This is a genomic window from Pseudomonas sp. JDS28PS106 (assembly GCF_036706555.1).
Taxonomy (GTDB): Bacteria; Pseudomonadota; Gammaproteobacteria; order Pseudomonadales; family Pseudomonadaceae; genus Aquipseudomonas.
Map to the genome: position 1 here is coordinate 57672 of NZ_JBAJGT010000014.1, position 54406 is coordinate 112077.

The window sequence follows — 54406 nt, forward strand, 5'->3', positions numbered from 1 at the left end:
ATCGGCCGAACCGGCCTTGCACAGTTCGTCGATGGCCTGAATGCGGCTCTCGCGATCCAGAATGTTGAGCTTGATCTTGATCAGCTCATGATCGCTCAATGCGCGTTCAAGCTCTGCGAGCACACCTTCAGTCAAACCATTGTCTGCCACGATCAATACCGGTTTCAGGTGGTGGCCAATGGATTTGTATTGTTTCTTCTGCTCTTGAGTGAGCGGCATAATCTGACCCCTGCGTCTGATCTTGTAAAAAAAAGCGGCGGCCAGTTTACCCGAGCGAGTCCGGGACCGCCCAGTTAATCGCGACTCGTTTATTTTGAGGTGCCCCGTGGCCCGTTCCAAATCCAGCCATAACTGGCTCAAAGAACACTTCGACGACAAATACGTCAAAATGGCGCAGAAGGACGGTTACCGTTCTCGCGCCAGCTACAAGCTCCTGGAGATCCAGGACAAGGACAAGATCATTCGTCCCGGCATGACCGTGATCGACCTCGGCGCGGCCCCAGGCGGCTGGTCGCAGGTGACCAGTCGTCTGATCGGTGGTCAAGGAAGGCTGATCGCCTCCGACATCCTTGAAATGGACAGCATCCCTGATGTGACCTTCATTCAGGGGGACTTCACCGAAGACCAGGTGCTGGCCAATATTCTTGAAGCGGTGGGCAATACACAGGTTGACCTTGTGATTTCCGATATGGCCCCCAATATGAGTGGATTGAGCGCTGTGGATATGCCACGGGCTATGTTCCTCTGCGAATTGGCGCTCGATCTGGCAGGGCGTGTGCTCCGTCCGGGTGGCGACTTCCTGATCAAGGTGTTTCAGGGCGAAGGCTTCGACGTGTACCACAAGGAGATTCGCAAGCTGTTCGACAAGGTGCAGATGCGCAAGCCACTGTCGTCCCGCGACCGCTCCCGCGAGCAGTATCTGCTGGCGCGCGGCTTCAAGGGGATCGACGGAGCAGCCAGCGCCGAGCGTCTTTGAGCCTGTCGATAGCTTTAATTAAATGGCTTTGCACATGAAGCGATACGAAGATCATGCAGTCAAAGTTTCACAAAGGGTTACAGACGGCGCATGCCACACCTGTGGGTTCTGTAGTAAGTTAGGCCGGTGATTATCATGCGAGGCACGCTTGCTGCGTGGAGCTTGCTTCAGAGGGTAGCTAATTGAACGATATGGCAAAGAATTTGATCCTGTGGTTGATCATCGCGGCTGTCCTCGTGACGGTGATGAACAACTTCTCCAGCCCGAACGAGCCGCAGACCCTCAACTACTCCGACTTCATCCAGCAGGTGAAGGACGGCAAGGTAGAGAAGGTGTCCGTGGACGGCTACGTCATCACGGGCAAACGCAGCGACGGCGATACGTTCAAGACTATCCGCCCGGCCATCCAGGATAACGGCCTGATCGGCGACCTCGTCGACAACAACGTTATCGTCGAAGGCAAGCAGCCCGAGCAGCAAAGCATCTGGACTCAGTTGCTGGTAGCGAGCTTCCCGATCCTGGTGATCATCGCTGTCTTCATGTTCTTCATGCGCCAGATGCAGGGCGGTGCCGGCGGCAAGGGCGGCCCGATGAGCTTCGGCAAGAGCAAGGCGCGCCTGCTGTCGGAAGATCAGGTCAAGACGACCCTGGCTGACGTGGCAGGTTGTGACGAAGCCAAGGAAGAAGTCGGCGAGCTCGTCGAATTCCTCCGTGATCCGGGCAAGTTCCAGCGTCTGGGCGGTCGCATTCCTCGTGGCGTGCTGATGGTCGGTCCTCCGGGTACCGGTAAGACCCTCATCGCGAAGGCCATCGCCGGCGAAGCCAAGGTGCCGTTCTTCACCATTTCCGGTTCTGACTTCGTGGAAATGTTCGTGGGCGTGGGCGCAAGCCGCGTGCGCGACATGTTCGAACAGGCCAAGAAGCACGCGCCGTGCATCATCTTCATCGACGAAATCGACGCCGTCGGTCGCCATCGTGGCGCCGGCATGGGCGGCGGTCACGACGAGCGCGAGCAGACTCTCAACCAGTTGCTGGTAGAGATGGACGGTTTCGAAATGAATGACGGCATCATCGTGATCGCCGCGACCAACCGTCCTGACGTGCTTGACCCTGCGTTGCTGCGTCCTGGTCGTTTCGACCGTCAGGTGGTCGTGGGTCTGCCAGACATTCGTGGTCGCGAGCAGATTCTCAAGGTGCACATGCGCAAGGTGCCGATGGGCGATGACGTGAACGCCGCGGTCATCGCGCGCGGTACGCCGGGCTTCTCCGGTGCCGATCTCGCCAACCTGGTGAACGAAGCCTCGTTGTTTGCGGCTCGCTCCGGCAAGCGCCTGGTCGAAATGAAAGAGTTCGAACTGGCGAAAGACAAGATCATGATGGGCGCCGAGCGCAAATCCATGGTCATGTCCGAGAAGGAAAAGCAGAACACTGCGTACCACGAGGCGGGTCACGCCATCGTCGGTCGTCTGGTTCCCGAGCATGATCCGGTCTACAAGGTCTCGATCATTCCGCGCGGACGTGCGCTCGGCGTGACCATGTTCCTGCCTGAAGAAGACCGCTACAGCCTGTCCAAGCGTGCGCTGGTCAGCCAGATCTGTTCGTTATACGGCGGCCGGATTGCCGAGGAAATGACCCTTGGTTTCGACGGCGTTACCACGGGTGCGTCGAACGACATCATGCGCGCCAGCCAGATCGCCCGAAACATGGTCACCAAGTGGGGCCTGTCGGAAAAGCTGGGTCCGCTGATGTATTCGGAAGACGAAGATTCCGGCTACCTGGGACGCGGTGGTAGCCAGAACTCCAACGTTTCTGGAGAAACGGCCAAGCTGATCGACTCCGAAGTACGCAGCATCATCGATCACTGCTACGGGACGGCCAAGCAGCTGCTGACCGACAACCGTGACAAGCTTGATGCCATGGCCGAAGCGCTGATGAAGTACGAAACCATCGATGCCGATCAGATCGACGACATCATGGCCGGTCGCACTCCGCGCGAGCCTCGTGACTGGGAAGGCGGTTCGGGCACCAGCAGTGGTACGCCGATTACGCCCAACCCACGTCCGGAAGCTCCTATCGGCGGTCCTGCCGCTGAACACTAAGGTCTGACATGACTTCTGCGCTGTACCCGACCCGGTTGCCTTGCGGCAACCGGGTTCTTGATTTGGCCCGTACGCACGTTATGGGCATCCTTAACGCCACTCCCGACTCCTTCTCCGATGGCGGTCGCTATCGCCAGCTCGATGCCGCCTTGCGTCATGCCGAGGCGATGGTCGAGGCCGGCGCTACGCTGATCGATGTAGGCGGCGAGTCCACTCGTCCAGGCGCGGCTGCCGTGTCGGTGGCGGAAGAACTCGAGCGTGTGGCGCCAGTGGTCGAAATCATCGCCCGCGAGCTGGACGTCATCATTTCGGTAGATACCTCCACTCCGCAGGTCATGCTGGAAACGGCGCGGCTCGGAGCCGGGCTGATCAACGATGTACGATCACTGCGTCGTGAGCGTGCGCTGGAGGCCGCAGCCCAGACCGGACTGCCGGTATGCCTGATGCACATGCTGGGCGAGCCGGGCACGATGCAGAACGATCCGTACTACGATGATCTGGTGGGTGAAGTCAGTACGTTTCTTGCCCAGCAGATGGTGCGATGCGAAGCGGCCGGGATTTCCAATGACCGGATCATTCTCGATCCGGGTTTTGGCTTTGCCAAGACGCTGGCGCATAATCTGAGCCTGTTCAGGCAGATGCCGGCGCTTATGGCGCTCGGGCGGCCCTTGCTGGTCGGAGTGTCGCGCAAGAGCATGATCGGCAATGTCCTGAATCGACCGGTCGGCGAAAGGCTTCATGGCGGGCTGGCGCTGGCGGCCCTGGCAATGACCAAGGGCGCAAGAATTCTACGTGTGCACGATGTCGCCGAAACGGCTGACGTGGTGCGCATGATTGAGGCCGTCGAAACGGCCGAATAACAATAGCGGGGCGTTCATGACTACCAAAAAATATTTCGGAACCGACGGCATTCGTGGCCGCGTGGGTCAGTATCCTATTACCCCTGATTTTATGCTCAAGCTGGGCTGGGCGGCCGGGATGGCCTTCCGCCGACTGGGTGCGTGCCGCATTCTGGTCGGCAAGGACACGCGGATTTCGGGATACATGTTCGAATCCGCGCTCGAAGCGGGGCTGTCCGCCGCGGGCGCCGACGTCATGCTCCTGGGGCCAATGCCGACGCCCGCCATTGCTTACCTCACGCGTACCTTCCACGCCGAGGCAGGTATCGTGATCAGCGCGTCGCACAATCCTCATTACGATAACGGCATCAAATTTTTCTCGGGCCAGGGCACCAAACTGCCGGACGAGATCGAAATGATGATCGAAGAGTTGCTGGACACACCGATGACTGTCGCCGAGTCGGAAAAGCTCGGCAAGGTGTCGCGTATCAACGACGCGGCGGGTCGCTACATCGAGTTCTGCAAGAGCAGCGTGCCCACCAGCACCGATTTCGCCGGCCTCAAGCTGGTGATCGATTGCGCGCACGGCGCCACCTACAAAGTTGCCCCTAATGTCTTCCGTGAGCTGGGCGCGCAGGTCGTCGTCCTGTCCGCGCAGCCGGACGGGCTCAACATCAATGAAAACTGCGGCTCGACCCACATGGAAGCTTTGCAGGCCGCCGTCGTGGCCCACAAGGCCGACATGGGCATCGGTTTCGATGGCGACGGTGACCGGGTGTTGATGGTGGACGGCGACGGCACCATCGTCGATGGCGATGAGCTGCTCTACATCATTGCTCGCGATCTGCATGAGCGCGGACGTCTGCAAGGCGGCGTCGTGGGTACGCTGATGAGCAACCTCGGCCTGGAGCTGGCGCTGGCCGAGCTGAACATTCCGTTCGTGCGCGCCAACGTCGGCGACCGCTACGTGATCGCTGAATTGCTTGAGCGCGGCTGGCAGGTGGGTGGCGAAAACTCCGGACACATCGTCTGCTTCCAGCACACGACCACCGGTGACGCGATCATCGCGGCCTTGCAGGTCCTGCTTGCGTTGCGGCGCGCTGGCATCAGTCTCGCCGAAGCCCGGCAGCAGCTGCGCAAATGTCCTCAAGTACTGGTCAATGTGCGATTCTCCGGCGGTGTCGATCCGGTGAACCACCCGGACGTAAAGGATGCATGCGCGCGCGTGACTGCCGAGATGGCGGGGCGTGGCCGGGTGCTGTTGCGCAAGTCGGGAACCGAGCCGCTGGTGCGCGTCATGGTCGAGGGCGAGGAGGAATCGCAGGTCCGCGCCCATGCCGATGCACTGGCAAAACTGGTAAGTGAAGTTTGCGCCTGATTTCGGCTTGCCAGTAACGAAAGTGTTGGGTAACATCTGCGCCCACTTTGACCTGAGAGGTGCAGCATGCGTCGCCCAATGGTAGCTGGTAACTGGAAAATGCACGGTACCCGCGCCAGTGTCGGCGAGCTGATCGAAGGTCTTGGCAAACAAGCGTTGCCGAGTGAGGTTGATGTTGTAGTCATGCCGCCGAGCCTGTTCATTGCTCAGGTGGTTGACGGGCTGGAAGGCCGGTCAGTCGCTGTAGGTGCTCAGGATGCAGCGTTCCAGGTGGCTCAGGGTGCATTAACCGGTGAGGTCGCGCCGAGTCAGCTGAAGGACGCGGGTTGCAGCTTTGTGTTGGTCGGCCATTCCGAGCGTCGCCAGTTGTTGGGCGAACAGGACGATGTGCTGAACCGCAAGTTCGCAGCCATCCAGCAAGGCGGTCTGACACCTGTGTTGTGCGTAGGGGAGACCCTGGAGCAGCGCGAAGCGGGCCAGACTCTGGAAGTCGTGGGTCGTCAGCTGGACAGCATCATCGGCGAGTTCGGTATTGATGCGTTTGCCAACGCCGTCATTGCCTATGAGCCAGTCTGGGCCATCGGCACCGGGCTGACCGCTTCGCCGCAGCAGGCCCAGGAAGTCCACGCGGCGATCCGGGCACGTTTGGCGGAAAAGAATGCCGAAGTCGCACAGGGTGTGCGGCTTCTATATGGCGGCAGCGTGAAGTCGGCCAATGCGGTCGAACTGTTCAGCATGCCGGATATCGATGGGGGCCTCATTGGAGGCGCTTCCCTGAATGCAGATGAGTTCGGTGCGATCTGTCGCGCCGCGGGAAACTGAGAAAATGCTGGAAACAGTCGTAGTCGTTTTTCATCTGTTGGGCGCGCTGGGCGTAGTTGTCCTGGTATTGCTGCAGCAGGGTAAAGGTGCGGACGCTGGCGCGTCTTTCGGAGCAGGTGCATCAAATACTGTGTTCGGAGGACAAGGAACCTCTACCTTTCTTAGTAAGTTTACTGCTATACTCGCCGCAGCTTTTTTCATAACCAGCTTGGGGTTAGGTTACTTTGCTAAAGAGAAAGCTCACCAGCTGACTCAGGAAGGTTTGCCAGATCCAGCGGTTTTGGAAGTGAAACAAAAACCGGCTACTGATGATGTACCGGTGCTCGAAAGCCAGAAGCCAGCAGTTGTTCCAGCTGACGTTCCTCAGGCTCCAGAGCAGAAGTAAGACAGAATTCGGCGATGTTTCAGAGGTCGCCAAAAAGTTGTAATGCCGAGGTGGTGGAATTGGTAGACACGCAACCTTGAGGTGGTTGTGCCCATAGGGTGTAGGGGTTCGAGTCCCCTTCTCGGTACCAATAAAACAGGACAGCCCGCACTAGCGGGCTTTCTTGTAGGTGGATGTTCGATTGACCCTTAATGGGAACGGTCGTATACTTCCGCCCCAGCTTTGTCGCGGGGTGGAGCAGCTTGGTAGCTCGTCGGGCTCATAACCCGAAGGTCGTTGGTTCAAATCCAGCCCCCGCAACCAGTTTTAGCTGAGCCCCTTTTTAGGGGCTTTTTGTTAGCTGGACAGTACATGACGTCGACGTTCAGCGGCGTTTTCAGGGATGGGCGTTCGCCCATTTTTTTTTTTTCAAAGCATGCACGAGGGGGTTCAGGTGTCGAGCAAGCTAGAACAGTTGCAGGCCTTGTTGGCCCCGGTGGTCGAGGCTCTTGGCTATCAATGCTGGGGAATAGAGTTTCTTTCCCAGGGCCGACATTCATTACTGCGCATTTATATCGACAAAGAGGGCGGCGTCCTGGTGGAAGACTGTGAAATAGTCAGCCGTCAGGTCAGCGGTGTATTGGACGTCGAAGATCCGATCAGCGCCGAATATACGCTCGAAGTGTCCTCTCCTGGCATGGATCGCCCGCTGTTCACCCTTGAACAGTTTGCCTTGCACGCCGGGGAACAAGTGAAGATCAAGCTGCGTTCGCCGTTCGACGGTCGACGCAACTTCCAGGGCCTTCTCCGCGGGGTGGAGGAGCAGGATGTCGTGGTCCATGTGGATGACCACGAGTATCTGCTGCCGATCGACCTGATCGACAAGGCCAACATTATTCCCACGTTTGACTGATACGTGCCAGATACTGCGGATCCCGCGGATCCAATGGCTTGCGAAAGGCGAGGCGTACGATGAGCAAAGAAGTACTGCTGGTTGTTGAGTCGGTGTCCAATGAAAAGGGCGTTCCGGCAGGTGTGATTTTCGAAGCGCTGGAGCTGGCTCTGGCCACTGCTACCAAGAAACGTTTCGAAGATGAAGTAGAGTTGCGTGTGGAGATCAACCGCCAGACGGGCAACTACGAAACGTTCCGTCGCTGGACGGTGGTCGAGGACGAGGATCTGGACGATCCGGCACACCAGTTTGCCGTCGACCAGGCCCAGGCACGAAAGCCGGGCGCCGTGGCCGGTGATGTGATCGAAGAAAAGATCGAGTCCATCGAGTTCGGCCGCATCGCTGCGCAGACCGCCAAGCAAGTCATCGTGCAGAAGGTTCGTGAAGCCGAGCGCGCCCAGGTTGTCGATGCTTATCGCGAGCGTCTGGGCGAAATCATTTCCGGCACCGTCAAGAAGGTTACACGTGACAATGTCATCGTGGACCTGGGCAACAATGCCGAAGCGCTGCTGGCTCGTGAAGACATCATTTCGCGTGAGACTTTCCGGGTGGGCGTCCGTGTACGGGCGTTGCTCAAGGAAATTCGCACTGAAAACCGTGGCCCTCAGCTGATCCTGTCGCGTACCGCGCCAGAGATGCTGATCGAGCTTTTCCGTATCGAAGTGCCGGAAATTGCCGAAGGTCTGATCGAGGTGATGGCTGCCTCTCGTGACCCGGGTTCGCGTGCAAAAATCGCCGTTCGCTCCAAGGACAAACGTATCGACCCGCAAGGTGCCTGCATCGGCATGCGTGGTTCGCGCGTTCAGGCTGTCTCCGGCGAGTTGGGTGGTGAGCGTGTGGATATCGTGCTGTGGGACGATAACCCGGCGCAGTTCGTCATCAACGCAATGTCTCCTGCGGAAGTTGCGGCAATCATCGTCGATGAAGATGCCCATGCAATGGATATCGCGGTAGGTGCGGACAACCTGGCCCAGGCAATCGGTCGTGGTGGTCAGAACGTTCGTCTGGCGAGTCAGCTGACTGGCTGGACCTTGAACGTGATGACCGAATCGGACATCCAGGCCAAGCAACAAGCTGAAACCGGCGACATTCTGCGCAACTTCATCGAAGAGCTCGAAGTCGACGAAGATCTGGCGCAGGTGCTGGTGGACGAAGGCTTCACCAGTCTGGAAGAGATTGCCTACGTGCCGGTGGAGGAAATGCTCAACATCGACGGCTTTGACGAAGATACCGTCAACGAGCTTCGCGCTCGGGCCAAGGATCGCTTGTTGACCAAAGCCATCGCTACAGAAGAAAAGCTGGCAGACGCCCATCCGGCCGACGACCTGCTCTCGCTTGAGGGTATGGACAAGGATCTGGCGATGGAACTGGCGGTGCGCGGCGTTATTACCCGCGAAGACCTGGCCGAGCAGTCGATTGACGACCTGCTCGACATCGACGGCATCGACGATGATCGTGCCGGCAAGTTGATCATGGCCGCCCGAGCCCATTGGTTCGAGTAATTAGGCGCGGCCTGAGGAGAGAAGTGCATGACGCAAGTCACGGTGAAACAACTGGCCGATGAGGTCAAAACACCGGTAGAGCGCCTGTTGCAGCAGATGCGTGAGGCAGGTCTGCCGCACACCGCCGCCGAGGAACATGTGACCGACAGTGAGAAGCAGTCCCTGCTGACTCATCTGAAAAGCAGCCACAAGGCGAAGGTGGAAGAACCGCGCAAGATTACCTTGCAGCGTAAAACCACCAGTACCCTGCGCGTTGCTGGCAGCAAAAGCATCAGCGTAGAAGTACGCAAGAAAAAAGTATTCGTACAGCGCAGCGCGGAAGAAATCGAAGCCGAGCGTCAGCGCGAGCTGGAAGAGCGTCGTGCGGTAGAAAATGCCGCCCGTCAGAAGGCTGAAGAAGAAGCCAAGCGTCGCGCCGAAGAAGAAGCACGTCGCCAGCCTGCCGCTCAACCCGCGCCTGCCGCTGCTGCGCCTGCCGAGCCTGTGGCCGCGGCTGCCCAGCCTGAGCGTGAAGCGCCTGCTGCTCCAGCGTCCGCGCCTGAGCGTCTCAACGCAGCACCAACCGTTGAAGTGCGCAAGCGTGACGACCAGCGTCGTCCGGACAAGCCGCGCGCCGACGACCGCAACTCCCGTGGTGGCGACGGCGAGCGCAAGAACGCTCCGCATCGCGCCACCGTCAAGGAAAAGGCTCCGGCACCACGTGCCGCGCCTCGTACCACCGACGAAGAGAGCGATGGTTTCCGTCGGGGCGGTCGTGGCAAGTCCAAGCTGAAGAAGCGCAACGCTCACGGCTTCCAGAACCCTACAGGTCCTGTCATCCGTGACGTGTCGATCGGTGAGACCATCACCGTGGGCGAACTGGCGGCTCAGATGTCCGTGAAGGCGGCTGAAGTCATCAAGTTCATGTTCAAGCTCGGCACTCCGGTGACCATCAACCAGGTGCTGGATCAGGATACTGCCCAGCTGGTTGCGGAAGAACTGGGCCACAAGGTGACCCTGGTCAGCGACAACGCCCTGGAAGATTCCCTGGCCGAATCGCTGAAGTTCGAAGGCGAGACCTTCGCGCGTGCTCCGGTTGTGACCGTCATGGGTCACGTCGACCACGGCAAGACCTCGTTGCTCGACTACATCCGTCGCGCCAAGGTCGCGGCGGGCGAAGCCGGCGGCATCACCCAGCACATCGGTGCGTACCACGTTGAAACCGAACGTGGCATGGTGACCTTCCTCGACACCCCTGGTCACGCCGCGTTTACCGCAATGCGTGCCCGTGGTGCCAAGGCCACCGACATCGTGATCCTGGTCGTGGCAGCCGACGACGGCGTCATGCCGCAGACCATCGAAGCGGTTCAGCACGCGGTAGCGGCTGGCGTTCCTCTGGTGGTCGCGGTGAACAAGATCGACAAGCCGGGCGCCGATCTCGATCGCATCCGTAGCGAACTGTCGGTTCACGGCGTGACCTCCGAAGAATGGGGCGGCGACACGCCGTTCGTTCCGGTCTCAGCGAAGATGGGTACCGGCGTTGACGAGCTGCTCGAAGCCGTACTGTTGCAGGCCGAAGTCCTGGAACTCAAGGCAACGCCATCGGCCCCAGGTCGTGGTGTGGTCGTCGAGTCCCGTCTGGACAAGGGTCGTGGTCCGGTTGCGACCGTTCTGGTTCAGGACGGCACGCTGCGTCAGGGCGACATGGTGCTGGTCGGTTCGAACTTCGGCCGCATCCGCGCCATGCTCGACGAGAACGGCAAGCCTGTGAAGGAAGCAGGTCCTGCGATCCCGGTCGAAATCCTGGGTCTGGACGGCACGCCTGATGCCGGCGACGAAATGTCGGTTCTGCAGGACGAGAAGAAGGCCCGCGAAGTCGCTCTGTTCCGTCAGGGCAAGTTCCGCGAGGTCAAGCTGGCTCGTGCTCACGCCGGCAAGCTGGAAAACATCTTCGAAAGCATGGGCCAGGAAGAGAAGAAGACGCTCAACATCGTCCTCAAATCCGACGTCCGTGGCTCGCTGGAAGCACTGCAGGGCGCCCTGGGCGGTCTGGGTAACGACGAAGTGCAAGTGCGCGTGGTCGGCGGTGGCGTCGGTGGTATCACCGAAAGCGACGCCAACCTGGCACTGGCCTCCAACGCTGTTCTGTTCGGCTTCAACGTGCGTGCCGATGCCGGTGCGCGCAAGATCGTCGAGCAGGAAGGTCTGGATATGCGTTACTACAACGTGATCTACGACATCATCGAAGACGTGAAGAAGGCACTGACCGGTATGCTGGGCAGCGACGTCCGGGAGAACATCCTGGGTATCGCCGAAGTCCGCGACGTGTTCCGTTCGCCGAAATTCGGTGCGATCGCCGGTTGCATGGTGGTCGAAGGTACCGTTCACCGGAACCGTCCGATCCGTGTACTGCGCGACGATATCGTTATCTTCGAAGGCGAGCTGGAATCCCTGCGCCGCTTCAAGGATGACGCTTCCGAAGTACGTGCCGGCATGGAATGCGGTATCGGCGTCAAGAGCTACAACGACGTCAAGGTCGGTGACAAGATCGAAGTCTTCGAGAAGGTCCAGGTCGCTCGCAGCCTCTAAACCGCGAGCCTCAGGAGCCGTGGTGCACTCGCGTCGCGGCTCTCAACGCAACGCCCGGTCTGACATCTGTCGGGCCGGGCGTTTGCCGCTTTCAGACTGTCAGGGTTTGCTCCCGGATCAGTAACAGGTAACAAACATGGCAAAAGAATACAGCCGCACCCAACGTATCGGCGACCAGATGCAACGCGAACTCGCGCAATTGATCCGCCGTGAAGTCAAGGACCCGCGCGTCGGCCTGGTCACCGTCACCGCCGTGGACGTCAGCCGCGACGTCGGTCACGCCAAGGTGTACATCACCGTGATGGGCCAGGACAACGCGCAGGACATCGCTCAGAGCATCAAGGTGCTCAACTCCGCTGCAGGTTTCCTGCGCATGCAACTGGCTCGCGAAATGAAGCTGCGCAGCGTGCCGCAGTTGCACTTCCACTACGACGAAAGCGTCACCCGCGGCGCCCATTTGTCCGCGCTGATCGAGCGTGCTGTCGCGGAAGACGGCCAGCATCAGGAAGGTTCGGGTTCCTACGAGTCCCGGCCCGACGGTTCCAAGGAGTAAGCGGTGGCTCAGGTCAAGCGTATACGCCGTAACGTCAGCGGGATCATCCTGCTCGACAAGCCATTGGGCTTTACCTCCAATGCCGCGTTGCAAAAGGTCCGCTGGTTGCTCAACGCGGAAAAGGCCGGTCATACCGGCAGCCTCGATCCTCTGGCAACCGGCGTGTTGCCGCTGTGCTTCGGTGAGGCGACCAAGTTCTCCCAGTACCTGCTCGATTCGGACAAGTCCTACGAGACGCTGATGCAACTGGGCAAGACGACGACCACCGCTGACTCCGAGGGTGAGGTTTTGCAGACTCGCCCGGTGACCGTTGGTCGCGACGACATCGAAGCCGTGCTGCCGGCTTTTCGCGGTGAAATCAGTCAGATACCCCCGATGTACTCGGCTCTCAAGCGTGACGGACAGCCCTTGTACAAGCTTGCCCGCGCAGGCGAAGTAGTGGAGCGCGAGCCTCGTTCTGTTACTATTGCGCGCCTGGAATTGCTTGCTTGCGAAGGTGATACGGCACGTCTGTCAGTCGATTGCAGCAAGGGCACCTATATTCGTACGCTGGTCGAGGATATCGGTGAAAAGCTTGGCTGCGGCGCTTACGTCGCCGAGCTGCGCCGGACTCAGGCCGGACCGTTCAGCCTGGCCCAGACGGTCACGCTGGAAGAGCTGGAACAGGTACATGCCGAAGGCGGCAACGAAGCGGTCGACCGTTTCCTCATGCCTTCGGACAGCGGGTTGCAGGACTGGCCGCTGTTGAAGTTTTCGGAACACAGTTCGTTCTACTGGTTGCACGGGCAGCCAGTCAGGGCACCGGACGCGCCGAAGTTCGGCATGGTTCGCGTGCAGGATCACGAAGGTCGCTTCATCGGTATCGGTGAAGTCAGCGAAGACGGGCGGATTGCGCCGCGTCGATTGATTCGGTCGGAATGACCGGAACCAGCCCGGCGGCAGGCTTGCCTGCCAACGGACTGGAACGAGGGTGGCTGTAAACAGGCACGGTCACATCTCATTTTTTAATACGAGGCTCGTCCTCGGCCTGTTGGAGCAGCTCCCCGGAGCGGTTCCCTGATATGAAGGATTGCCCACATGGCACTCAGCGTTGAAGAAAAAGCTCAGATCGTAACCGACTACCAGCAAGCTGTTGGTGATACTGGTTCGCCAGAAGTGCAAGTTGCACTGCTGACCGCCAACATCAACAAGCTGCAAGGCCACTTCAAGGCCAACGGCAAGGACCACCACTCCCGTCGTGGTCTGATCCGTATGGTAAACCAGCGTCGCAAGCTGCTGGATTACCTGAAAGGTAAGGACGTTAGCCGTTACAGCGCCCTGATCGGTCGTCTGGGTCTGCGTCGCTAATAACGACGTTCTGGAGGTTGGCTGTCTGTCGCGATTCATCGGGTTTGCCCGGTGTTCCGGCAGGCATCCAGCCTCAAGTTTTATCTGGACTGCCGAAGGGTCCGATTCCCCTCGCTGCCCAAGAATTCGCAAGAAACCAGTTCCCCCAGAGCCACAAAGAAAGGTAGGAAACCGTGAACCCGGTAATCAAGAAGTTTCAGTTCGGTCAATCGACCGTAACCCTCGAGACAGGCCGCATTGCCCGTCAGGCTTCAGGCGCAGTATTGGTCACCGTTGACGACGACGTCAGCGTACTGGTGACTGTGGTCGGCGCCAAGCAGGCCGACGCCAGCAAGGGCTTCTTCCCTCTGTCTGTGCACTACCAGGAAAAAACCTACGCTGCGGGCAAGATCCCCGGTGGCTTCTTCAAGCGTGAAGGCCGTCCTTCCGAGAAGGAAACCCTTACCTCGCGTCTGATCGACCGTCCGATCCGTCCGCTGTTTCCCGAAGGCTTCATGAACGAAGTGCAGGTTGTCTGCACCGTCGTGTCCACCAGCAAGAAGACCGATCCGGATATCGCTGCGATGATTGGTACTTCGGCTGCGCTGGCTATCTCCGGCATTCCGTTTGATGGCCCGGTCGGCGCCGCGCGCGTTGCTTTCCACGAAAGCACCGGCTACCTGCTGAACCCGACTTACGAGCAACTGCAGGCTTCGAGCCTGGACATGGTCGTAGCCGGTACTTCCGAAGCGGTATTGATGGTTGAATCGGAGGCCAAAGAGCTGACCGAAGACCAGATGCTGGGCGCCGTGCTGTTTGCCCACGACGAGTTCCAGGTCGTGATCAACGCCGTCAAGGAACTGGCCGCTGAAGCCGCCAAGCCGACCTGGGACTGGCAGCCTAAAGCAGAAGCCACCAGCCTGCTCGATGCTATCCGTGCCGAATTCGGCGAAGCGATCTCCCAGGCCTACACCATCACCGTCAAGGCCGACCGCTACGCGCGTCTGGGCGAGCTGCGTGAGCAGATCGTTGCCAAGCTGGCCGTTGAAGAAGGCAGCCCGTCTGCCAGCGAAGTGAAGGCAGCATTCGGCGAAATCGAATACCGCACCGTGCGCGAGAACATCGTCAACGGCAAGCCACGTATCGACGGCCGTGACACCCGCACCGTGCGTCCGCTGAACATCGAAGTCGGCGTTCTGCCAAAGACTCACGGTTCGGCATTGTTCACCCGCGGCGAAACCCAGGCCCTGGTCGTTGCGACCCTGGGTACCGCGCGTGACGCGCAGCTGCTGGACACCCTTGAAGGCGAGAAGAAAGATCCCTTCATGCTGCACTACAACTTCCCTCCGTTCTCGGTGGGCGAGTGTGGTCGCATGGGCGGCGCGGGCCGTCGCGAAATCGGTCACGGTCGTCTGGCCCGTCGCAGCGTACAGGCCATGCTGCCTGATGCCGATGCGTTCCCGTACACCATTCGTGTGGTATCGGAAATCACCGAGTCCAACGGTTCCAGTTCCATGGCTTCGGTCTGCGGCGCTTCCCTGGCCCTGATGGACGCTGGCGTTCCGATGAAGGCTCCGGTTGCCGGTATCGCGATGGGCCTGGTCAAGGAAGGCGAGAAGTTCGCCGTTCTGACCGACATCCTGGGTGACGAAGACCACCTGGGCGACATGGACTTCAAGGTGGCCGGTACCGCCAAAGGTGTCACTGCGCTGCAGATGGACATCAAGATCAAGGGCATCACCGAGGAAATCATGGAAATCGCTCTGGGCCAGGCCCTGGAAGCGCGCCTGAACATCCTGGGCCAGATGAACCAGATCATCGGTCAGTCCCGTACCGAACTGTCGGCCAACGCACCGACCATGATCTCGATGAAGATCGACACCGACAAGATCCGCGACGTGATCGGCAAGGGTGGCGCGACCATCCGTGCGATCTGCGAAGAGACCAAGGCTTCGATCGACATCGAAGACGACGGCTCGATCAAGATCTTTGGCGAAACCAAGGAAGCTGCCGAGGCTGCGCGTCAGCGCGTTCTGGGTATTACCGCGGAAGCCGAGATCGGCAAGATCTACGTCGGCAAGGTCGAGCGCATCGTCGACTTCGGTGCTTTCGTTAACATCCTGCCTGGCAAGGACGGTCTGGTTCACATCTCGATGCTGAGCGACGCTCGCGTAGAGAAGGTGACCGACATCCTCAAGGAAGGTCAGGAAGTCGAAGTCCTGGTTCTGGACGTCGACAACCGCGGTCGTATCAAGCTGTCCATCAAGGACGTTGCTGCGGCCAAGGCGTCGGGCGTCTGATAGCCGGTTAGCCTTGTGTTGAAAAAGGGTCCTTCGGGGCCCTTTTTTTGTATGTAATGAACAGCTTAGGGAAGTTGGCCATAACCTGGGCCGGACATGCATCTTGCAAGCGTATTGCGCGGCAAAACGGGCAATCTGCACGATCCAGTAATTAAGGTAGATACATAAGTGATTGAAAAATAGGGATTATTTTTTCATCCAATCTTGGCACACCGCTTGCGATATACCTGATAACCCTGCGCCACACCGCTGACGCAGATTCTGAGAAAAACAGGAGTTATCGTATGAAGAAGTTTGCAATCGCTGCTGCCGCCGCCACTACCCTGACTCTGACCATGGCTAACGCTGCCTTCGCTCAGACTAACGCTCAGGCTACTCAGGCTCCTCTGATGGTTGCGGCTAACGAGACCGCTCATGCCAAAGAAGAAGTATCCGACACCTGGATCACCACCAAGGTCAAGGCTGACCTGCTGACTGAAAAAGGCATCCCAGGCTCGGATATCAAGGTTGAAACCAACAAAGGCGTGGTTTCCCTGTCTTCCACCGTCGCTGTGACCGAGTCTCAGAAAGACGTGGCTGTTGCCATCACCAAGAAAATCAAAGGCGTTAAAGCTGTATCGGCTGACGGCCTGAAAGCCGAGTAATCACCGACTCGGTTAAGGAATGACATCACTCGCTTGATTGAAAGTTCATGCGAAGAGCTACAGGGACGTAGCGGTTACAGGCCTCGGTCGCACCGAGGCCTGTTTTTTTGCGTGGTGCAAACTAGTTTAATGCCCGCGTTTGCTGCTGATGTCGGTCAAGCGGCCGCCTACAAAGCGCAGATACTGATACATCCCATGAGAGGGGCCGTAGACCCACTCTTCGACCTGTACCTGCTCAGACCTGCGGTAAGTCGCGCTAAAGGTCTCCTGGCTGGCGATCACACTTCGGCTGACAGGTGTTCCGCACTTCTGCTCCACCTCGAAGAGGCTGTCCCCGGAGCTGATCAATTGACTGCCGCAACGCAGCGTAGCGGCATGGGCGCCCAGCGCCAGAACCGCGCCGGTGGCAACTAGTGTTACTTGCAATACGACGCGAAAATTGATCCGTTTCAAAGACTCACTCACTGTCCAGATGCAAGGGGCTGATCACACGGCCATCGGGTTCGGCCTGGCCAAGGCGAGCGTCGACGAAATAGACCCGCTCATCTTCAAGCCGGCCTTTCTCCACCAGATAATCCTTGATGCTGCTGGCCCGTTCCTGGCCTAGCTCCCGCAGCAGAGTCTCGCTGCCGCTCCAGAACTTCAGCACAGCGGCGCGCAACTGGTTGCTGCGTTCTTCCTTGCCTAAGTCCGCCCATTGAGCAGGCGGTTGCTGCTTGAGACGAGCGCGGTAGATACCTTCTAGCATCGGCGCTTTTTCATCTTCGGGCACTTCCAGCAGGCCTGCGCGGGCCGGGACCTTATCGCCCCGTCGTTGCAGGATCTTGTAATAGGTGTACTGGTATTCCCGCTCCAGGCGTTGTTGAGCGATCAACGGGCCGTCGCTTGCGGCCGCGCTGGTGCCTTCGATTTCCAGTCTCAGCGCGGGACGTTCCTTGAGCGCGGCCGAGAGCTTGTCCAGCGCCTGCCGGGTGGCAGGGTCCAGCTCACTGGAACCCGGCGCGAAGCTGACCGTCCCCAAGTCCTGTGAGCTGCCGCCGGCGACCAGACCGCCCAGCATCTTGAACGGCGCAGAGGCTGCCCGGACCACCAGGTTGCGCAAGGTCTGCCAGACGATAGGCATGACGCTGAACTGCGGATTGTTCAGGTCACCCTCCACCGGAAGCTCGATGGAAATGCGTCCCTGAGAATCCTTGAGCAGTGCCACCGCCAGCCGCACCGGCAAATCCACGGCATCCGGGCTGTCCACTTTCTCGCCCAGTTGCAGCTGCTCCACCAGCACCTTGTTCTGTGCCTTGAGCCGGCCTTCGGTAATCAGGTAGTGCAGGTCGAGGTTGAGCCGCCCCTTGCGGATGCGAAAACCGGCGAACTTGCCCGAATAGGGCGTAAGCGTGGTGAGTTCGACACGCTTGAAACTGGTGGCGATATCCAGGCTCGCCATTGGGTCGAAGGGGTTGAGGCTGCCTTTGATCGTCACCGGTGCATAGCGGTCCACCTTGCCTTCGATGTTGACCGGTGCTGGCGTTGGTCGCGAGTTGTCGATGGTGCCGATCCGTCCGTTGAGCTGTTGCACGGCAGTAGCGAAATTCGGAGTCAGGGTGAAATCCGCGAAGTTGGCCGAGCCGTTGCGGATGTTGACTTCGCCCACCCGGATCGCCAGAGGCTTTTCCTGGGTCGCGGGCTTTTCCCTGGCGGGTGTCGCGGACTTTTGGTCTGCCTGCGGAACCATCAGGTCGTCGATGTTCGTGCTTCGGTCATCGTTGATCATGAAGCGCGCGTACGGCTGCTCCAGGTTGACCCTGGCGATTGTCAGGCCTTGACCATGGCGGTAATCGAGATCGCTCAGCTGTAGCTGCTGCCAGCGCAGGAAGTCACGCTGATTGAGTGTATCGAGGGTGTGCAACTGGCTGACCCGCGCTCCGCCGGTAACACTGAACGCAAGCGGGTCGGTGCTCTTGAGGTCGACGGCCAGATCGGTGTCCAGCATCCCGCTGCGTAACTCCAGACGGATGAAGGGGCTGATGTAGGACTGCGCGATACGCAGGTCGATGTCCTTGGTGCCCACGTTCAACCGTGCGCTGACCGGGGACAGGTTCACGTCGCCGGCAGCGGTCAGCCGTCCCTGCTTGCCGATGCCGGTATCGAGCTTGAGCGTGAAAGGGCGGGTATTGAGGCTGTCGAAGTTTTGCAGGTCCACATTCATCGGACCCACGTCCAGATCCACCGGCTCGCCGACCGCGCGGTCGCTCAAGTGAACCTGATAGTCGCGCAATTGCACGTCACGCAACTGCACCTGCCAGGGCTTGCCGGCAGGAGCGCTCTCCGGAGCCGGTTGGTCGGAAGCAGGCGCCTTGGCAGGCTGGCTGGCGAAGAGTTTCTGCCAGTCCAGCTGTCCATCGGCTTCCCGGGCCGCCCAGGTTTCCAGCTGCCGGCTACGGACCTTGCCGACCACCACTTTCTGCTGCGCCACGTCGACACTCGTATCGCTGACTTCCAGACGTTGCAGACGCACGAGCGGTCGGCCATCGGGGGTATCCATGGCGAAAGGTGCGATGCTGGCGGACGCATCGGTGAGCTGCAGCTGTGTTTCCTTCGCCAGGTCGAGCTTGTAGGCAGTGCTGAAATTCAACACGCCGTCCTTCAAGGCAAGCGGCAGTGCGTCCCGCACGTAGGGCCACCACAGCTTCATCTTGCCGTCGGTGATTTTCAGCGTCCCCTCGGAGGTGACCGGAATCAGGCTCAGGCGGCCTGCCCAGTCGATTCGCCCGCCGTCAGGGCCGGCGGCGACGAGGGTCATGTCAGCATTGTCCTGCGGCAGGGTGCTGAGGTTTTTCAATTCGAAGTCGAGCGCGTCGTAGATGAACTCGATGGGCTCGCCGGGACGCTGGTCCTGAAAACGCAGGTAACCGCCGGCCAGACGGATCTGGTCGATGCGCAGCGGGAACGGGTCGCTCGCCGCTTCCTGCTGGTCGGCTTGATCGGGTTCGCCCGGAGGCAGTTTGAAGAGCTGCGCCAGGTTCAGCTTGCCGGCTTTGTCGAACAGGAGCTCGACCAACGGCTTATTCAGTTCGACGGCCTGCAAATGCAGGGCGCGCGTCCAGAGGCTGTCAACCTGCAAGTCGACGTACAGCTTGTCGAACCCGACCTGCTCGCTGCCCGATTCGCCGATTTTCAGGCCCCAGAGCGTCGCTTCCAGCGTGTAGGGGTTGAACTCCAGTCGCTCCAGGCGTGCAGGCGTGGTGGCGTAATTGACCAGTTGTTGATTGGCGATCCGTAGCGCGACGCCCGGCAGGATGAAAAATCCCGCCAGGCTGTACAGCACGAAGGCGGCCAGCAGCACGGCAAGCGTACGTTTCAATCCTCTGGGCATGGGCGCGTCGTCTCTTTGTTTTCGGAGGTGCTTGGAGTGTGGAAGGCCCACTCGGTTCCAAAGGTAACGCCCTTGCCTTGCGTAGGAAAGTTCCTGAAAGACAGGTGGAATCAGAGCTTTAGAATCAGAGTTTTCAGGGGCGGCTGATTATCTTGCGACGGGAAGTCTTGGGCGGGCTGGATGATCTGCCACTCGCGTACCGGCCGACCGATTTTCGTCGCGCAGCGCAGGACCTGTTCGCGCCAGTCTTCCATGGAGACCTTTGCCAGATTGTTGCAGCAGATCAGAACGCCGTTTTCAGCGGTGGTCAGCAGCGCGGGCTTCAGCAGGCTCTGGTAATCGCGCAGCAGGTCGACGGTCCCGAACGCGCTTTTGGCCCACGCGGGCGGGTCGAGCAGCACCAGATCGTATTGGCGTTGCTCGATTCTGGGGTAGCTGGGCAGCTTCTGTCCGCGTCGTGCCGCGACAGGCAGACCCGCCAGCTGGCGGATGGCCGGAAAGTAGTCCGACTGAATGAACTGCATGGCCGGCAGCTGCGGATTCAATGCGCCGTTTTCCCGACCCACCGCCAGGTTGCCATCGGCAAAATCCAGATTGCAGACATCGGTCGCCCCGCCGGCAGCGGCGCTCAGACCCACACCACAGGTGTAGGCGAACAGGTTCAGGACGCTTTTGCCGGCGCTGTTGGCCTTCACCCAGCCGCGGGTATTGCGCAGGTCGAGAAACAGCAGCGGGTCCTGTCCGGCATGGCGGCCACGCACCCGATAGGACAGCCCCCACTCCTGGCCGACAAGATCTTCAAGAGCCGCGTCCTCGGCCTTGTAGACCGGGTCTGACCGGTCGATGCGCGAATTGCCCTGTGAGCGGTCGTTGTAGACCAGCAGCGTCTGCATGCCCAGGTATTCGTTCACCCGCGCATGCAGCCCGAGCAGAGTCTCGCGGTCCAGTACGTTGTGAAAGCTCTGGATCAGCAACTGCGGCCCGTAGCGATCGATGGTCAGGCCGCTGGCGCCTTCCTGGCTACCGTGAAACAGGCGGTAGCAGGTCGTGCCTTGCTGATGCAGTTCAGCCAGCAACGGGCGACGATTATCGAGGGCGACGCTGAGCGCCTGATTCAGGGAAGACATGCAGAGCGCCTCGACAGAAGAATGAGGCGCGGGAGTTTAACAGTTGTGTCGCGACCGGGCGCCATTCGTGCGCACTCAACGAGCTATTGCGGGTAGGAGCGCGCTTGCCCGCGACCGGCTGCGCAGCAGTCGTAAATCGTCTGCGAGCGCTTCGCACTCGGTCGCGGGCCAAGCGCGCTCCTACGCCGCAGCGGCAAACGCGCTTATGCGCTTAGCGAGCCAGCGCCAGCGCCACGCCCTGGCCACCGCCAATGCACAGGGTCGCCAGACCCTTGTGCACGTCGCGCCGGATCATCTCGTGGAGCAGGGTGACCAGCACCCGGCAGCCAGAGGCGCCGATTGGGTGGCCCAGAGCGATGGCGCCGCCGTTCACATTGAGTTTCGCCGGGTCCAGTCCCAACTCATGGGCCACGGACAGGGATTGGGCGGCGAACGCTTCGTTGGCTTCGATCAGCTCCACTTCATCCAGCGACCAGCCGGCCTTTTCCAGACACCGCCGGGTTGCACTGACCGGACCGATACCCATGACCGCCGGATCCACGCCCGCGTTGGAGTAGCCGGCGATTTTTGCCAGCACGGGCAGGCCGAGCTGTTCAGCCTTCGAGGCGCTCATCAGCATCACTGCGGCCGCGCCGTCGTTGAGCGAGGAAGCATTGCCGGCGGTGACGGTGCCGTCTTTCTTGAAGGCCGGCTTCAACTTGCCCAGCGATTCGGCGGTGGTGCCTGCCCGGGGCTGTTCGTCCACGGCGAAAGAAAGCGGCTCGCCCTTGCGCTGCGGAACCAGGATGGGCGTGATTTCATCGGCGAAGCGTCCAGATTCGATGGCCGCCGCCGCCTTCTGCTGGGACAGCGCGGCGAAGGCGTCCTGGGCTTCGCGACTGATTTCGTATTTCTCTGCCAGGTTTTCCGCGGTGATGCCCATGTGGTAATCGTTGAAGGCATCCCACAGACCATCGCTGATCAGTGTGTCGACCATGGTGGCGTGACCCATGCGCAGGCCGGTCCGGGCGCCGGGCAGGACGTAGTTGGCCTGGCTCATGCTTTCCTGGCCGCCGGCGATGATGATCTCGGCGTCGCCGCAGCGGATGGCCTGGGTCGCAAGATGCAGGGCTTTGAGGCCCGACCCGCAGACTTTATTGAGGGTCATGGCGGGTACTGCGTAAGGCAGGCCTGCCTTGATAGCGGCCTGGCGAGCCGGGTTCTGTCCGGCACCGGCGGTGAGCACCTGGCCCATGATCACTTCATCGATCTGCGCCCCATCCACGCCCGTGCGCTCCAGAAGCCGGCGAATCACCGCAGCGCCCAGGTCGACGGCCGAAACGCCGGCCAGCGCTCCCTGAAAGCTGCCTACAGCGGTACGAGTGGCGGCTACGATAACGACATCTTGCATTGTGCTGATCCTCATTGTTTTTGGAGACCGGGTTCCTGGCGTGCGACCCGTGGCGATCAAGTCGCCCATCCTGTCATACATGGGGCCGGCAATTCCAACTGCGAACCCGCTGGTCACTTTCCACCCTACACCCGGAGCCGTTCGTCGCTTATCGATTCAGACGCTGGTCGATCAGAGTCTCGACCACGCTCGGGTCGGCGAGGGTCGAGGTGTCGCCCAGACTGTCCAGCTCGTTGCAGGCGATCTTGCGCAGGATGCGACGCATGATCTTGCCGGAACGGGTCTTGGGCAGCGCCGGCGCCCACTGGATTTTCTCAGGGCGGGCGAAGCCACCGATTTCCCTCGCGACATGGTCGAGCAATTGGGTCTTGAGCGCTTCGCTGGGGTCGACGCCGTTGATCGGCGTCACGAAGGCGTAGATGCCCATGCCTTTCACGTCATGCGGATAACCGACGACCGCCGCTTCGGCGATGCTGTCGTGCAGCACCAGGGCGCTTTCCACCTCTGCGGTGCCGATACGGTGCCCCGAGACGTTGAGCACGTCATCGACCCGTCCGGTGATCCAGTAATCGCCGTCCTCGTCACGCCGCGCACCGTCGCCCGTGAAGTAATAGCCGGGGTAGGGTTTGAAATAGGTGTCGACCATGCGCTGCGGATCGCCATAGACGCTGCGGATCTGTCCCGGCCAACTGGCCTTGATCGCCAGCAGGCCGCTCCCCGGTCCCTCGATCTCCTTGCCCTGTTCGTCGAGCAGGACTGGCTGGACACCGAACAGAGGACCGGTGGCGCATCCCGGTTTGATGCGGCTGGCGCTGATCAGCGGCGTCAGCATGATCCCGCCGGTTTCGGTCTGCCACCAAGTGTCGACGATGGGGCAGCGTTCTTTGCCTACCTGGTGGAAATACCATTCCCAGGCCTCAGGGTTGATCGGTTCGCCAACGCTGCCAAGCAGCCGCAGACTTTCCCGCGAGGTCCCCTGCAAGGGCACCGATCCCTCACGCATCAAGGCGCGTAGTGCGGTAGGCGCGGTGTAGAAGATATTGACCTGGTGCTTGTCGATCACTTGCCAGAAACGCGAGGCGTCGGGGAAGTTCGGCACGCCTTCGAACATCAGCGTGGTCGCGCCGTTTGCCAGCGGGCCGTAGACGATGTAGCTGTGCCCGGTCACCCAGCCGACGTCGGCAGTGCACCAGAAGACTTCGCCATCTCGATAATCGAACACGTATCGATGGGTCATAACGGCCTGCAGCAGATAACCGCCGGTGGTGTGCAGGACACCTTTAGGTTTGCCGGTGCTGCCGGAGGTGTACAGGATGAACAGCGGATCCTCGGCGTCCATGGGCTCGGCCGGGCAGTCGGCACTGATGCCGTGCACCGCCTCGTGATACCAGAGATCACGGCCTTCGCTCCAGGCGATCTCGCCCTCGGTTCGCTGCACCACCAGCACGGTGCTGACCTGTGGACAACTTTGCAGCGCCTTGTCGACGTTGTTCTTGAGCGGGATATATTTGCCTCCACGCACGCCCTCGTCGGCGGTGATCACGGCTCGGCAATCGGCATCGAGAATCCGGTCGCGCAGCGCATCAGGTGAAAAGCCGCCGAATACCACCGAATGCACCGCGCCGATCCGCGCGCAGGCGAGCATGGCATAGGCGGCCTCGGGGACCATCGGCATGTAGATGCATACCCGATCGCCCTTGGCCACGCCCCGGCTTTTGAGCACATTGGCGAGGCGGCAAACATGATGGTGGAGTTTGCGATAGCTGATTTCCGCCGACTCGGCGGGATTGTCGCCTTCCCAGACGATTGCGATGTCGTCGCCCCGTTCTGCCAGATGACGATCGATGCAATTGGCGCTGACATTGAGCTTGCCGTTCTTGAACCAGGTGGCCTGACCGGTGCGCAGGTCAGCGCTGTGCACCTCGCTCCAGGGCGCTATCCAGTCGAGAAAGGCATTGGCCTGTTCGGCCCAGAAGGTATCCGGCTGTTCTATGGATTGTTGGTAAAGACGCTGGTAGTCGGTCTGGCTCAACCGCGACGCTTTGCGCACCGCATCGGCTTTGGGAAACGCGCTGATATCGAACATGACGGCCTCCTCATTCTTGAAGTTACAAGAATAGAAGCTCTGCGAGTCAGCAGGAGCGTTATCGCCAGCAAGCTGGCTTTTACGGTTCGCGTAGGAGCGGCTTCAGCCGCGATCTGCCGCAAAGCGGCAGCAAGAACGCGGTGATGCAGATAGACCGCGTTATCGTTCATCGCCAGCAAGCTCGCTCCTACACCGACTGTAGGAGCGAGCTTGCTCGCGATCTGCCGCGAAGCGGCAGCGGCAGGATCAACCGCGATGACGGCCGCGGAAGTAGTCGATCAGGCCCTGGGTGGAAGCATCGTCCGCCGGCTCTTCGGTACCACCGACCAGACGCTGGTAGACCGCCTTGCCCATTTCCTTGCCCAGTTCGACGCCCCACTGGTCGAAGGCATTGATGCCCCAGACCACGCTTTGCACGAAGACCTTGTGCTCGTACATCGCCACCAGTGCGCCGAGACGGCGTGGGCTGATGCGTTCGACGACCAGCGTGTTGCTCGGACGGTTGCCCGGAATGACCTTGTGCGCGGCCAGGCTCTGGACCTGATCTTCGGGCATGCCCTTGTCGCGCAGTTCAGCCTCGGCCTCGGCGCGGTTCTTGCCCATCATCAAGGCCTGACTCTGCGACAGGCAGTTGGCATACAGCCACTGGTGATGATCGGAAACCGGGTTGAAGCTGACGATCGGCACGATGAAGTCCGCCGGGATCAGTTGGGTGCCTTGATGCAGCAGCTGGTGATACGCGTGCTGACCGTTCGCGCCCACGCCACCCCAGATGACCGGGCCGGTATCGGTGGACACCGGAGTACCGTCCTGGCGCACGCTCTTGCCGTTGGATTCCATGTCCAGTTGCTGCAAGTGCTTGGTGATGTTACGCAGGTAGTGGTCGTAAGGCAGGATCGCATGGCTGCTCGCGCCCCAGAAGTTGCCGTACCAGACGCCCAGCAGACCCAGCAGAACCGGCATGTTCTGTTCGAAGGATGCGTTGCGGAAGTGCTGGTCCATGCTGTACGCGCCCGACAGCAGTTCCTTGAAGTTGGACATGCCGATGGCCAGCGCAATCGGCAGGCCGATGGCCGACCACAGTGAGTAACGACCGCCGACCCAGTCCCACATCGGGAAGATGTTTTCTTCGCGAATGCCGAACGCGACCGCAGCCGCATTGTTGCTGGACACGGCGATGAAGTGGCGATGCAGCTCGGCCTCCGATCCACCCTGGGCAAGATACCAGGCCCGGGCGGCCTGGGCGTTCTTCAGGGTTTCCAGGGTGTTGAAAGACTTCGAGGACACGATGAACAGCGTCGTTTCGGCACGGATCTTCATCGACAGTTCGTGAAATTCGCTGCCGTCGATGTTCGCCAGGTAATGGCAGCGTACGCCTTTATGGGCGTAGGCCAACAGTGCCTCGGATACCAGCTCCGGCCCCAGGAACGAACCGCCGATGCCTATGTTCACCACGTCGGTGATCGGCTTCTCGGTGTAACCGCGCCATAGTCCGTCGTGGATACGGCCGACCAGTTCAGTCATCTGGTTGAGGACGCGATGCACTTCCGGCATCACATCGACGCCGTTGACCTTGAGCTTGTCGCCCACCGGGCGGCGCAGCGCGGTGTGCAGGGCAGGGCGGCCTTCGGATGCGTTGACCAGCTCGCCATTGTACTGGGCCTCGATCGCTTCCTTGAGACCGACTTCGTTGGCCAGGCGCACCAGCAGATCGCGGGTTTCACTGGTGATCAGGTTCTTGGAGTAGTCGAGGAACAGGCCGGCGCTGCTGAGCGTGAACTGGTTGAAGCGCTGTGGGTCTGCGGCAAACGCCTCGCGCATGCTGAAATCCTGCATGGCTTGGCGGTGTTGAGTCAGCGCTTGCCAGGCGGGCAGAGCGGTCACATCGGAAGGATTGCGGGGGTACGCCATCGCTGCGGGTTTCCTTTGGCTTTAACGGTCTTGAACATTTGAAGCGAGGCTACGGACTCGGTCCTTGGCACTTGCGGAGACTACCTTCCGCCCGACCGTTTGTCTGCGTCTCGCCTTACTTGAGCCCGGTAATCATCCACGCCGGGCCGTGCTACGCAAAAGAAGAGGGGCTGGTGCAACCTGTACGGTATGGCACTCGTGGTGTGGCTAAGTTCACTGCTTGCGCCCTGCACCGCAACGCCCGGCTGGAGCCGGCCCGAGCGATGAGCATAGGCCGGGATTGCGCCGGTCGTCAGGTTTTGTCTTGCCGTCCGCCATGGGCCGGGTCGGCGACCCATGGCGATCGGCGCGCGAAATCATTCTTCGCGCAGGTGCAGATTATCGATCAGTCGGGTCTTGCCGAGGAACGCGGCGGCCAGAATGACCAGATCCCGGTCTTCGGGCGATGCGGGCTTCAGACTGGTAGCATCGCGGATTTCCAGGTAATCGATACGGAATCCCGCGCTTTCCAGCTCCCGGCGGCTCTCGTCAAGCAGGCGCGCGAAATCCTGTTCACCCGCGCGAATCGCCGCGCCGATCTGGCTGATGACCCGATACAGCGCCGGAGCCGCCGCGCGCTCGGCGGCGTTCAGATAGCCGTTGCGCGAAGACAGCGCCAGGCCATCCTCGGCACGCACGGTCGGCTCGCCGATGATCTTGATCGGCATGTTCAGGTCGCGGACCATCGCCCGTATCACTGCCAACTGCTGGAAGTCCTTCTCGCCGAAGACCGCCAGGTCCGGCTGCACCATGTTGAACAGCTTGCTGACCACGGTCGCGACGCCATCGAAATGGCCGGGACGGCTGGCACCGCACAATCCTTCGGACAGATGCGGGACGCTGACCAGCGTCTGGTCAGCCATGCCGTGGGGATACATTTCCTCGACGCTGGGCGTGAACAGCAGATGACAACCGGCTTGCAGCAGCTTTTCCTGATCGGCCGCCAGCGTGCGCGGGTAGGTCGCCAGGTCTTCGGTGGGACCGAACTGCAGCGGATTGACGAAAATGGTGGCGACGACGAAGTCCGCCCGTTGCACGGCCTTGGAGACCAGCGCGACGTGGCCGCTGTGCAGGTTGCCCATGGTCGGGGTCAGGCCGATGCGCTTGCCTTCGCTGCGCGCACGCGCGACCGCCGCGCGCAGGTCCAGTACGGTTTTTACTGTGTTCATGCCGAGAATCCGTGTTCGGTGGCCGGAAAGCTGACGTCTTTGACTGCGCTGACATAGGCCCGGAACGCCGAGGCGATGTCGGGCTGGCCAACCATGAAGTTCTTCACGAACTTGGGTACGCGTCCGCTGATGGACAGCCCGAGCATGTCATGCATCACCAGGACCTGACCATCAGTCGCGCTGCCGGCGCCAATCCCGATGACCGGAACCTTGACGGCCTCGGTGATTTCGGCCGCCAGTTCGCTAGGCACGCATTCGAGCAGAATCATCGCCGCTCCGGCCTGCTCCAGCGTAATGGCGTCGGCCCGCATTTGCCGCGCCTGGGCTTCCAGGCGTCCCTGAACCTTGTAACCGCCCAGCACGTTGACCGCCTGAGGGGTAAGGCCCATGTGGGCGCATACCGGAACGCCGCGTTCGGCGAGCAGGCGGATCGAATCGGCGAGCCAGGCCGCGCCTTCGACCTTAATCATGTGCGCACCGGCCTGCATCAGGGCCGCGCTGTTGCTAAAGGTCTGTTCAAGGGTGGCATTGGCCATGAATGGCAGGTCGGCGAGAATCAGTGCGCCCTGGTTGCCGCGTTTCACGCAAGCCACGTGGTACGCCATCTCCGCGGTGGTGACCGGCAGCGTGCTGTCATGCCCCTGCAGAACCATGCCCAGCGAGTCGCCCACCAGGAGCACCTCGACACCCGCCTGGCTGGCGGTATGGGCGAAAGTGGCGTCGTAGCAGGTCAGCATGGTGATCTTTTCACCTTTCTGCTTGAGCGCCAGCAGCGACGTAACGTTTATATCCGGCATGTAAAGTCCTCCATCAGGCGCTTGAACCCAAGGGGTGTCGTCATTCATCAGAGGCGATCAATTGCAACAGAGCCTGTGAGATGCATCCTGGAAAAGCAGGCACACCGTCGTAACGCGGTGTTTCGCAAAGGCCTGTTTCGCGCCCATATGCCGACGGGTCGACGGCGGGAGGCTTATCTTCGTGAGGAGGGGGTGTTAAGTCAATCTTGAGTGGCAAGGCGTTCCAGCCCGGTGAACGGACAGTCGGCCAGCAAGGCAGGTAACGCGCGGCCATCGGCCAGCCGCAGATTCGGGGCAAGCTCGGCCAGCGGGTAGAGCACGAAGGCTCGGGCGTGCATGTGATAGTGCGGCACTTTGAGGCGCGGCTCATCGATCAACCGCTCGCCGAACAGCAGGATATCCAGATCCAGGGTGCGGGGTCCCCAGCGCTCATGCCGCTCGCGGCCTTGATCGAGTTCGATGCGCTGCAAGGCATCGAGCAGGGCCAGCGGCGTCAGCGTAGTGTCCAGCGCGGCGACGGCATTGGTAAAGCGTGGCTGGCCGGGCAGCAGGGAGTCGCTTGCGTAGAACGAAGAGACGCCGACCAGTTCGCTGTCCGGCAGGCGCGCCAGCGCCTTGAGCGCATTGCGCAGCTGCTCGGCGGGTTCGGCCAGGTTGCTGCCGAGTCCGATATAGGCGCGCTCCGGCAGGTTCTCACTCACCGTCGTGAACCTGGGTGCCGCTGCGCTTGCGTTTCGAACCTCCGGTGCGCCGGCGTTTGCGAGGCCCGGTGCCGTCGGTGTCCGGCTTGCTGCCAAGATCGCGAATCATCTGCCGACGCTCGCTTTCGTTGCACTCCTGATAATCGGTCCACCAGTCGCCCAGGCCGTCGGTCTGCTCGCCCGCCTTTTCGCGCAACAGCAGGAAGTCGTAACCGGCGCGGAAACGCGGATTGTCCAGCAACTGGTCGGCGCGCTTGCCCGAACGACGCGGCAGACGCTCCTGCATGTCCCAGATTTCGCGGATCGGCATGGTGAAACGCTTGGGCACCGCAATGCGCTGGCACTGTTCGATGATCAGCTCATGGGCCGCTTCATTCATGGCCGCGATCGGCGGCATGCCGCGCTCTTGCAAGCGCAGGACCTTGGCGGGCAGCGCCGGCCAGAGCAGGGCGGCAAACAGGAAGGCTGGTGTGACCGGCTTGCCCTGCCTGACGCGCAGGTCGGTATTGATCAGCGCCTGGCTGATCAGCGTGTGCGTGTAGGTCGGGTTGTACTCCAGGGCCTTGGCGGTGGCCGGGAAAAGCGGGTCGAACAGTTCCAGGTCGACCAGCATTTCGAAGGTGGTTTCGGCGTGCCCGGACAGGAACAGCTTGAGGACTTCCTCGAACAGCCGCGCCGCGGGAATGTCGCGCAGCATGGCCGCCAGCGGGCGAATCGGCAGGGCTGTGTGTTTCTCTATACCGAAATCCAGCTTGGCCGCGAAGCGCACCGCCCGCAGCATGCGCACCGGGTCTTCCTTGTAGCGTTGTTCCGGATCGCCGATCAGGCGGATCAGCCGGTTGCGAATGTCATGCACGCCGCTGGCGTAATCCAGAATCCGCTCGCTGACCGGGTCGTAATACAGCGCGTTCATGGTGAAGTCGCGGCGCTGGGCATCTTCTTCCAGCGTGCCGTAGACGTTGTCCCGCAGGATCCGGCCGCTTTCGTTACGCGAAGACTGGTTGCTGTCCTCTTCTTCGTCGGCTTCCGGGTGGTTGGCGCGGAAGGTCGCGACCTCGATGATTTCCCGACCGAAATGGATGTGCACGAGTTTGAAACGTCTGCCGATGATCCGCGCGTTGCGGAATTCGGCCCGAACCTGTTCGGGGGTCGCGCTGGTCGCGACGTCGAAATCCTTGGGTTCGAGGTTCAGCATCAGGTCGCGTACGCAGCCGCCGACCAGATAGGCCTGGTAACCGGCGTTCTGCAAGCGTTCGACGATATTGACCGCATAGCGGCTGAACTGGCCGCGCTGCAGCGAGTGCTGGCTGGCATTCAGCACCTCGGGCGTGGAGCGCGTGTGTTGCTGCGGTTTACGCAGTGGGGATCGAAATGACTGGAACAGCTTCTTCAGCATGGGATGCACTGTTTGAAGGAATATTCGGCCAACAATGAGGAATGACCGCACGATGGGCGGGGATTCTAGCATTTAGTCGAAGGATGGTGTAGGACGCTGACGCGGGAAGGGGAAAAGCGTGCCGGGAATCCGGTATGGGCCATAAGCTACCGAGGGAGCCGAAGCTCCCCCTAAGTGCGTGCTCTTTTGTTTTTATTGTCTGGCCGGGCTTTTTGTTTTTGTTGAGTGCCCATTCACGGGACCTTTGTCCGTGAAATCTCCCAATCGGGAGTCAAGAGCAAACGGATTGCTTTGGTCGCTGCGTTGCAATGATCATTCGATCCAACCAGTTCAGGCGCTGCCTAATAGCAGTTTTTGTTGTTCTCGGCCTGGTTGCGGGGCAAGCCCCAAATACAACTCCTCTCCAAAAGAATCAGTTAGCTGCGCCTCCGCCGTCTTGTTCTTGTTATGCGTGAGTCGATTCGTCTTGTTCTTATTGTGGTGTCATACGGCTTATTGTTCTTCTTGTACCTGAGGTATAGCAGGAGCTGTGCCAACTTTGGAAAACCCTTGTAACCCGCGGCTTTCAAGGCTTTGATAGCTTTTTGATGGCGCAAAAAAGCCGGGGTGGACGTTACCGTATGCCCCGGCTTTTGTTACGTGAATCGATGTGCGGTAACAGTTTGTAGCCAAGCCCGCGCACCGCGTGCCAGAGCCTTCGCAACGGATCAGGTCTCGTTGGCGACACCCTTGCGCCGAGGAATGCCCAGGCGCTGGCGCCGCTCCCATAGGCACTTTCGGCTGACGCCCAGCTTACGGGCCAGCTCGGTCTCGGTCATGTGGTCCTGATGCTCGAGCACGAAGTGCTGGAAATAGTCCTCCAGCGACAGATCTTCGGTAGGTTCATGGTTGCCCGGATTGGTCCCGGTAACGCTGGGAACAGGCGCGAGCCCCAGATACTCGTCGTCGTTCAGACCGTCGAGTTCGATGTCGATGCCCAGCAGATCGGCGGTTATTTCCGGGTTCTCGCACAGAATGACCGCTCGCTCGACAGCGTTTTCCAGCTCGCGGACGTTACCCGGCCAGCTGTAATGCCGGATCGCCTGTTCGGCATCGGGCCCGAACTTGAGGTCTGTGCGGCCGGCCTTGAGGCTCTGGCGGGCAAGGAAAGCGCGGGCAATCTCGATCACATCGTTGCCGCGCTCGCGCAGGGCCGGAAGCTTGAGCGCGATCACGTGCAGGCGGTAATAGAGGTCTTCGCGGAATTCGCCGTTCTTGGCCAGCGTCTTGAGATCGCGGTGAGTAGCGGCGATCAGGCGCACATCGACTTTCTGCGATTGCACCGAGCCGACCCGACGAATCTCGCCTTCCTGCAGAACGCGCAGCAGACGGGCCTGGGCCTCAAGAGGCAGCTCGCCGATTTCATCGAGAAACAGCGTTCCGCCGTCGGCCGCTTCCACCAGACCGGCACGCCCCGCGCTGGCGCCGGTGAACGCGCCTTTTTCGTGGCCGAACAGTTCGGACTCGATCAGCGATTCGGGAATGGCCGCGCAGTTCACCGAGATCATCGGCGCCTTGGTGCGTCGCGACAGGTTGTGCAGCGCCCGGGCCACGAGTTCCTTGCCGGTTCCGGACTCACCCTGAATCAGCACGTTGGAATCGGTGGGCGCCACTTTGCGGATCTTGCCGTACAGGTCGAGCATCGGCGGGCAGGAACCGATAATGCCGATTTCACCGTTGGCGTTCGAGGCGGGTACCTTTTCCGCGCCTGCTTTGGCGGAAGCGCCGCGTTCGACCTGTTGATGCTGTACCGCCTGGCGATCACGCAGAATGCGCGCCACGGCCTGGAGCATTTCATCGTGGTCGAAAGGTTTGGCGATGTAGTCCACCGCGCCCATCTTCATGGAGTCCACCGCCGAGCGCAGGCTGGCGTAGCTGGTCATGATCAGCACGGGTTTGCCTTCGCCCAGTTTGATCAGCTCGGTCCCCGGCGCGCCTGGCAGTCGCAGGTCGCTGACGATCATGTCGAACGAGGGAATGCTGAAACGCTCCTGGGCCTCCTGGACGGAGCCGGCTTCACTGACTTCATACTGATTGCGTTCAAGCAGGCGACGCAGGGCCGAGCGGATAATGGTTTCGTCTTCGACGATCAAAATGTGCGGCATTGATTCAGTTCTCTCGACGGTCTCGGTTCGCGGTGGACGTCGCTTCGACATGGCGCGGCAACGTTACCCTGATGCGGGTACCACGTTGCTGTACAGGATCGGCCGGGCTGTCGATGGTGATTTGTCCATAATGCTCTTCAACGATGGAATAGACCAGTGCAAGGCCCAGTCCGGTTCCCTCTCCCGGGTCCTTGGTGGTGAAGAACGGCTCGAACAATCGGTCCATGATTGCCTTCGGAATGCCGGTGCCTTCGTCTTCGACGATCAGGTCGACGGTATGCTCTGACGCTTCGCTCTTGACCCGCACGGCGCCACCGGCACTGGAGGCGTCGCGGGCATTGGATAACAGATTGATCAATACCTGCGCCAGACGCTGCGGATCGCCGTCGACCCAGTGCTCGGGATCGCAAAGATTGTAGAACTGAACTTCGAAGTTGCGTCTGTTGAGCGCCAGCAAGCCGATCGCGTCCTGAGCGACGGCGGCCAGACAGACGGCTTCGTCGGAATTCTGATGAGCGCCGGCGTGGGCGAAGCTCATGAGCGACTGGACGATGCGCGACACCCGTTTGGTCTGCTCCAGAATCTGGGAGCTGATTTCCGTGAGTTCACCGTCTTCCTCGCGTTCCTCGCGCAGATTCTGCGCCAGACACGCGATACCGGTGATCGGGTTGCCGATTTCGTGAGCGACGCCCGCCGCCAGACGACCGATGCTTGCCAGACGCTCCGAATGAACCAGTTTGTCTTCCAGCATCTGCGTGTCGGTCAGGTCCTCGACCAGCACCACCAGCCCGCTGCTGCCCGGCGCCAGCGGCTCGTCGATGGCCGCCTTATGCAGGTTGAGCCAGCGGGTCTGGCCGTCGAGACCCAGCCGTTGTTTGTGCAAGTGCTCGTCAGGGACGTTGATGAAACCGGTCAGCAGCCCCTTCCAGGGCTCGGGGATGGTTTCCAGGCGCGAGCCCACCACGCGTTGGGCAGGCACACCGGTGAGCTCTTCCATCGCCCGGTTCCACATCAGGATTTCCTGATCCTTGGCCAGCGAGCACACGCCCATCGGCAGTTCCTGAAGGGTCTGGCGATGATAACGGCGCAGCGCATCGAGTTCGGCGGCCAGACCTGTGAGCCGCGAGTGATAGTCTTCCAGGCGGCTTTCGATGAAGTGGATGTCCTCGGTCACATACTTTTCGCCGCCCGACTTGTAGGGCAGGAAGGTTTCGACCATGTCCTGGGCCACGCTCGGACCCATCAGCCCCGACAGGTTCGCTTCGATGCGGTCGCGCAGGCGACGCAACGCGTAGGGCCTGCGTTCGTCGAACGGCAGGTAAAGATCGCGCAGCGCCTGCTCGACTTCTTTCTGCGCGGCCTTGGCGCCCAGTGGCTTGGCCAGTTGCGTGGCGAATTCCTGCGGCGACACCGCATGCAGTTCGCGTCGCTGCGGACGTCGCACGTTGTCCACCGCGCAGGCTTCCGCGGCACTGACCTCTTCGGCGCTGGCATTGGTGAACAGCGACACCAGGGTGAAGAACAGTACGTTGGCCGCCAGAGACGCAATGGCCGCCATGTGCCAGCTGGTGTCGTCGAGCACGTAGACGGTGTTGAGCAGCGGAATGTAGAAACCTTGCAGATTGCCGATCAGCGGCAGCAGCATGCTGACGGTCCAGACCGCGATGCCTGCCAGCAAGCCGGCCAGAAAACCACGGCGATTGGCGGTCGGCCAATACAGTACGGAGAGCACGCCCGGCAGGAACTGCAAGGTGGCGACGAACGCGACGATGCCCAGATTGGCAAGGTCCTGTTGCGCGCCCAGTAGCAGATAGAAACCGTAGCCGGCGGCAATGATCGCAACGATCAGTCCGCGCCGGGTCCATTTCAGCCAGCGGTAGATATTGCCTTCCGCCGGTGGCTGGTAGAGCGGCAGCACCAGATGGTTGAGGGCCATGCCCGACAGCGCCAGGGTGGTCACGATGATCAGCCCGCTGGCCGCGGAGAGCCCGCCGATATAGGCCAGCAGCGCCAAGGCTTTACTGTTCGCCGCGATGCCCACGCCGAGGGTGAAGAATTCCGGACTGGTGGTCGCGCCCAGCTTGAGCCCGGCCCACAGGATCAGGGGCACTGCCAGGCTGATCAACAGCAGGAATAGCGGCAGACCCCAGCTGGCGCTGACCAGGGCGCGCGGGTTGAGGTTCTCCGTAAAGGTCATGTGATACATGTGCGGCATCACGATGGCCGACGCGAAGAACACCAGCAGCAGGGTGCGCCAAGGACCTTCCTGCAAGGGCGCATGCAGCGACGCAAGCGCGGTCTGGTTCTGCAACAGCCATAGTTCGAGCTGCTGCGGCCCGCCGAATACGCCGTACAACGCATACAGACCGATACCGCCCAGCGCGATCAGTTTGATCACCGATTCGAAGGCGATGGCGAACACCAGGCCTTCGTGCTTCTCGCGCGTCGCGATATGGCGCGAGCCGAAGAAAATGGTGAACAAGGTGATCAGCGCACAAAAGGCGATGGCAACCCGATCCTGCACCGGCTCCCGGGTCAGGATGCCGATGGAATCGGCCACGGCCTGGATCTGCAAGGCCAGCAGCGGCAGCACGCCGATCAGCATGAACACCGTGGTCAGGGCCCCGGCCCAGGTGCTGCGAAAACGAAAGGCGAACAGATCGGCCAGCGATGAAAGCTGGTAGGTACGGGTGATGCGCAGGATCGGATAAAGCAGCACGGGAGCCAGCAGAAACGCGCCGGTCACCCCCAGGTAACTGGACAGAAAACCATAGCCGTACTGATAGGCCAGGCCGACCGTTCCGTAGAACGCCCAGGCGCTGGCATAGACGCCCAGCGACAGGGTGTAGGTCAGCGGATGACGGATGATCCAGCGCGGAATCAGACCGCGTTCGCTGATCCACGCCACGCTGAACAGCACCAGCAGATAGGCGGCGCTCGCCAGCAGCATCTGCGTCAGGCTAAAGCTCATCGGCGTCTCGCTGGCTTTGCAGGATGAAGGTCACCACGATCAGGATCAGCCAGAGCATATACGGCCGGTACCAGGCCCCGGTCGCGTCGATCCACCAGTCCATGATGGCCGGGGAGAACAGGTAGATGCCGACTACCAGCAGCAGCACCAATCGGTATATGTACATCCGGTCTCCCCGTGCGGGTAGATGAGGAGCGGCATGTTAACGGATGCCGGACAACCTGCAACTAGCTATACGTATGAGTTTTCGCCGACCGCTCTGGATCAGGCTATCCGGGCTTCTTCGATACTCGATGCGCGGGGAATCAGCGTCGCATCCCAGTGCTTGACGCCCCATTTGAGCACTTCGCCAGCGCTTGCATAGTTCAGCTCGGGCGCCGTCGGCTGTCCTAGTGCACGCAGGGCGCGCAGCAGCAGCGGTGTCGCCTGATCAGCCGGAAGGGGCGGCGAGCGATACGACTTGCCGAGCTTGTGGCCGTCCGGCTGGGTGATCAGCGGCACATGCAGGTAGCGCGGCTGCGCAACGCCCAGCAGTTCCTGCAGGTAGAGCTGGCGCGGCGTCGAATCCAGCAGGTCGGCGCCGCGCACGATATCGGTCACCCCCTGGAAGGCATCGTCGACGACGACCGCCAGTTGGTAAGCGTACAACCCGTCGCGACGGCGAATGACGAAGTCACCGCTTTCACGTCCCAGATGCATGTCGAAAGCGCCTTGAACCCGGTCGATGAAACTGTACTTGAGTTCAGGCACGCGAATGCGGATAGCGGCGGCGTCCCAGTCATGACCCGCATCGCGGCAGAATCCGGGATAGACCCCGTTGAAATTTTCCAGTTGCTTGCGCGAGCAGGTGCACGCGTATGCCAGGCCCTGGGCCAGCCAGCGTCGAAGCACCTCCGCATAAGCCTCATGACGTTCGCTCTGGCGAATCAGCTCCCCGTCCCATTCGAAGCCATAGCGCTCCAGGGTTTCCAGGATCGCGGTCTGGGCGCCCGGTACTTCCCGGGGCGGGTCGAGGTCTTCCATGCGCACCAGCCATTTGCCACCGGCCGCGCGGGCATCGAGATAAGACGCCAGCGCCGCGACCAGAGAGCCGAAATGCAGATAGCCGCTTGGAGTAGGCGCGAAGCGCCCGATATAGGCAGGGTTGTTCATGCGCGAATGTTAATGGCGGCGCGGCTGGCCGGGCAAGCCGGATGCCGGGGTATATCAACGGGCAACAAAAAAGACGCCGAAGCGTCTTTTCATGCGAAGCGGCAGGTGGACAGATTATTTGCCGACCTGTTTTTCCTTGATTTCCGCCAGAGTCTTGCAGTCGATGCACAGGTCGGCGGTAGGACGGGCTTCCAGACGGCGGATGCCGATTTCGACACCGCAGGATTCGCACCAGCCGTATTCTTCGTCGAGGATCAGTTGCAGCGTCTTGTCGATCTTTTTGATCAACTTGCGTTCGCGGTCGCGAGCACGAAGTTCGAGGCTGAATTCTTCTTCCTGGCTGGCACGGTCGGCCGGGTCGGGGAAGTTTGCCGCTTCGTCCTTCATGTGGTCTACCGTACGGTCGACCTCTTGCATCAAGTCCTGTTTCCACTTGTTCAGGATCTTGGTGAAGTGCGCGCGCATGGGCTCGCCCATATACTCCTCGCCCTTCGTTTCCACGTAGGGTTCAAAGCCGCTGATTAGATGATTCTGTTGCTTCTCTTGGGTGGGCATGTATGGGACCGCCTCTCAACTCTTCTAATCTATGCGCAGGATTGTTCCATCACCGACACCCGTCGGCCCTGCAGCTGCAAGCGGGCGAACTTACCAGATCAAATCGTAGTGCGCTACTCCCGGTTGTCGAGCATGTGACCCCGATTGAATCGGCCGATCCCGGGCCTTTGAAAAGTATATTCATTTAACTGAACTCCGCTGATCGCGTGCCGTCACAAGTTACTTTTTCGCTGCATTGGAAGGCGCTTGCCGACGCGTTTCTCCCATGGCGCCAGCTTGCAGGTTGAGTAGAATTGGCAGCCTCCCGAAAAGGCCAGCACGCCTCATCCGCAAGGAACCCGTTTCATGGTCCAGCCATACAGCGCGCGCAGCGGCGCGATCGAGCCGTTTCACGTCATGGCGTTACTTGCCCGCGCCAATGAATTGCAGGCCGCCGGGCACGACGTCATTCACCTGGAAATCGGCGAGCCCGATTTCACCACCGCCGCGCCCATCGTCGCCGCGGGCCAGGCTGCCCTGGCGAACGGTCAGACGCGTTACACCGCTGCTCGTGGTCTGCCGGCGCTGCGTGAAGCCATCGCCGGTTTCTATGCCCAGCGCTACCGGCTCGATATCGATCCGGAGCGAATTCTCATCACCCCCGGCGGTTCAGGCGCCTTGTTGCTGGCGAGCAGTCTGCTGGTCGATCCCGGCAAACACTGGCTGCTGGCGGACCCGGGCTACCCCTGCAATCGTCACTTCCTGCGACTGGTCGAAGCCTCCGCCAGGCTGGTTCCGGTCGGGCCGCAGGAGCGTTATCAGCTGACGCCCGAGCGGGTCGCCGAGTATTGGGACCAGGACAGCGTCGGCGCGCTGGTCGCTTCGCCGGCCAACCCGACCGGCATGCTGCTGCATCGGGACGAGCTGGCGGCGCTGTCCCAGACGCTCAAGGCGCGGAACGGGCATCTGGTGGTGGACGAGATCTATCACGGCCTCACCTACGGCATCGATGCCAGCAGCGTGCTGGAAGTCGACGACGACGCTTTCGTGCTCAACAGTTTCTCCAAATACTTCGGTATGACCGGCTGGCGGCTCGGCTGGCTGGTGGCGCCGCAGGCCGCGGTCGCCGACCTGGAAAAGCTCGCTCAGAACCTCTACATCAGCGCGCCGACCATGGCACAACATGCCGCGCTGGCCTGCTTCGAGCCGCAAACTCTGGCCATCTTCGAGGAGCGGCGCGCCGAGTTCGCCCGCCGCCGCGACTATTTGCTGCCGGCCTTGCGCGAACTGGGTTTCGGTATCGCCGTCGAGCCGGAAGGCGCGTTCTACCTCTACGCCGATATCAGCGCGTTCGGCGGTGACGCCTTCGCCTTCTGCCGGCATTTCCTGGAAACCGAACACGTGGCGTTCACGCCGGGGCTGGACTTCGGCCATTACCAGGCCGGGCACCATGTGCGTTTCGCCTATACCCAGAGCCTGCCGCGCCTGGAAGAAGCGGTCGCGCGCATAGCCCGCGGCTTGCGGAGCTGGCAAGGCTGATGCGCTTCGTCCCTGAACTTGAACGAGGCCGGTTGGTGACGCGCTACAAGCGCTTCCTGGCGGATATCGAAACCGACAGCGGCGAGCAGCTGACCATCCACTGTCCCAATACCGGCTCGATGCTCAACTGCATGATGCCGGGCGGGGAGGTTTGGTTCAGCCGCTCCAGCGACCCCAAGCGCAAGTTGCCGGGCACCTGGGAAATCAGCGAAACGCCGCAGGGGCGTCTGGCGTGTATCAACACCGGGCGCGCCAACGGGCTGGTCGAAGAGGCGCTGCGCGCAGGCGTCATCACCGAGCTTGCCGGCTTCACCGGCCTCAAGCGCGAAGTAGCCTACGGCGTAGAGAAAAGCCGGGTCGATTTTCGCCTGGAATACCCTGACGGCTTTCTGTATCTGGAAGTGAAGAGTGTGACGCTGGGATTCGACGATTCGACCGTCGCCGCGTTTCCCGATGCGGTGACCCAGCGGGGCGCACGTCATTTGCGCGAGCTGGCGGCGCTGGCTCGCAACGGCACTCCGGCGGTGCTGCTGTATTGCGTGAATCTGACCGGTATCCAGGCCGTGCGGCCCGCCGAGGAAGTCGATCCAGCCTATGCGGCGGCACTGCGCGAAGCGATCGAAACAGGCGTGCGGGTACTGGCCTACGGCGTCGCGCTGACCCCGGAAGAGGTTCGCATCGATCGACCTTTGCAGGTCGTGTGGGCATGCGCGCCGGATCAGTCGTCTTCGTCCGGCAGCCGGACCCAGATGCCGCTGGCGTTTTCTTCGCAAACCAGCGCGGTCAGCGACTGACCTTCGCACGGCCCGGCCACGCACTCGCCGTTCTCGATCAGAAACAGCGCGCCGTGGCTGGCACAGCGAAGCAGACTGGCGCTGGGGTCGAGAAAGCGATCAGGTTCCCATTCCAGGGGAATGCCGCGGTGCGGGCAGTGGTTCTTGTAGGCGAAGACCTGCCCGGCACGGCGCACGACAAGCAGCCGGAAACCTTCGATGTTGAAACCCCGGCTCTGTCCGTTTCCGAGTTCGTTGCTGGCGCAGAGGAATATCAATATGACTCCGTTGGGCTTGACCTTTGGACGCTGAGCACCCTCAATGGCCGATATGCCGTATGTCGAGGCGCCGTTCTGAAAATGCTCGCTTGCGGATCGTCTATTGCCAATGAGCCGCTTTCGGTGCGGAATATACAGGCTTGGCGAACTCCGTTGATGTGAGCATTTGGGTGCAGGCATGATTCGCGACCTCAAGAGTGGACAATTGCTGACGGCGCGGCAGCTTGCCGAGCGTCTGGCGACGGCCGCGTATGTGCTGGTGGGTGAGCAGCGCAACAACCCCGACCACCACGCCTTGCAGCTCTGGCTGTTGCAAGCGCTGGGCGACCGTCGTCCCCAGGGCAGCCTGCTGCTCGAAATGCTCAAGTCCAGCCAGCAGGCTCATGTCGACGAGATCCGCGCCAGCCTCAAGACCTCCCGCGAGCCGGTGGATCTGCGTGCCCGTCTGGAATGGGAGCCTGAGTGGGACTGGGACGTCTACGGGCCTGTCCTGCGATTTGCTTTCGCCCAGCCCTGGGCACTGTTGTCCGCCGGACTCGACTTCAGCGATCCCGATGTCGGGCTTCGGGACATCGCGCAACGCCTGCTCGATGCGCCCGCGCCAGTGATGCTGTTCGCGGACGCCAGGCGGATGAATGAGGATGCCGATATCGCGCATCGACTGAGCGACCTTGGCGAAAAGGGACAAGTCGTCGTATTGCGACTGGCCTGCAAGGGCGAGCATGTCGAGCCGGGCAGCGCCGACTATGTGTGGTACACCGCCGCTTTATCCTGAACCTTGCCTACAAGGTCAAAAAGACAGCCGTATTAGGACAATTCCGGTATCGCTGTAATCTATCTCGCTAATTGCCCTTGGGCAGATTCTTCGTCACTCGACTCGTCTATCGTGCTGCTCCTGGTTTTTGCGGAGCGGACGTCCATGACCGAAATGACAAACGAACAGGAGCGGCTGGCGCGTCAGGCGCTGGGGTTGCTCGAACTTTTTGCTCTCAATCACGATGAAACCGAACAACGGGTCAGCGGTATGTGTCGCCGGGCGCTGACGCCCCTGGGAACGGTCGCCGGACTCTGTGTCCAGCCAAGGTTCGTGTGTCTGGCCCGGACCCTGCTGGATCGCCGGGATGCGCGGCACGTCCGGGTCATCGCGGCGGTCAATTTTCCCTACGGTGGCGCGAATGTCGCGGCGGCGGTTTCCGAATTGCGGGCTGCGGTCAGTGCGGGCGCCGACGAGGTGGATCTGGTTTATCCCTACCGCGCGCTGTTGACCGGCGACCAGCGGATTGGAGGTGAACTGGTCGCCGCCTGTCGGGACGCCTGTCCTGAGTCAGTGCGCTTGACCGTAACGCTGGAAAGCGGGGAGTTGCGTGATCCGCAGATCATCCGTCATGCCTGTGAAGGCGCTATTGGCGGTGGCGCCGATTTCATCAAGTCCGGCACCGGAAAGAGTCCCGCACATGCGACCCCGCAAGCCGTGCGGATCATGCTCGAAGCCATCGCCGAGGTAGGCGGGCAAGTCGGACTCAAGGTGGCTGGCGGCCTCAGGACGCTGGACGATGCCGTGACCTTCATGGAGCTGGCCCGCAAACGCTTCGGCCCTCAATGGATAACCCACGACCGGATACGACTGGGAGCTTCGAGTCTGCTGGACGATTTGCTGGGGCAGCTGGGTGTACTGGAAGACACGGGTTACGGCGGTTATTAAGGCATCGGATCGCCAGCAAGCTGGCTCCTACCGATACATGCCCGGCAAATGGTTATGCTGCCGCTTCGCGTCAGATCGCGAGTCAGTGCACGCCGGGCTCCCGTAGGAGCCAGCTTGCTGGCGATGGATCTGCTGGCGATAACAGCACACAAAAAAAGACCCGGCAAAGAGCCGGGTCAAAAACCGTGATTAGCCTGATGAGGAGATAATCTGAAAGCCCGAACCAAGGCCTTTCAGCTTACCGACCAGTCTCGCGACCAGTTGTGATAATAATAACGATTATCATTTAGCTGTCAACAAGCTTTTTCAGAATGTGCGTAATCGACGCATCGAACGGGGCGCGATGCTGAATGAGGTCTGATGGATGAATGATGAAGACTGGCTTTCGAGAAGGCCCGTATGCATTGCACATACGGGCCGTTAGCGGTTCAACGAGTGCGGTAGCGCAGGCGTGTCCCGAAATTCACCGACATGAGAATTTCATCTGCCGACAGCTCAGCCGGGAAATACGCACCGGAAATCTGTGCATGAGCAATGCTGGCGCCTTCCATCGGCGTATTGCGCAGATCAAGGCCGCGCAGATCCGCAGAGCGGAAATAGGCGTCCGTGAAGTCAATGCCGGTGGTGTCCAGCTCGCGCAGATCCAGCCCCCGGAAGTCGCCGCCTTTCATGTCGATCGTCCCGGTCCTGGGCTTTTCCTGATTGAAGCCTTCGACGTCATCCTTGCGCAGCAGCAGGTAGAGCGGCGAATCGATCTGTTTAGGCTGGCTCATTGCGGTCTTCCGGAGTGTGTTGGGATTATGGCGCCAGTATATAGCCACTATTGTCGGGCCGTGAAGCGGCTCCCGCCTAACGGCCCGACAACTGCGTCACAGACCTGGAAGACGCTGGCGAAGCTGATCGACCAGATCGTCCATATCGCTGCCGATATGGGTTTGCACCTGCTTGCTGCGTGACAGCTCGGCGTCGCTCAACGGCTCGCGACCCGCTTGCTGTGCGGCGATTACCTCAAGCGTCGCATCGGACGGGTCCTGACTCTCGGCCTGTCGCTGCGCCAGCCAGCCTTCGATCACCGCTTGCGGGGCCTGGCAGTCCAGGATCACGAACGGCACGCCCGTGGTTTCCGCCACCTCGGCGGCGGCCTCGCGTTGATCACGCTTGAGATAGGTCGCGTCGATCACCACTGGGAAGCCTGCACGCAGCACCTGGCCGGCCAGCTCATGAAGACGTGCGTAGGTCGCCTCACTGGCTTGCGCGCCATACAGGGATTCGTCCTGGCCGGCGAACATGCGCTTGCGCTCGACATCGGAGCGCAGGCGCACCGCGCCCAGTGACTCGACAAGGCGCATGGCAACGTGGCTCTTGCCGACAGCCGAGACGCCGTGAGTGATTGCCAGGAACCGCGACGGAATCGCGCTGTAGCTCTCGGCCAGATTGGCGTAGTTGCGATACTGGCGCAGCGTGGCGGCGCGTTGCACACCGTCGGCGTCGGGAGACAGGCTGAACAGCGAAACTTTTGCGCGCACCATCGCGCGGTAAGCCTTGTAGAAATTCAGCAGCTCCAGGCCCTGGTAGTCGCCGGTCACTTCCAGATACTGGGTAATCAGGCGGCGCGACAGCGACTTGAGTCCGCGATCTTCCAGGTCCATGGCGAGAAAACCGATATCGGCGTACACGTCGGTCATGCGGAACGGCTCGTTGAACTCGATGCAGTCGAACAGCACCACGCGGCCGTCGATCACGGTCGCGTTGCCGAGGTGGATATCGCCGTGGCATTCGCGGATGAAGCCGTCGGCCTTGCGCTGGGCCAACAGTGGTTTGAGCCGCTCGAAGCTCGACTCGGCCCAGGCTTGCAGGGCTGCAAGCTGTGCGAGGTCGGCCGCTTCGCTGATCAGTGGGCGGATCTGCTCGAAGTTCTGTGTGACCGGAGCCATCACGCTCTGCGGCGAGCCTAGCTCGTTTTCGGCGGGGACACGCGGAGCTTCGAGGTGGAAATCAGCGATCTGGCGCGCCAGTTGATCGATGTGCGCCACGGTCAGCTCACCATTGGCCTGTAGCGTGCTGAGCAGTCCCTGTTGGGAAAACTGGCGCATCTTGAGCGCATACTCGATGACCTCGCCATTGCCGCCCAGCTGCGGCGCATCCGGCGAGCCCGTCACTGGAATCACTTCCAGATACAAATCCTCGGTGAGGCGCTGGTTCAGGCGCAGTTCTTCCTTGCAAAAGTGTTCGCGCGCTTCAAGGCTGGTGAAATCCAGAAAACCAAAGTTGACCGGTTTCTTGAATTTGTAGACGTAAGGGCCGGTGAGCAGGACCCAGGAAATGTGGGTCTCGATGACCTGAAAACCCTCCACAGGGTGCTCGAACAGGGCCGGGTTCTGCAGGGCTGCGATCAGTGACTGGCTCACGGGCGATCCTTCAAGATGGATGAATGTAGTTGCGGATGGCCGCCATTATGGCCGCTCGGCGCAGCGCTGCAAACCGCCGTTCCCGGTGTCTGTCGATCATTGGCAAAGTGCGTATAATCCGCGCCCATGACTCGATCCCGTACCTCTCGCAAAGCAAAAAAACAACCCTCCGGCGGCCTGCGCAAGTGGCTGGGCTGGGCCCTGAAACTCAGTATCGTAGGGTTGGTGATTCTCGCCGGCGTCGCTGTGTACCTCGACGCCATCGTCCAGGAAAAATTCTCCGGCAAGCGCTGGATGATTCCCGCCAAGGTCTACGCACGGCCGCTGGAACTGTTTGTCGGCCAGAAGCTGAGCCGCGATGATTTCCTCATCGAACTGGATGCCCTGGGCTACCGTCGCGAAAGCGTCACCAACGGGCCGGGCGCTGCTTCGGTCAATGGCAATACGGTCGACCTCAACACCCGTGGCTTCCAGTTCTACGAGGGGACCGACCCGGCGCAGCAGATCCGCGTGCGCTTCTCCGGCGATTACGTCGCTCAACTGTCTGCGGCCAATGGCGCCAAGCTGGCCGTGGCGCGCCTTGAACCCCTGCTGATCGGCGGGCTGTATCCGAAGAATCTCGAAGACCGCATCCTGATCAAGCTGGATCAGGCGCCGCCTTACCTGCTGGATGCCTTGATCACGGTCGAAGACCGCGACTTCTATCACCATTGGGGCGTGTCGCCGAAGTCCATCGCCCGTGCGCTGTGGGTCAACACCACCCAGGGCGGACGCCAGGGCGGCAGTACGCTGACCCAGCAGCTGGTCAAGAACTTCTACCTGACCAGCGAGCGCAGCCTGACCCGCAAGCTCACCGAAGCCATGATGTCGATGCTGCTTGAGCTTCATTACAGCAAGCAGGAGATCCTCGAGGCTTACCTGAACGAAGTCTTCGTCGGGCAGGACGGACAGCGGGCGGTCCACGGCTTCGGGCTGGCGAGCCAGTATTTCTTCAGCCAGCCGTTGTCGGAGCTGAAACTCCATCAAGTGGCGATGCTGGTCGGACTGGTCAAAGGGCCGTCCTATTACAATCCGCGCCGTAATCCGGAGCGGGCGCTCGAACGCCGCAATCTGGTGCTCGATCTGCTCGAACAGCAGGGCGTCGCCACTGCCGAGGCGGTAGCCGCGGCGAAGAAGATGCCGCTGGGCGTGACGCGCACCGGCAGTCTGGCGGACAGCTCGTTCCCCGGCTTCCTGGATCTGGTCAAACGTCAATTGCGCGAAGACTATCGCGACGAAGACTTGACCGAGGAGGGCCTGCGCATCTTCACCAGCTTCGATCCGATTCTGCAGATGAAGTCGCAGGCGGCCATGGACGAGACGTTCAAGCGTCTGGCGGGTCGCAAAGGCTCGGACGAAGTGGAAGCGGCGATGGTCGTGACCAATCCCGAGACGGGCGAAGTGCAGGCCTTGCTGGGCAGTCGGCAGGCCGGATTCGCCGGTTTCAACCGTGCCATCGACGCCGTGCGACCCATCGGCTCGCTGGTCAAGCCGGCCATTTACCTGACCGCGCTGGAACGACCAAGCCAGTACACACTGACCAGCTGGGTCTCCGACCAGCCGTTCCAGGTCAAGGGTGCCGACGGTCAGGTGTGGAAACCGCAGAACTACGACCGGCGTCCCCATGGGAACATTTTCCTGTACCAAGGGCTGGCGCATTCCTACAACTTGTCCACGGCAAAACTGGGTCTCGACCTGGGCATTCCTAATGTCTTCAAGACACTCAAGAAGCTTGGCGTGAGTCGCGAGTGGCCGCAGTTCCCGTCCATGCTGCTGGGCGCGGGCGGGCTGACGCCGATGGAAGTGGCGACCATGTACCAGACGATCGCCAGTGGTGGCTTCAACACGCCAATGCGCGGTATCCGCAGCGTGCTGACTGCCGAGGGCGAGCCGCTCAAGCGTTATCCGTTCCAGATTGAACAGCGCTTCGATCCGGGCGCGATCTACCTGGTTCAGAACGCCATGCAGCGGGTCATGCGCGAAGGTACCGGCAAATCGGTCTACAGCGTACTGCCGGGTTCTCTGAATCTGGCTGGCAAGACCGGTACCAGTAACGATTCGCGTGACAGCTGGTTCGCCGGTTTCAGTCAGGATCTGCTGGCCGTGGTGTGGATGGGGCGCGACGATAACGGCAAGACGCCATTTACCGGTGCCACCGGCGCGTTGCAGGTCTGGACCAGTTTCATGCGCAAGGCCGATCCGCTGCCGCTCGACATGGCCATGCCGGACAATGTCACCCAGGCGTGGGTCGACGCCCAGACCGGGCAGGGCTCTGATTCCACCTGCCCGAACGCCGTGCAGATGCCGTATATTCGCGGCAGTGAGCCACAACCCGGCGCAACCTGCGGCGGTGCTCCGGCGCCTGCCACCGAGGTGATGGACTGGGTCAAGGGCTGGTTGAACTAAGCAATGAGGGTTTGAAGTGAAGAAAATCTGGATTCCGGCTTTAACGGCCCTGGCCCTGCTCAACGGCTGTGCCAGCGTTCAACGTGGCTCGATTCCAGTCGTGGATTCGAGCTCGAAAGTGTCCAACGGCGAACGGGTTTCATCGTCGTCGCGCAGCAGTAGCACCACCTACACGACCCGAACCGTTCCGCTGCAGCAGCAACAGGCGGTTCCCCAGGATTCCGGCGTGGTGGTGATGGTGCCGGGCGCGGGTCAGTCCAGCCAGGTCTACACGCCCAATAATCAGGCGCCGTTCTCGGTGGACACGCCGCCGATCGACACCGCTCCGGTCAATCAGGCACCGATCAACACGGCGCCGGCAGGCAACACCTACAGCGCGCCGGCCTCCGTACCCACCGGAATCCCGTCCGGCAGCGGCGGCCTGTCCGCCGACGAGCAACTGGACGGCCCGGTCCTGGCGCTGCTGACCACTGCCCAGCAACAGCAGAGCGGCGGCGACCTGAATGGCGCTTCGTCCAGCCTGGAACGAGCGCAACGCGTGGCGCCTCGCGAACCGCAAGTCCTGTATCGTCTGGCTCAGGTCCGTCTGGCCCAGGGTGATGCGGCCCAGGCCGAGCAGCTGGCTCGTCGTGGCCTGACTTACGCCAATGGTCGTGCGAGTCTGCAGGCCAGCTTGTGGGAACTGATCGCCCAGGCCCGTGAGAAGCAGGGTGATTCGGCGGGTGCTGCCCTGGCGCGACAGAAAGCGGGTTCGTGATGGACAAGCGTTTGCCGGAAGTCGCCGAGCAGCTGTTGCTGATCGAACGCGAACTGCGCGCGCTGGGCTGGTGGGACAGCGTCTCGCCCAGCGAACTGGCGCTTGCCAGTCCGGAACCGTTCTGCGTCGATACCCTGGAATTCGCGCAGTGGTTGCAGTGGATATTCCTGCCGCGGATGAAAGTCATCCTTGAACAGGACCTGCCGCTGCCCAATGCGTCGGGCATTCTGGAAATGGCGGAAATGGTGTATTCCGGCCGGCAGGCCGAGGCCAGGGCGCTGCAACAGCATCTGGCCAGATTCGATCAGCTCATCACCGAAGCGGGATGATCATCGGCAGCGCCATCAACGGCAGTTGTCGCTGATGGCCTTTTCCGTTTCCTCGATGCGCGACTTGCGCTCGGCTTCCGTCAGGCGGCGGCTCCCGTCTTCCGTCGCCTCCCGTACCCGTGGGTTGTTGCGCAGCTGAGAGAGGTTGGTGCGCAACGCCTCGCAGTTCTCCGAGCGGCGGGTCTCCTGTTCCCTGATCTGTTCCTTGACCCTGGCGTCGATGTTGCGCTGCTGCGCGGCACCTTCGATATCGTCACCCGCGGGCGTATCGGCTGTGGAAGGCGGCGCCGGCCTTTGCACGTCGATGCGCTGTACCTGCTGGCCCGCTGGAGGCTGGGCGTCGAAATGGGTAGTGCCCTGGGCATCGACCCATTTGTAGACCGTGGCGGCCTGGCTGGCGCTCGGGGCCATCGCCAATGCGGCGCTAAGGATCATCCAACGCATGCTGCTTCCTTGAAAATACCTGTGCGCCCGAAAATATCATATCGTCGGGATGGCGTCCGAAACGCATGTCCGGAGCGGCGCGGTAGGAAGAAAGCGCAACGATGACTTGACTTGAGGCAGTCGAATCACAACAATCCAAAGTTCGCTGTAGAAGGACTGCCAGAAGCAGACTCTCTCAGTAGATCATGAGGCGCACACCCGCGCCGACCTGTAACACCCGCAACGCGTTACCTCGCGCTGGGTGGGAATGTTCCGCAACACTCAGGGACATCCCAATACTTGCTCAGTCAGTGCTGACGTAGTCGGCGACCACCGTCGCTCATGCTCTGCTTGGCAGTAAAACCTATCAAGACCCGTCCCGGATGGACGGTAATCTAGCGTTTTAGAGGTGAACAACGTGGAGCTTTTATCAGGCGCTGAAATGGTCGTCCGCTTTTTGCGTGACGAGGGCGTTGAGTACATTTACGGGTATCCGGGTGGTGCCCTTCTGCATGTGTACGACGCGCTGTTCAAGGAACCCGCTGTAAAACACATCCTCGTTCGTCACGAACAGGCGGCCACGCACATGGCCGACGGCTACGCTCGCGCGACGGGCAAGGCCGGTGTGGTGCTGGTCACATCGGGTCCGGGCGCAACCAACGCTATTACGGGTATCGCCACGGCATACATGGACTCGATCCCGATGGTCGTACTGTCGGGTCAGGTGGCGAGCACGCTGGTGGGCACCGATGCCTTCCAGGAAACCGACATGATCGGTATCTCCCGTCCGATCGTGAAGCACAGCTTCATGATCAAGCATGCGTCGGAAATCCCCGAAGTCCTCAAGAAAGCCTTCTACCTCGCGCAGTCGGGCCGTCCCGGTCCGGTCGTGGTCGACATCCCCAAGGACATGACCAACCCGGCGGAAAAATTCGAATACGTTTTCCCCAAGAAAGCCAAGCTGCGTTCGTACAGCCCGGCGGTTCGCGGTCACTCGGGCCAGATCCGCAAGGCTGTGGAGATGCTGCTCGCGGCCAAGCGTCCGGTGATCTATGCCGGTGGTGGTGTGGTCATGGGCAACGGCTCGGCTCAGTTGACCGAGCTGGCTCAACTGCTCGACGCGCCGGTCACCAATACCCTGATGGGTCTGGGTGGCTATCCAGGCACCGATCGCCAGTTCGTAGGCATGCTGGGGATGCACGGCAGCTACACCGCCAACATGGTGATGCACAACACGGACGCGATCCTGGCCGTAGGTGCCCGTTTCGATGACCGGGTCATCAATGGCGCGGCGAAATTCAGCCCGAATGCCAAGATCATCCATATCGACATCGACCCGGCTTCGATCTCCAAGACCATCAAGGCTGACGTGCCTATCGTCGGTCCGGTCGAAAGCGTGCTGACCGAGATGGTCGCCACCTTCAAGGACATCGGTCAGAAACCTGAACAGCAGGCCGTCGCGGCCTGGTGGAAGCAGATCGACGAATGGCGCGCCGGCGGCGACCTGTTCCCGTACAACCGCGGCGACGGCTCGGTCATCAAGCCGCAGAAAGTGATCGAAACCCTGTGCGAAGTCACCAAGGGCGATGCCTTCGTGACCTCGGACGTCGGTCAGCACCAGATGTTCGCCGCCCAGTACTACCGCTTCAACAAGCCCAATCGCTGGATCAACTCCGGCGGCCTGGGCACCATGGGCTTCGGTTTCCCGGCCGCGATGGGCGTCAAGCTGAACTTTCCGGATGCCGACGTCGCCTGCGTGACCGGCGAGGGCAGCATCCAGATGAACATCCAGGAGCTGTCGACCTGCCTGCAGTACGACCTGCCGGTGAAGATCATCCTGCTCAACAACGGTGTTCTGGGCATGGTGCGTCAGTGGCAGGACATGAGCTACGGCGCTCGTCACTCGCACTCGTACATGGAATCGCTGCCTGACTTCGTCAAGCTGGTCGAGGCTTACGGTCATGTCGCCATGCGCATTACCGACCTCAAGGACCTCAAGCCGAAAATGGAAGAAGCATTCGCCATGAAGGATCGTCTGGTGTTCCTCGACATTCAGGTCGATGTCACCGAGCACGTCTATCCGATGCAGATCAAGGACGGCTCCATGCGCGATATGTGGTTGAGCAAGACGGAGCGGACATAATCATGCGGCACATCATTTCCCTTCTGCTGGAAAACGAACCGGGTGCGTTGTCTCGTGTCGTCGGCCTGTTTTCGCAGCGTAACTACAACATCGAAAGCCTGACCGTGGCACCGACCGAGGACCCGACCCTGTCGCGTCTGACGCTGACCACGGTAGGCCACGATGAAGTGATCGAGCAGATCACCAAGAACCTCAACAAGCTGGTCGAAGTGGTCAAGCTGGTCGATCTGTCGGAGAGCGCGCACATCGAGCGCGAACTGATGCTGGTCAAGGTCAAGGCGACCGGCGCCCAGCGCGCCGAGATCAAGCGCACCACGGACATCTTCCGCGGCCAGATCGTCGACGTGACCGCCAGTGTGTACACCGTGCAGCTGAGCGGCACCAGCGACAAACTGGACAGCTTCATTCAGGCCATCGGCACGACCGCTATCCTTGAAACCGTACGCAGCGGCGTCACGGGCATTGCCCGCGGCGACAAAGTGCTGAGCATCTGATTCATTTTGCAAAAATGGCCTGAAGGCCGAGATAACAGGGGAATTCCATGAAAGTTTTCTACGACAAAGACTGCGACCTTTCCATCATCCAGGGCAAGAAAGTCGCCATCATCGGTTACGGCTCTCAGGGCCACGCTCAGGCGTGCAACCTGAAAGACTCCGGCGTTGACGTGACTGTCGGCCTGCGCAAGGGTTCGGCTACTGTCGCCAAAGCTGAAGCACATGGCCTGAAAGTCACCGACGTGGCTGCCGCTGTCGCCGCCGCCGACGTCGTCATGATCCTGACTCCGGACGAATTCCAGGGTCAGCTGTACAAGAACGAAATCGAGCCGAACCTCAAGCAGGGCGCGACCCTGGCTTTCTCCCACGGCTTCGCTATCCATTACAACCAGGTCGTGCCACGCGCCGACCTGGACGTGATCATGATCGCGCCGAAAGCGCCTGGTCACACCGTTCGTACCGAATTCGTCAAAGGCGGCGGTATTCCTGACCTGATCGCGGTCTACCAGGACGCGTCGGGCAATGCCAAGAACGTTGCTCTGTCGTACGCTTCGGGCGTTGGCGGCGGCCGTACCGGCATCATCGAAACCACCTTCAAGGACGAAACCGAAACCGACTTGTTCGGCGAGCAGGCCGTTCTGTGCGGCGGCACCGTCGAGCTGGTCAAGGCCGGTTTCGAAACCCTGGTCGAAGCAGGCTACGCGCCTGAAATGGCTTACTTCGAGTGCCTGCACGAACTCAAGCTGATCGTTGACCTCATGTACGAAGGCGGTATCGCCAACATGAACTACTCGATCTCCAACAACGCCGAATACGGCGAGTACGTGACCGGTCCTGAAGTCATCAACGCCGAATCCCGTCAGGCCATGCGCAATGCTCTCAAGCGCATCCAGGACGGCGAATACGCCAAGATGTTCATCAGCGAAGGCGCCACCGGCTATCCATCGATGACCGCCAAGCGTCGTAACAACGCCGCTCACGGCATCGAAGTCATCGGCGAGCAACTGCGCTCGATGATGCCTTGGATCGCGGCGAACAAGATTGTCGACAAAGCCAAGAACTGAGTTCTGAGCGCTTGAAAGAACGCGGCCCGATGGCCGCGTTTTTTCGTTATGGGGCAAGGCTCTGGTATAAAGCTGCATCGTTTGCCGGCGAACGCTCGCCGCAGACCTCTGTCGAATTTTTTCAAACCGCTGCAAGGTAATGTCCATGAGCGAACGTCCCGAGGAGCCGAACAAGGCCTCCGACGCCGAAAGTCTGCTGCCGATCGATGAACATGTGGAGGAGGGCCGTGACGCCGAAGGGCGCAAGGTCCGCCACCGCGGCATCTATCTGCTGCCCAACCTGTTCACCACCGCGAATCTGTTCGCCGGTTTCTACTCCATCATCAGCTCGATGAGCGCGCAAAGCGCCATGAGCGCGGGCGACACCGCCGGCGCGAGCAAATACTTCGCCTTTGCCGCCATCGCCATTTTCGTCGCCATGGTGCTTGATGGCCTGGATGGCCGCGTCGCGCGTATGACCAACACCCAGAGCGCCTTCGGCGCCGAGTACGATTCGTTGTCGGATATGGTCGCTTTCGGCGTGGCCCCCGCGTTGCTGGCCTTCGGCTGGGCGCTGGGTGACATGGGCAAGGTCGGCTGGATGGTGGCGTTCATCTATGTCGCCGGTGCGGCACTGCGTCTGGCCCGCTTCAACACCCAGGTGGGCAAGGCCGACAAGCGCTACTTCATCGGCCTGGCCAGCCCCGCAGCGGCGGGTGTAGTGGCCGGTACGGTATGGGCGTTCAGCGACTTCGGTATTCAGGGTTCGAAGCTGTCATTCCTGGTGGCCTTGCTGGTTGCCGCCGCCGGCATGCTGATGGTGAGCAACATCAAGTACAACAGTTTCAAGGAGCTGGACCTCAAGGGCCGTGTACCCTTCGTGGCGATTCTGGCGGTCGTGCTGGTGTTCGCTGTCGTGTTCAGCGATCCGCCGCGTATTCTGCTGCTGATTTTCCTGGGCTATGCGCTGTCCGGTCCCGCGCAATATTTATTGCGGATGCGTCGCCGCAAGACGTTCGATTGAGTCGGGTTTAGGCTCATACTCCGTAGACCTTTGGTGCATCAGTTCCTTTGGCTACGGAGTCATCATGCTGATCAAATTGCTATCGGCGTCCGCCTGCAAAGAGTCGGACGTCACGCCAGAATCCATCTACCTCTCCCGACGCTCTCTGCTCGCCGGCTCCATGGCTGGCCTTGCGGCCTCCACGCTGCCAGGCTGGGCAGGTGCGGCGGATGCTGCCCGGTATCCGGACGTGGAGGCGGGCAAGCCGCCGGCATGGCTAGGCGAAAAACTTGCCGCTACTCGCCCCGAAGCCGTCACTGTCCAGGGCGAGGCGATCACCCCGTTCAAGGACGCGACCCACTACAACAACTTCTATGAGTTCGGTACCGACAAGGGCGATCCGGCGGCCAACGCGGGCGCCTTGAAGACCGAACCCTGGACAGTCGTGGTCGATGGCGAAGTGGGCAAACCCGGTCGCTATGCGCTGGAAGACTTCCTGACTCCGTATCAGCTCGAAGAACGCATCTACCGGCTTCGCTGCGTCGAGGCCTGGTCCATGGTCATTCCCTGGATAGGCTTCCCCATTTCCGAACTCCTCAAGCGGGTCGAGCCGACGTCTAGCGCGAAATACATTCGCTTTGAAACGCTCAAGGACCCCAAGGCAATGCCGGGGCAACGTTCGGATTTCGCGTTGATCGACTGGCCTTACGTGGAGGGGCTGAGACTGGACGAGGCGATGCATCCACTGGCGATTCTCGCAGTGGGCATGTATGGGCGCGAACTGCCAAACCAGAACGGTGCTCCGCTGCGATTGGTCGTGCCGTGGAAGTATGGTTTCAAGAGCGTCAAATCGATCGTGCGCATCAGTCTTGTCAGCGAACAGCCCAAGACTACCTGGCAGAGTATTGCGGCCAACGAGTACGGCTTCTATGCCAACGTCAACCCGACCGTGGACCATCCGCGCTGGACTCAGGCCCGGGAGCGCAGGCTACCGAGCGGGCTGTTCAGCCCCAATGTGCGGCAGACGGAAATGTTCAACGGCTATGCCGAGGAGGTCGCTTCTCTATATAGCGGGATGGATCTGAGGAAGGACTATTGATGAAGTATCCGCTCTGGCGTCTCGTTGTTTTCATTGCCGCCTGCATAGCGCCGGTACTGTGGCTTTATGAGGCCTGGATTTTCGCGCTCGGGCCGGACCCGGGCAAGGTGCTGGTCGACAGGTTCGGTCTGGGCACGCTCATACTGTTGCTCATTACCCTGGCGATGACGCCATTGCAGAAGCTGACCGGCTGGCCGGGCTGGATTGTGGTGCGCCGCCAGCTCGGGCTCTGGTGTTTCGCTTACGTCGTGCTGCACATGACGATGTATGCGCTGTTCATCCTCGGACTGGATTGGGGGCAGTTGGGAGTGGAGCTGGTCAAGCGGCCCTACATCATTGTGGGAGCGATAGCTTTCCTGGGACTGCTGGCACTCGCAGTGACATCCAATCGTTACAGCCAGCGTCGACTGGGCGCGCGCTGGAAGAAGCTGCATCGGCTTATCTATATAGTGCTGGGGCTCGGCTTGCTGCATATGTTCTGGATCGTGCGGGCCGATCTCAAGGAGTGGGCTTTGTATGCCTCCCTTGGAGGACTGTTGCTGGTGCTCCGAATACCGGCGATTGCCCGACGAATTCCGCGCCTGAAACAGGCAAGGGCGGCCGGTTCGGTAAAAACTTGAAATTAAGTGTTGACGTGCCTCTCAATGTCTCTATAATTCGCCCCACTTCCGGCGCAGACGGAAACGAAAAAGCCTTCTGATTCAATGAGTTACAAGGTTTTGAAGTGAGGTCGGCGAAGAAGCAGCGTCGATCCGGTTGATCGACAGCGGTGAGAAAAAAGAGTTTGACACGCGGTTGTAACGCTGTAGAATTCGCCTCCCGCTGACGAGCAACGCAACAGGTTGATCGAAGCGCAAGTG

Annotated in this window: 47 protein-coding genes and 2 tRNA genes (1 of these 49 running past the window's edge); 29 read left to right on the forward strand and 20 right to left on the reverse strand. The window is 60.8% G+C overall.

All coding sequences use genetic code 11. The features are described 5' to 3' along the window. Positions 1 to 219: the 5' portion of a YhbY family RNA-binding protein gene (locus tag TRP66_RS19700; protein ID WP_333406144.1), read on the reverse strand. It extends 93 nt beyond the left edge of the window; the window shows 219 of its 312 coding nt (coding positions 1-219); it begins with the start codon at positions 217 to 219; the stop codon falls past the left edge of the window. A gap of 106 nt (positions 220 to 325) precedes the next feature. On the opposite strand from TRP66_RS19700, the gene rlmE reads away from it, so the two are divergent. The 16 genes from rlmE (at position 326) to TRP66_RS19780 (ending at position 16323) form a co-directional block, all read left to right on the forward strand. Then, the gene (gene rlmE, locus TRP66_RS19705; RefSeq protein ID WP_333406146.1) at positions 326 to 976 is read left to right on the forward strand and encodes a 23S rRNA (uridine(2552)-2'-O)-methyltransferase RlmE; all 651 of its coding nucleotides are present in this window, start codon (positions 326 to 328) and stop codon (positions 974 to 976) included. Positions 977 to 1167: 191 nt separating this feature from the next. Beyond that, positions 1168 to 3075, forward strand: coding sequence for an ATP-dependent zinc metalloprotease FtsH (gene ftsH / locus TRP66_RS19710; RefSeq protein ID WP_333406148.1), 1908 nt, complete (start codon positions 1168 to 1170; stop codon positions 3073 to 3075). Positions 3076 to 3083: 8 nt separating this feature from the next. Then, positions 3084 to 3935: a dihydropteroate synthase gene (folP, locus tag TRP66_RS19715; RefSeq protein ID WP_333406150.1), complete on the forward strand. Its 852-nt coding sequence runs from the start codon at positions 3084 to 3086 to the stop codon at positions 3933 to 3935. 16 nt (positions 3936 to 3951) lie between these two features. After that, a complete protein-coding gene (glmM, locus tag TRP66_RS19720) occupies positions 3952 to 5292 on the forward strand; it encodes a phosphoglucosamine mutase (RefSeq protein WP_333406152.1) in 1341 nt (446 codons plus the stop codon). Positions 5293 to 5358: 66 nt separating this feature from the next. Then, complete coding sequence (tpiA, locus tag TRP66_RS19725; protein ID WP_333406154.1) at positions 5359 to 6114, forward strand: triose-phosphate isomerase; 756 nt, start codon at positions 5359 to 5361, stop codon at positions 6112 to 6114. A gap of 4 nt (positions 6115 to 6118) precedes the next feature. Then, positions 6119 to 6499, forward strand: coding sequence for a preprotein translocase subunit SecG (secG, locus tag TRP66_RS19730; RefSeq protein ID WP_333406156.1), 381 nt, complete (start codon positions 6119 to 6121; stop codon positions 6497 to 6499). 44 nt (positions 6500 to 6543) lie between these two features. After that, positions 6544 to 6629 (forward strand) — tRNA-Leu (locus TRP66_RS19735). A 96-nt stretch (positions 6630 to 6725) separates the two neighbouring features. Then, a tRNA-Met gene (locus tag TRP66_RS19740) sits at positions 6726 to 6802 on the forward strand. 130 nt (positions 6803 to 6932) lie between these two features. Next, complete coding sequence (rimP, locus tag TRP66_RS19745) at positions 6933 to 7391, forward strand: ribosome maturation factor RimP (protein WP_183134070.1); 459 nt, start codon at positions 6933 to 6935, stop codon at positions 7389 to 7391. 59 nt (positions 7392 to 7450) lie between these two features. Further along, positions 7451 to 8932: a transcription termination factor NusA gene (nusA, locus tag TRP66_RS19750; protein ID WP_333406157.1), complete on the forward strand. Its 1482-nt coding sequence runs from the start codon at positions 7451 to 7453 to the stop codon at positions 8930 to 8932. Positions 8933 to 8959: 27 nt separating this feature from the next. After that, positions 8960 to 11500, forward strand: coding sequence for a translation initiation factor IF-2 (gene infB / locus TRP66_RS19755; RefSeq protein ID WP_333406159.1), 2541 nt, complete (start codon positions 8960 to 8962; stop codon positions 11498 to 11500). Between the two features lie 136 nt (positions 11501 to 11636). Continuing rightward, positions 11637 to 12053, forward strand: a complete 417-nt coding sequence (gene rbfA, locus TRP66_RS19760; RefSeq protein ID WP_333406161.1) for a 30S ribosome-binding factor RbfA — start codon at positions 11637 to 11639, stop codon at positions 12051 to 12053. A 3-nt stretch (positions 12054 to 12056) separates the two neighbouring features. Continuing rightward, positions 12057 to 12974, forward strand: a complete 918-nt coding sequence (truB, locus tag TRP66_RS19765) for a tRNA pseudouridine(55) synthase TruB (RefSeq protein ID WP_333406163.1) — start codon at positions 12057 to 12059, stop codon at positions 12972 to 12974. Positions 12975 to 13130: 156 nt separating this feature from the next. Next, a complete protein-coding gene (gene rpsO / locus TRP66_RS19770) occupies positions 13131 to 13400 on the forward strand; it encodes a 30S ribosomal protein S15 (protein ID WP_002555121.1) in 270 nt (89 codons plus the stop codon). 173 nt (positions 13401 to 13573) lie between these two features. Continuing rightward, a complete protein-coding gene (gene pnp, locus TRP66_RS19775) occupies positions 13574 to 15679 on the forward strand; it encodes a polyribonucleotide nucleotidyltransferase (RefSeq protein WP_333406194.1) in 2106 nt (701 codons plus the stop codon). Positions 15680 to 15963: 284 nt separating this feature from the next. Then, the gene (locus TRP66_RS19780) at positions 15964 to 16323 is read left to right on the forward strand and encodes a BON domain-containing protein (RefSeq protein ID WP_333406196.1); all 360 of its coding nucleotides are present in this window, start codon (positions 15964 to 15966) and stop codon (positions 16321 to 16323) included. Between the two features lie 126 nt (positions 16324 to 16449). Here TRP66_RS19780 and TRP66_RS19785 read toward each other — a convergent pair whose 3' ends face one another. From TRP66_RS19785 to dksA, 15 genes are all read right to left on the reverse strand, one after another. Then, entirely contained in the window at positions 16450 to 16749 is a 300-nt protein-coding gene (locus tag TRP66_RS19785; protein ID WP_442965235.1) for a DUF2845 domain-containing protein, read from the reverse strand. A gap of 31 nt (positions 16750 to 16780) precedes the next feature. Beyond that, on the reverse strand, positions 16781 to 19693 hold the full coding sequence (locus TRP66_RS19790) for a DUF748 domain-containing protein (protein WP_333406200.1): 2913 nt from the start codon (positions 19691 to 19693) through the stop codon (positions 16781 to 16783). A 110-nt stretch (positions 19694 to 19803) separates the two neighbouring features. Next, complete coding sequence (locus TRP66_RS19795; RefSeq protein ID WP_333406202.1) at positions 19804 to 20820, reverse strand: class I SAM-dependent rRNA methyltransferase; 1017 nt, start codon at positions 20818 to 20820, stop codon at positions 19804 to 19806. Between the two features lie 211 nt (positions 20821 to 21031). Beyond that, positions 21032 to 22210, reverse strand: coding sequence for an acetyl-CoA C-acetyltransferase (locus TRP66_RS19800; protein WP_333406204.1), 1179 nt, complete (start codon positions 22208 to 22210; stop codon positions 21032 to 21034). A 148-nt stretch (positions 22211 to 22358) separates the two neighbouring features. Next, positions 22359 to 24296 carry an acetate--CoA ligase gene (gene acs / locus TRP66_RS19805; RefSeq protein ID WP_333406206.1) on the reverse strand — a complete coding sequence of 646 codons (1938 nt, stop codon included), beginning with the start codon at positions 24294 to 24296 and terminating at the stop codon, positions 22359 to 22361. Between the two features lie 246 nt (positions 24297 to 24542). After that, on the reverse strand, positions 24543 to 26207 hold the full coding sequence (gene pgi / locus TRP66_RS19810; protein WP_333406208.1) for a glucose-6-phosphate isomerase: 1665 nt from the start codon (positions 26205 to 26207) through the stop codon (positions 24543 to 24545). A 356-nt stretch (positions 26208 to 26563) separates the two neighbouring features. After that, complete coding sequence (gene panC / locus TRP66_RS19815) at positions 26564 to 27415, reverse strand: pantoate--beta-alanine ligase (protein ID WP_333406210.1); 852 nt, start codon at positions 27413 to 27415, stop codon at positions 26564 to 26566. Then, positions 27412 to 28212 (reverse strand): 3-methyl-2-oxobutanoate hydroxymethyltransferase, encoded by an 801-nt coding sequence (panB, locus tag TRP66_RS19820; RefSeq protein WP_333406212.1) that lies wholly within the window; start codon positions 28210 to 28212, stop codon positions 27412 to 27414. Before panB ends, panC begins: the two co-directional genes overlap by 4 nt. Positions 28213 to 28412: 200 nt before the next feature. Further along, positions 28413 to 28913 (reverse strand): 2-amino-4-hydroxy-6-hydroxymethyldihydropteridine diphosphokinase, encoded by a 501-nt coding sequence (folK, locus tag TRP66_RS19825; protein ID WP_333406214.1) that lies wholly within the window; start codon positions 28911 to 28913, stop codon positions 28413 to 28415. Further along, the gene (locus TRP66_RS19830; RefSeq protein ID WP_333406216.1) at positions 28906 to 30309 is read right to left on the reverse strand and encodes a polynucleotide adenylyltransferase PcnB; all 1404 of its coding nucleotides are present in this window, start codon (positions 30307 to 30309) and stop codon (positions 28906 to 28908) included. Before TRP66_RS19830 ends, folK begins: the two co-directional genes overlap by 8 nt. Positions 30310 to 31016: 707 nt before the next feature. Next, entirely contained in the window at positions 31017 to 32453 is a 1437-nt protein-coding gene (locus tag TRP66_RS19835) for a sigma-54-dependent transcriptional regulator (RefSeq protein ID WP_333406218.1), read from the reverse strand. Positions 32454 to 32457: 4 nt separating this feature from the next. Further along, positions 32458 to 35424 (reverse strand): sensor histidine kinase, encoded by a 2967-nt coding sequence (locus TRP66_RS19840; RefSeq protein ID WP_333406220.1) that lies wholly within the window; start codon positions 35422 to 35424, stop codon positions 32458 to 32460. After that, the gene (locus TRP66_RS19845) at positions 35414 to 35590 is read right to left on the reverse strand and encodes a hypothetical protein (RefSeq protein ID WP_002552060.1); all 177 of its coding nucleotides are present in this window, start codon (positions 35588 to 35590) and stop codon (positions 35414 to 35416) included. The genes TRP66_RS19840 and TRP66_RS19845 overlap by 11 nt, the downstream gene beginning before the upstream one ends. Before the next feature lie 98 nt (positions 35591 to 35688). After that, the gene (gene gluQRS / locus TRP66_RS19850) at positions 35689 to 36576 is read right to left on the reverse strand and encodes a tRNA glutamyl-Q(34) synthetase GluQRS (RefSeq protein WP_333406297.1); all 888 of its coding nucleotides are present in this window, start codon (positions 36574 to 36576) and stop codon (positions 35689 to 35691) included. Between the two features lie 114 nt (positions 36577 to 36690). Continuing rightward, positions 36691 to 37131: an RNA polymerase-binding protein DksA gene (gene dksA / locus TRP66_RS19855; protein WP_333406299.1), complete on the reverse strand. Its 441-nt coding sequence runs from the start codon at positions 37129 to 37131 to the stop codon at positions 36691 to 36693. A gap of 345 nt (positions 37132 to 37476) precedes the next feature. Between dksA and TRP66_RS19860 the strand changes: the two genes are divergently transcribed. Then, entirely contained in the window at positions 37477 to 38649 is a 1173-nt protein-coding gene (locus TRP66_RS19860) for a pyridoxal phosphate-dependent aminotransferase (RefSeq protein ID WP_333406301.1), read from the forward strand. Further along, positions 38649 to 39443: a DNA/RNA nuclease SfsA gene (gene sfsA, locus TRP66_RS19865; protein ID WP_333406303.1), complete on the forward strand. Its 795-nt coding sequence runs from the start codon at positions 38649 to 38651 to the stop codon at positions 39441 to 39443. The genes TRP66_RS19860 and sfsA overlap by 1 nt, the downstream gene beginning before the upstream one ends. On the opposite strand, the gene TRP66_RS19870 is transcribed toward sfsA, so the two are convergent. Further along, positions 39368 to 39700 (reverse strand): Rieske (2Fe-2S) protein, encoded by a 333-nt coding sequence (locus TRP66_RS19870; RefSeq protein ID WP_333406305.1) that lies wholly within the window; start codon positions 39698 to 39700, stop codon positions 39368 to 39370. The genes sfsA and TRP66_RS19870 overlap by 76 nt on opposite strands. Positions 39701 to 39878: 178 nt before the next feature. Here TRP66_RS19870 and TRP66_RS19875 point away from each other — a divergent pair, with 178 nt between their 5' ends. Then, complete coding sequence (locus TRP66_RS19875; RefSeq protein WP_333406307.1) at positions 39879 to 40475, forward strand: ChaN family lipoprotein; 597 nt, start codon at positions 39879 to 39881, stop codon at positions 40473 to 40475. A gap of 144 nt (positions 40476 to 40619) precedes the next feature. Further along, complete coding sequence (deoC, locus tag TRP66_RS19880) at positions 40620 to 41402, forward strand: deoxyribose-phosphate aldolase (protein WP_333406309.1); 783 nt, start codon at positions 40620 to 40622, stop codon at positions 41400 to 41402. Positions 41403 to 41830: 428 nt separating this feature from the next. On the opposite strand, the gene TRP66_RS19885 is transcribed toward deoC, so the two are convergent. Both TRP66_RS19885 and TRP66_RS19890 read right to left on the reverse strand, forming a co-directional pair. Further along, complete coding sequence (locus TRP66_RS19885; RefSeq protein ID WP_333406311.1) at positions 41831 to 42175, reverse strand: pentapeptide repeat-containing protein; 345 nt, start codon at positions 42173 to 42175, stop codon at positions 41831 to 41833. Positions 42176 to 42271: 96 nt separating this feature from the next. Further along, entirely contained in the window at positions 42272 to 43810 is a 1539-nt protein-coding gene (locus TRP66_RS19890) for a bifunctional aminoglycoside phosphotransferase/ATP-binding protein (RefSeq protein WP_333406313.1), read from the reverse strand. Between the two features lie 126 nt (positions 43811 to 43936). On the opposite strand from TRP66_RS19890, the gene mrcB reads away from it, so the two are divergent. Genes mrcB through TRP66_RS19905 form a run of 3 tightly spaced genes read left to right on the forward strand, consistent with a single transcriptional unit; the run spans position 43937 to position 47341 of the window. Beyond that, a complete protein-coding gene (gene mrcB / locus TRP66_RS19895; protein ID WP_333406315.1) occupies positions 43937 to 46255 on the forward strand; it encodes a penicillin-binding protein 1B in 2319 nt (772 codons plus the stop codon). Positions 46256 to 46271: 16 nt separating this feature from the next. After that, the gene (locus TRP66_RS19900) at positions 46272 to 47012 is read left to right on the forward strand and encodes a tetratricopeptide repeat protein (protein WP_333406317.1); all 741 of its coding nucleotides are present in this window, start codon (positions 46272 to 46274) and stop codon (positions 47010 to 47012) included. Beyond that, complete coding sequence (locus TRP66_RS19905; RefSeq protein ID WP_333406320.1) at positions 47012 to 47341, forward strand: YqcC family protein; 330 nt, start codon at positions 47012 to 47014, stop codon at positions 47339 to 47341. Before TRP66_RS19900 ends, TRP66_RS19905 begins: the two co-directional genes overlap by 1 nt. A 15-nt stretch (positions 47342 to 47356) precedes the next feature. On the opposite strand, the gene TRP66_RS19910 is transcribed toward TRP66_RS19905, so the two are convergent. Further along, positions 47357 to 47785, reverse strand: coding sequence for a DUF4124 domain-containing protein (locus TRP66_RS19910; RefSeq protein ID WP_333406322.1), 429 nt, complete (start codon positions 47783 to 47785; stop codon positions 47357 to 47359). A gap of 397 nt (positions 47786 to 48182) precedes the next feature. Here TRP66_RS19910 and TRP66_RS19915 point away from each other — a divergent pair, with 397 nt between their 5' ends. The 6 genes from TRP66_RS19915 to msrQ all read left to right on the forward strand — a co-directional run bounded on the left by TRP66_RS19915 (position 48183) and on the right by msrQ (position 54166). Next, positions 48183 to 49907 carry an acetolactate synthase 3 large subunit gene (locus TRP66_RS19915; protein ID WP_333406324.1) on the forward strand — a complete coding sequence of 575 codons (1725 nt, stop codon included), beginning with the start codon at positions 48183 to 48185 and terminating at the stop codon, positions 49905 to 49907. 2 nt (positions 49908 to 49909) lie between these two features. Further along, a complete protein-coding gene (gene ilvN, locus TRP66_RS19920) occupies positions 49910 to 50401 on the forward strand; it encodes an acetolactate synthase small subunit (protein WP_333406326.1) in 492 nt (163 codons plus the stop codon). Between the two features lie 47 nt (positions 50402 to 50448). Next, the gene (gene ilvC, locus TRP66_RS19925) at positions 50449 to 51465 is read left to right on the forward strand and encodes a ketol-acid reductoisomerase (RefSeq protein WP_333406328.1); all 1017 of its coding nucleotides are present in this window, start codon (positions 50449 to 50451) and stop codon (positions 51463 to 51465) included. A 145-nt stretch (positions 51466 to 51610) separates the two neighbouring features. Next, on the forward strand, positions 51611 to 52468 hold the full coding sequence (gene pssA / locus TRP66_RS19930) for a CDP-diacylglycerol--serine O-phosphatidyltransferase (RefSeq protein WP_333406330.1): 858 nt from the start codon (positions 51611 to 51613) through the stop codon (positions 52466 to 52468). A gap of 64 nt (positions 52469 to 52532) precedes the next feature. After that, entirely contained in the window at positions 52533 to 53546 is a 1014-nt protein-coding gene (msrP, locus tag TRP66_RS19935) for a protein-methionine-sulfoxide reductase catalytic subunit MsrP (protein WP_333406332.1), read from the forward strand. Continuing rightward, on the forward strand, positions 53546 to 54166 hold the full coding sequence (gene msrQ / locus TRP66_RS19940) for a protein-methionine-sulfoxide reductase heme-binding subunit MsrQ (RefSeq protein WP_333406334.1): 621 nt from the start codon (positions 53546 to 53548) through the stop codon (positions 54164 to 54166). Before msrP ends, msrQ begins: the two co-directional genes overlap by 1 nt. The last annotated feature ends 240 nt before the right edge of the window (positions 54167 to 54406 follow it).

Coding starts and splice junctions, on each gene's coding strand:
- ftsH (WP_333406148.1), top strand. CDS start 1,168: ATGGCAAAGAATTTGATCCTGTGGTTGATCATCGCGGCTGTCCTCGTG.
- folP (WP_333406150.1), top strand. CDS start 3,084: ATGACTTCTGCGCTGTACCCGACCCGGTTGCCTTGCGGCAACCGGGTT.
- glmM (WP_333406152.1), top strand. CDS start 3,952: ATGACTACCAAAAAATATTTCGGAACCGACGGCATTCGTGGCCGCGTG.
- tpiA (WP_333406154.1), top strand. CDS start 5,359: ATGCGTCGCCCAATGGTAGCTGGTAACTGGAAAATGCACGGTACCCGC.
- secG (WP_333406156.1), top strand. CDS start 6,119: ATGCTGGAAACAGTCGTAGTCGTTTTTCATCTGTTGGGCGCGCTGGGC.
- nusA (WP_333406157.1), top strand. CDS start 7,451: ATGAGCAAAGAAGTACTGCTGGTTGTTGAGTCGGTGTCCAATGAAAAG.
- infB (WP_333406159.1), top strand. CDS start 8,960: ATGACGCAAGTCACGGTGAAACAACTGGCCGATGAGGTCAAAACACCG.
- rbfA (WP_333406161.1), top strand. CDS start 11,637: ATGGCAAAAGAATACAGCCGCACCCAACGTATCGGCGACCAGATGCAA.
- rpsO (WP_002555121.1), top strand. CDS start 13,131: ATGGCACTCAGCGTTGAAGAAAAAGCTCAGATCGTAACCGACTACCAG.
- TRP66_RS19780 (WP_333406196.1), top strand. CDS start 15,964: ATGAAGAAGTTTGCAATCGCTGCTGCCGCCGCCACTACCCTGACTCTG.
- TRP66_RS19790 (WP_333406200.1), bottom strand. CDS start 19,693: ATGCCCAGAGGATTGAAACGTACGCTTGCCGTGCTGCTGGCCGCCTTC.
- TRP66_RS19795 (WP_333406202.1), bottom strand. CDS start 20,820: ATGTCTTCCCTGAATCAGGCGCTCAGCGTCGCCCTCGATAATCGTCGC.
- TRP66_RS19800 (WP_333406204.1), bottom strand. CDS start 22,210: ATGCAAGATGTCGTTATCGTAGCCGCCACTCGTACCGCTGTAGGCAGC.
- acs (WP_333406206.1), bottom strand. CDS start 24,296: ATGTTCGATATCAGCGCGTTTCCCAAAGCCGATGCGGTGCGCAAAGCG.
- pgi (WP_333406208.1), bottom strand. CDS start 26,207: ATGGCGTACCCCCGCAATCCTTCCGATGTGACCGCTCTGCCCGCCTGG.
- panC (WP_333406210.1), bottom strand. CDS start 27,415: ATGAACACAGTAAAAACCGTACTGGACCTGCGCGCGGCGGTCGCGCGT.
- panB (WP_333406212.1), bottom strand. CDS start 28,212: ATGCCGGATATAAACGTTACGTCGCTGCTGGCGCTCAAGCAGAAAGGT.
- TRP66_RS19830 (WP_333406216.1), bottom strand. CDS start 30,309: ATGCTGAAGAAGCTGTTCCAGTCATTTCGATCCCCACTGCGTAAACCG.
- TRP66_RS19835 (WP_333406218.1), bottom strand. CDS start 32,453: ATGCCGCACATTTTGATCGTCGAAGACGAAACCATTATCCGCTCGGCC.
- TRP66_RS19840 (WP_333406220.1), bottom strand. CDS start 35,424: ATGAGCTTTAGCCTGACGCAGATGCTGCTGGCGAGCGCCGCCTATCTG.
- TRP66_RS19845 (WP_002552060.1), bottom strand. CDS start 35,590: ATGTACATATACCGATTGGTGCTGCTGCTGGTAGTCGGCATCTACCTG.
- gluQRS (WP_333406297.1), bottom strand. CDS start 36,576: ATGAACAACCCTGCCTATATCGGGCGCTTCGCGCCTACTCCAAGCGGC.
- dksA (WP_333406299.1), bottom strand. CDS start 37,131: ATGCCCACCCAAGAGAAGCAACAGAATCATCTAATCAGCGGCTTTGAA.
- TRP66_RS19860 (WP_333406301.1), top strand. CDS start 37,477: ATGGTCCAGCCATACAGCGCGCGCAGCGGCGCGATCGAGCCGTTTCAC.
- sfsA (WP_333406303.1), top strand. CDS start 38,649: ATGCGCTTCGTCCCTGAACTTGAACGAGGCCGGTTGGTGACGCGCTAC.
- TRP66_RS19875 (WP_333406307.1), top strand. CDS start 39,879: ATGATTCGCGACCTCAAGAGTGGACAATTGCTGACGGCGCGGCAGCTT.
- deoC (WP_333406309.1), top strand. CDS start 40,620: ATGACCGAAATGACAAACGAACAGGAGCGGCTGGCGCGTCAGGCGCTG.
- TRP66_RS19885 (WP_333406311.1), bottom strand. CDS start 42,175: ATGAGCCAGCCTAAACAGATCGATTCGCCGCTCTACCTGCTGCTGCGC.
- mrcB (WP_333406315.1), top strand. CDS start 43,937: ATGACTCGATCCCGTACCTCTCGCAAAGCAAAAAAACAACCCTCCGGC.
- TRP66_RS19905 (WP_333406320.1), top strand. CDS start 47,012: ATGGACAAGCGTTTGCCGGAAGTCGCCGAGCAGCTGTTGCTGATCGAA.
- TRP66_RS19910 (WP_333406322.1), bottom strand. CDS start 47,785: ATGCGTTGGATGATCCTTAGCGCCGCATTGGCGATGGCCCCGAGCGCC.
- ilvN (WP_333406326.1), top strand. CDS start 49,910: ATGCGGCACATCATTTCCCTTCTGCTGGAAAACGAACCGGGTGCGTTG.
- ilvC (WP_333406328.1), top strand. CDS start 50,449: ATGAAAGTTTTCTACGACAAAGACTGCGACCTTTCCATCATCCAGGGC.
- pssA (WP_333406330.1), top strand. CDS start 51,611: ATGAGCGAACGTCCCGAGGAGCCGAACAAGGCCTCCGACGCCGAAAGT.
- msrP (WP_333406332.1), top strand. CDS start 52,533: ATGCTGATCAAATTGCTATCGGCGTCCGCCTGCAAAGAGTCGGACGTC.
- msrQ (WP_333406334.1), top strand. CDS start 53,546: ATGAAGTATCCGCTCTGGCGTCTCGTTGTTTTCATTGCCGCCTGCATA.